Source organism: Streptomyces amritsarensis (assembly GCF_001953875.1).
Lineage (GTDB): Bacteria > Actinomycetota > Actinomycetes > Streptomycetales > Streptomycetaceae > Streptomyces > Streptomyces amritsarensis.
Genome location: NZ_MQUR01000002.1, coordinates 1 through 57,094, shown reverse-complemented (window position 1 = coordinate 57,094; position 57,094 = coordinate 1). Strand labels below are relative to the sequence as shown.

Annotated in this window: 52 protein-coding genes and 1 tRNA gene (1 of these 53 cut by a window edge); 39 read left to right on the top strand and 14 right to left on the bottom strand. The window is 73.5% G+C overall.

The window, feature by feature from the left end; translation table 11 throughout:
- The 3 genes from AVW11_RS01410 to AVW11_RS01400 form a co-directional block, all read left to right on the top strand.
- Nucleotides 1-862: the 3' portion of a PP2C family protein-serine/threonine phosphatase gene (locus AVW11_RS01410; protein ID WP_076042955.1), read on the top strand. The gene continues 293 nt to the left of window position 1, outside the view; only the last 862 of its 1,155 coding nucleotides appear in the window; the start codon falls outside the window, past its left edge; it ends in the stop codon at nt 860-862.
- Nucleotides 859-2,520: a phospholipase D family protein gene (locus AVW11_RS01405; protein WP_076042954.1), complete on the top strand. Its 1,662-nt coding sequence runs from the start codon at nt 859-861 to the stop codon at nt 2,518-2,520. Before AVW11_RS01410 ends, AVW11_RS01405 begins: the two co-directional genes overlap by 4 nt.
- A gap of 127 nt (nt 2,521-2,647) precedes the next feature.
- Nucleotides 2,648-4,102, top strand: coding sequence for a glyceraldehyde-3-phosphate dehydrogenase (locus tag AVW11_RS01400; RefSeq protein ID WP_030854526.1), 1,455 nt, complete (start codon nt 2,648-2,650; stop codon nt 4,100-4,102).
- A gap of 91 nt (nt 4,103-4,193) precedes the next feature.
- On the opposite strand, the gene AVW11_RS01395 is transcribed toward AVW11_RS01400, so the two are convergent.
- The 3 genes from AVW11_RS01395 to AVW11_RS01385 form a co-directional block, all read right to left on the bottom strand.
- Entirely contained in the window at nt 4,194-5,384 is a 1,191-nt protein-coding gene (locus AVW11_RS01395; protein WP_030854529.1) for an MFS transporter, read from the bottom strand.
- Between the two features lie 42 nt (nt 5,385-5,426).
- Nucleotides 5,427-6,461, bottom strand: coding sequence for an NUDIX domain-containing protein (locus tag AVW11_RS01390; protein ID WP_076042953.1), 1,035 nt, complete (start codon nt 6,459-6,461; stop codon nt 5,427-5,429).
- 95 nt (nt 6,462-6,556) lie between these two features.
- Nucleotides 6,557-7,180: a LysE/ArgO family amino acid transporter gene (locus AVW11_RS01385; protein ID WP_060179216.1), complete on the bottom strand. Its 624-nt coding sequence runs from the start codon at nt 7,178-7,180 to the stop codon at nt 6,557-6,559.
- Nucleotides 7,181-7,249: 69 nt separating this feature from the next.
- Here AVW11_RS01385 and AVW11_RS01380 point away from each other — a divergent pair, with 69 nt between their 5' ends.
- The 7 genes from AVW11_RS01380 (at nt 7,250) to AVW11_RS01350 (ending at nt 14,488) form a co-directional block, all read left to right on the top strand.
- A complete protein-coding gene (locus AVW11_RS01380) occupies nt 7,250-8,158 on the top strand; it encodes a LysR family transcriptional regulator ArgP (protein WP_030854535.1) in 909 nt (302 codons plus the stop codon).
- A gap of 31 nt (nt 8,159-8,189) precedes the next feature.
- Nucleotides 8,190-8,582 carry a TOBE domain-containing protein gene (locus tag AVW11_RS01375; protein ID WP_030854538.1) on the top strand — a complete coding sequence of 131 codons (393 nt, stop codon included), beginning with the start codon at nt 8,190-8,192 and terminating at the stop codon, nt 8,580-8,582.
- Nucleotides 8,583-8,714: 132 nt separating this feature from the next.
- The gene (gene corA, locus AVW11_RS01370; RefSeq protein ID WP_037834442.1) at nt 8,715-9,797 is read left to right on the top strand and encodes a magnesium/cobalt transporter CorA; all 1,083 of its coding nucleotides are present in this window, start codon (nt 8,715-8,717) and stop codon (nt 9,795-9,797) included.
- Between the two features lies 1 nt (nt 9,798).
- Nucleotides 9,799-10,419 (top strand): hypothetical protein, encoded by a 621-nt coding sequence (locus AVW11_RS01365; RefSeq protein ID WP_076042952.1) that lies wholly within the window; start codon nt 9,799-9,801, stop codon nt 10,417-10,419.
- A gap of 126 nt (nt 10,420-10,545) precedes the next feature.
- The gene (locus AVW11_RS01360; RefSeq protein ID WP_079250467.1) at nt 10,546-11,376 is read left to right on the top strand and encodes a chitosanase; all 831 of its coding nucleotides are present in this window, start codon (nt 10,546-10,548) and stop codon (nt 11,374-11,376) included.
- Nucleotides 11,377-11,691: 315 nt separating this feature from the next.
- Nucleotides 11,692-12,045, top strand: a complete 354-nt coding sequence (locus AVW11_RS01355; protein WP_060179219.1) for a DUF805 domain-containing protein — start codon at nt 11,692-11,694, stop codon at nt 12,043-12,045.
- A 223-nt stretch (nt 12,046-12,268) separates the two neighbouring features.
- Nucleotides 12,269-14,488, top strand: a complete 2,220-nt coding sequence (locus tag AVW11_RS01350; RefSeq protein WP_076042950.1) for an NADP-dependent isocitrate dehydrogenase — start codon at nt 12,269-12,271, stop codon at nt 14,486-14,488.
- Nucleotides 14,489-14,666: 178 nt separating this feature from the next.
- Here the strand turns inward: AVW11_RS01350 and AVW11_RS01345 are convergent, their stop codons facing one another.
- Entirely contained in the window at nt 14,667-15,083 is a 417-nt protein-coding gene (locus tag AVW11_RS01345; protein ID WP_060179221.1) for a hypothetical protein, read from the bottom strand.
- A 440-nt stretch (nt 15,084-15,523) separates the two neighbouring features.
- Here AVW11_RS01345 and AVW11_RS01340 point away from each other — a divergent pair, with 440 nt between their 5' ends.
- Together AVW11_RS01340 and AVW11_RS01335 are read left to right on the top strand one after the other, a co-directional pair.
- The gene (locus AVW11_RS01340; protein WP_076042949.1) at nt 15,524-17,191 is read left to right on the top strand and encodes a glycoside hydrolase family 71 protein; all 1,668 of its coding nucleotides are present in this window, start codon (nt 15,524-15,526) and stop codon (nt 17,189-17,191) included.
- A gap of 165 nt (nt 17,192-17,356) precedes the next feature.
- Nucleotides 17,357-18,559: an aminotransferase class V-fold PLP-dependent enzyme gene (locus AVW11_RS01335; protein WP_076042948.1), complete on the top strand. Its 1,203-nt coding sequence runs from the start codon at nt 17,357-17,359 to the stop codon at nt 18,557-18,559.
- Here AVW11_RS01335 and cobF read toward each other — a convergent pair.
- Nucleotides 18,546-19,298 carry a precorrin-6A synthase (deacetylating) gene (gene cobF / locus AVW11_RS01330; RefSeq protein WP_076042947.1) on the bottom strand — a complete coding sequence of 251 codons (753 nt, stop codon included), beginning with the start codon at nt 19,296-19,298 and terminating at the stop codon, nt 18,546-18,548. The two genes, AVW11_RS01335 and cobF, sit on opposite strands and share 14 nt — an antisense overlap.
- 18 nt (nt 19,299-19,316) lie before the next feature.
- Here cobF and AVW11_RS01325 point away from each other — a divergent pair, with 18 nt between their 5' ends.
- The 4 genes from AVW11_RS01325 to AVW11_RS01310 are packed head-to-tail and all read left to right on the top strand — an operon-like array spanning nt 19,317 to nt 22,633.
- Nucleotides 19,317-20,072 carry a (Fe-S)-binding protein gene (locus AVW11_RS01325; protein ID WP_076042946.1) on the top strand — a complete coding sequence of 252 codons (756 nt, stop codon included), beginning with the start codon at nt 19,317-19,319 and terminating at the stop codon, nt 20,070-20,072.
- The gene (locus AVW11_RS01320; RefSeq protein ID WP_030854569.1) at nt 20,069-21,553 is read left to right on the top strand and encodes a lactate utilization protein B; all 1,485 of its coding nucleotides are present in this window, start codon (nt 20,069-20,071) and stop codon (nt 21,551-21,553) included. Before AVW11_RS01325 ends, AVW11_RS01320 begins: the two co-directional genes overlap by 4 nt.
- Nucleotides 21,550-22,233: a LutC/YkgG family protein gene (locus AVW11_RS01315; protein WP_076042945.1), complete on the top strand. Its 684-nt coding sequence runs from the start codon at nt 21,550-21,552 to the stop codon at nt 22,231-22,233. The genes AVW11_RS01320 and AVW11_RS01315 overlap by 4 nt, the downstream gene beginning before the upstream one ends.
- Nucleotides 22,234-22,237: 4 nt before the next feature.
- Nucleotides 22,238-22,633, top strand: coding sequence for a VOC family protein (locus AVW11_RS01310; protein WP_030854574.1), 396 nt, complete (start codon nt 22,238-22,240; stop codon nt 22,631-22,633).
- 138 nt (nt 22,634-22,771) lie between these two features.
- Here AVW11_RS01310 and AVW11_RS01305 read toward each other — a convergent pair whose 3' ends face one another.
- On the bottom strand, nt 22,772-23,167 hold the full coding sequence (locus AVW11_RS01305) for a DUF309 domain-containing protein (RefSeq protein WP_076042944.1): 396 nt from the start codon (nt 23,165-23,167) through the stop codon (nt 22,772-22,774).
- Nucleotides 23,168-23,369: 202 nt separating this feature from the next.
- On the opposite strand from AVW11_RS01305, the gene AVW11_RS01300 reads away from it, so the two are divergent.
- The 10 genes from AVW11_RS01300 (at nt 23,370) to AVW11_RS01255 (ending at nt 34,491) form a co-directional block, all read left to right on the top strand.
- Nucleotides 23,370-23,443: transfer RNA gene (locus tag AVW11_RS01300), tRNA-Pro, on the top strand.
- 199 nt (nt 23,444-23,642) lie between these two features.
- Complete coding sequence (locus AVW11_RS01295) at nt 23,643-24,788, top strand: LamG domain-containing protein (RefSeq protein ID WP_107277648.1); 1,146 nt, start codon at nt 23,643-23,645, stop codon at nt 24,786-24,788.
- A gap of 255 nt (nt 24,789-25,043) precedes the next feature.
- Nucleotides 25,044-25,757 carry a glycosyltransferase family 2 protein gene (locus AVW11_RS01290; RefSeq protein WP_240528101.1) on the top strand — a complete coding sequence of 238 codons (714 nt, stop codon included), beginning with the start codon at nt 25,044-25,046 and terminating at the stop codon, nt 25,755-25,757.
- Complete coding sequence (locus AVW11_RS01285) at nt 25,754-26,179, top strand: hypothetical protein (protein ID WP_143568786.1); 426 nt, start codon at nt 25,754-25,756, stop codon at nt 26,177-26,179. The genes AVW11_RS01290 and AVW11_RS01285 overlap by 4 nt, the downstream gene beginning before the upstream one ends.
- Entirely contained in the window at nt 26,179-27,309 is a 1,131-nt protein-coding gene (locus tag AVW11_RS01280) for a glycosyltransferase family 4 protein (RefSeq protein WP_076042940.1), read from the top strand. The genes AVW11_RS01285 and AVW11_RS01280 overlap by 1 nt, the downstream gene beginning before the upstream one ends.
- Entirely contained in the window at nt 27,306-29,597 is a 2,292-nt protein-coding gene (locus AVW11_RS01275; protein ID WP_076042939.1) for a DUF2206 domain-containing protein, read from the top strand. Before AVW11_RS01280 ends, AVW11_RS01275 begins: the two co-directional genes overlap by 4 nt.
- Nucleotides 29,594-30,745, top strand: a complete 1,152-nt coding sequence (locus AVW11_RS01270) for a glycosyltransferase family 4 protein (RefSeq protein WP_060179232.1) — start codon at nt 29,594-29,596, stop codon at nt 30,743-30,745. The genes AVW11_RS01275 and AVW11_RS01270 overlap by 4 nt, the downstream gene beginning before the upstream one ends.
- Entirely contained in the window at nt 30,738-32,135 is a 1,398-nt protein-coding gene (locus AVW11_RS01265; protein ID WP_076042938.1) for a lipopolysaccharide biosynthesis protein, read from the top strand. Before AVW11_RS01270 ends, AVW11_RS01265 begins: the two co-directional genes overlap by 8 nt.
- Entirely contained in the window at nt 32,132-33,376 is a 1,245-nt protein-coding gene (locus tag AVW11_RS01260; protein WP_060179234.1) for a polysaccharide pyruvyl transferase family protein, read from the top strand. Before AVW11_RS01265 ends, AVW11_RS01260 begins: the two co-directional genes overlap by 4 nt.
- Nucleotides 33,373-34,491 carry a glycosyltransferase family 4 protein gene (locus tag AVW11_RS01255; RefSeq protein WP_076042937.1) on the top strand — a complete coding sequence of 373 codons (1,119 nt, stop codon included), beginning with the start codon at nt 33,373-33,375 and terminating at the stop codon, nt 34,489-34,491. Before AVW11_RS01260 ends, AVW11_RS01255 begins: the two co-directional genes overlap by 4 nt.
- A gap of 31 nt (nt 34,492-34,522) precedes the next feature.
- Here the strand turns inward: AVW11_RS01255 and AVW11_RS01250 are convergent, their stop codons facing one another.
- A complete protein-coding gene (locus AVW11_RS01250) occupies nt 34,523-35,728 on the bottom strand; it encodes a cellulase family glycosylhydrolase (protein ID WP_060179236.1) in 1,206 nt (401 codons plus the stop codon).
- A 184-nt stretch (nt 35,729-35,912) separates the two neighbouring features.
- Here AVW11_RS01250 and AVW11_RS01245 point away from each other — a divergent pair, with 184 nt between their 5' ends.
- From AVW11_RS01245 to AVW11_RS01235, 4 genes are all read left to right on the top strand, one after another.
- The gene (locus AVW11_RS01245; protein ID WP_076042936.1) at nt 35,913-37,421 is read left to right on the top strand and encodes a DUF4246 domain-containing protein; all 1,509 of its coding nucleotides are present in this window, start codon (nt 35,913-35,915) and stop codon (nt 37,419-37,421) included.
- A gap of 269 nt (nt 37,422-37,690) precedes the next feature.
- Nucleotides 37,691-38,023 carry a helix-turn-helix domain-containing protein gene (locus AVW11_RS38185; RefSeq protein WP_240528099.1) on the top strand — a complete coding sequence of 111 codons (333 nt, stop codon included), beginning with the start codon at nt 37,691-37,693 and terminating at the stop codon, nt 38,021-38,023.
- Nucleotides 38,017-38,925, top strand: a complete 909-nt coding sequence (locus AVW11_RS01240; protein WP_240528097.1) for an XRE family transcriptional regulator — start codon at nt 38,017-38,019, stop codon at nt 38,923-38,925. The genes AVW11_RS38185 and AVW11_RS01240 overlap by 7 nt, the downstream gene beginning before the upstream one ends.
- 404 nt (nt 38,926-39,329) lie before the next feature.
- Nucleotides 39,330-40,694 (top strand): phosphatase PAP2 family protein, encoded by a 1,365-nt coding sequence (locus AVW11_RS01235; RefSeq protein WP_030854609.1) that lies wholly within the window; start codon nt 39,330-39,332, stop codon nt 40,692-40,694.
- Between the two features lie 58 nt (nt 40,695-40,752).
- Here the strand turns inward: AVW11_RS01235 and AVW11_RS01230 are convergent, their stop codons facing one another.
- Together AVW11_RS01230 and AVW11_RS01225 are read right to left on the bottom strand one after the other, a co-directional pair.
- Nucleotides 40,753-42,285: an amino acid permease gene (locus AVW11_RS01230; RefSeq protein WP_030854611.1), complete on the bottom strand. Its 1,533-nt coding sequence runs from the start codon at nt 42,283-42,285 to the stop codon at nt 40,753-40,755.
- 84 nt (nt 42,286-42,369) lie between these two features.
- The gene (locus AVW11_RS01225) at nt 42,370-43,350 is read right to left on the bottom strand and encodes a hypothetical protein (RefSeq protein WP_030839789.1); all 981 of its coding nucleotides are present in this window, start codon (nt 43,348-43,350) and stop codon (nt 42,370-42,372) included.
- A 290-nt stretch (nt 43,351-43,640) separates the two neighbouring features.
- Here AVW11_RS01225 and AVW11_RS01220 point away from each other — a divergent pair, with 290 nt between their 5' ends.
- The 4 genes from AVW11_RS01220 to AVW11_RS01205 all read left to right on the top strand — a co-directional run bounded on the left by AVW11_RS01220 (nt 43,641) and on the right by AVW11_RS01205 (nt 48,360).
- Nucleotides 43,641-45,077, top strand: coding sequence for an FGGY family carbohydrate kinase (locus AVW11_RS01220; protein ID WP_076042935.1), 1,437 nt, complete (start codon nt 43,641-43,643; stop codon nt 45,075-45,077).
- The gene (locus tag AVW11_RS01215; RefSeq protein ID WP_076042934.1) at nt 45,074-46,474 is read left to right on the top strand and encodes an FAD-dependent oxidoreductase; all 1,401 of its coding nucleotides are present in this window, start codon (nt 45,074-45,076) and stop codon (nt 46,472-46,474) included. The genes AVW11_RS01220 and AVW11_RS01215 overlap by 4 nt, the downstream gene beginning before the upstream one ends.
- Nucleotides 46,475-46,530: 56 nt before the next feature.
- A complete protein-coding gene (locus AVW11_RS01210; protein WP_076043019.1) occupies nt 46,531-47,718 on the top strand; it encodes an NAD(P)/FAD-dependent oxidoreductase in 1,188 nt (395 codons plus the stop codon).
- Between the two features lie 156 nt (nt 47,719-47,874).
- Nucleotides 47,875-48,360 (top strand): hypothetical protein, encoded by a 486-nt coding sequence (locus AVW11_RS01205; RefSeq protein WP_143568785.1) that lies wholly within the window; start codon nt 47,875-47,877, stop codon nt 48,358-48,360.
- On the opposite strand, the gene AVW11_RS01200 is transcribed toward AVW11_RS01205, so the two are convergent.
- Nucleotides 48,350-48,523, bottom strand: a complete 174-nt coding sequence (locus AVW11_RS01200; protein WP_076042932.1) for a CsbD family protein — start codon at nt 48,521-48,523, stop codon at nt 48,350-48,352. The genes AVW11_RS01205 and AVW11_RS01200 overlap by 11 nt on opposite strands.
- 200 nt (nt 48,524-48,723) lie before the next feature.
- On the opposite strand from AVW11_RS01200, the gene AVW11_RS01195 reads away from it, so the two are divergent.
- From AVW11_RS01195 to AVW11_RS38895, 3 genes are all read left to right on the top strand, one after another.
- The gene (locus AVW11_RS01195) at nt 48,724-49,212 is read left to right on the top strand and encodes a flavin reductase family protein (RefSeq protein ID WP_076042931.1); all 489 of its coding nucleotides are present in this window, start codon (nt 48,724-48,726) and stop codon (nt 49,210-49,212) included.
- A gap of 97 nt (nt 49,213-49,309) precedes the next feature.
- Nucleotides 49,310-49,645 carry a hypothetical protein gene (locus AVW11_RS01190; RefSeq protein ID WP_076042930.1) on the top strand — a complete coding sequence of 112 codons (336 nt, stop codon included), beginning with the start codon at nt 49,310-49,312 and terminating at the stop codon, nt 49,643-49,645.
- Nucleotides 49,646-49,795: 150 nt separating this feature from the next.
- Nucleotides 49,796-51,979: a tetratricopeptide repeat protein gene (locus tag AVW11_RS38895; protein WP_076042929.1), complete on the top strand. Its 2,184-nt coding sequence runs from the start codon at nt 49,796-49,798 to the stop codon at nt 51,977-51,979.
- A 33-nt stretch (nt 51,980-52,012) separates the two neighbouring features.
- Here the strand turns inward: AVW11_RS38895 and AVW11_RS01180 are convergent, their stop codons facing one another.
- From AVW11_RS01180 to AVW11_RS36290, 4 genes are all read right to left on the bottom strand, one after another.
- A complete protein-coding gene (locus AVW11_RS01180; protein WP_076042928.1) occupies nt 52,013-53,317 on the bottom strand; it encodes an MFS transporter in 1,305 nt (434 codons plus the stop codon).
- Nucleotides 53,314-54,438 (bottom strand): PLP-dependent cysteine synthase family protein, encoded by a 1,125-nt coding sequence (locus tag AVW11_RS01175; RefSeq protein WP_076042927.1) that lies wholly within the window; start codon nt 54,436-54,438, stop codon nt 53,314-53,316. Before AVW11_RS01175 ends, AVW11_RS01180 begins: the two co-directional genes overlap by 4 nt.
- Before the next feature lie 128 nt (nt 54,439-54,566).
- Nucleotides 54,567-55,007, bottom strand: a complete 441-nt coding sequence (locus AVW11_RS01170; protein ID WP_143568784.1) for a hypothetical protein — start codon at nt 55,005-55,007, stop codon at nt 54,567-54,569.
- 311 nt (nt 55,008-55,318) lie between these two features.
- Complete coding sequence (locus tag AVW11_RS36290; protein ID WP_143568783.1) at nt 55,319-55,714, bottom strand: hypothetical protein; 396 nt, start codon at nt 55,712-55,714, stop codon at nt 55,319-55,321.
- Nucleotides 55,715-55,819: 105 nt separating this feature from the next.
- Here AVW11_RS36290 and AVW11_RS01160 point away from each other — a divergent pair, with 105 nt between their 5' ends.
- Both AVW11_RS01160 and AVW11_RS01155 read left to right on the top strand, forming a co-directional pair.
- Nucleotides 55,820-56,257, top strand: a complete 438-nt coding sequence (locus AVW11_RS01160) for a DUF6153 family protein (RefSeq protein WP_076042924.1) — start codon at nt 55,820-55,822, stop codon at nt 56,255-56,257.
- 123 nt (nt 56,258-56,380) lie between these two features.
- Nucleotides 56,381-57,037 (top strand): DUF305 domain-containing protein, encoded by a 657-nt coding sequence (locus AVW11_RS01155; protein ID WP_076042923.1) that lies wholly within the window; start codon nt 56,381-56,383, stop codon nt 57,035-57,037.
- Nucleotides 57,038-57,094: the final 57 nt, after the last annotated feature.

The following is a 57,094-nucleotide window of genomic DNA, read 5'->3' as shown; positions in this document are numbered from 1 at the left end:
CCTCGCCCTCTTCCTGGTGTCGCTGGCCAGCGTGACGACCAGCCGGATGGCCCGCGCCCGCAGCGCGAGCGAACTGAGCCAGGTCCGGCGGATCGCCTCGGCCGCGCAGAAGGTCCTGCTGCGGCCCGTCCCCGAGCGGCTGGGCCCGCTGCGCGCGGCCAGCCTGTACGTGGCTGCCGAGAAGGGCGCACAGATCGGCGGGGACCTGTACGAGGCCATGGAGACCCGGTACGGGATCCGGATGATCGTGGGGGACGTCCGGGGCAAGGGCCTGCCCGCCGTGCGTACCGCGGCGGCCGTGCTGGGCGCCTTCCGGGAGGCCGTGTACTACGAGGACGACCTGGTGGACGTCGTCAGGCACTGCGAGGCGGCCATGCGGCGGGACGCGGCCGTGCCGGGCGCGGTCGACGAGGAGGCGCTGGTGGAGGGCTTCGTGACCGCGGTGGTGGCCCAGGTCCCCGACGGGCACGTGGTCGAGGTGGTCAACCGGGGCCACCCGCCGCCGCTGCTGCTGCGCGACGGCAAGGTCCAGCCCCTGATGCCCAGCAGTCCGCTGCCGCCGCTCGGCCTGGGCGAGTTCATCGCCGGCACGCCCGGCACCAGGGACAGCTTTCCCTTCCTGCCCGGGGACCGGCTGCTGCTCCACACCGACGGCGTCAACGAGGCCCGCGACCGCGGCAACGAGTTCTTCGCCCTGCCCGAGGCCATGGAGGCGATGCCCGACCGGGGGCCCCAGGAGTTCCTGGACCGCTTGTGCCAGGCCCTGGTCCGGCACACCGAGGACCGGCTCGGAGACGACGTGGCGATGATCCTCGTGGACCGGACCGAGGAGTCGGAGGGGCTGGGAGGGCCGGACCGATGACCCGCGTGCGGTGGCTCCTGGTGCGCGGCGAACGCGGCAACCCCGCGACGCGCCTGGACGACCGGCGCCCGGACGGCGCGGCCTGGTCCTGGGGCAACGAGGCGCGGCCGCTGGTCCACGGCGCCTCCTACTTCGCCGAGCTCCTGGCGGGCGTCGACGCGATGCGCGCCGGCGACCTGTTGCTGTTCACCGACTGGCGCGGAGACCCCGACGAGCGGCTCGACGGCCCCGGCAGCGAGATCGGCACGGTCCTGTGCCGGGCGGCCGAGCGCGGCGTCATGGTCAAGGGCCTGCTGTGGCGCTCCCACCTCGACAGCCTCCACTTCAGCCAGAAGGAGAACCTCCGATTCGGCGAGGAGCTCGCCCGGGCCGGCGGCGAGTGCCTGCTCGACATGCGGGTGCGGCCCGGCGGCTCCCACCACCAGAAGCTGGTGGTGCTGCGCCATCGGGACCGCCCCGAGCGGGACGTCGCCTACGTCGGCGGCATCGACCTGTGCCACAACCGCAACGACGACGCCCGGCACCGCGGGGACCGCCAGTCGCTGCCGGTGGCCGCCGCCTACGGGCCGCACCCGCCGTGGCACGACGTCCAGCTCGCCCTGCGCGGACCGGTCGTCGGCGATGTCGAGGCCGTCTTCCGCGAGCGCTGGGAGGACCCGGCGCCGCTCAGCCGCAGCCCCCTCACCCGCCTGCGCGAGCGGATGCACCGCGAGGACGTCAGCGCGGACCGCCTGCCGCCGCAGGCACCCGATCCCGCCCCGTGCGGCGCTCACACCGTCCAACTCCTGCGGACCTACCCGAACCGCCTGCTGTTCGGCTACCCCTTCGCCCCGGACGGCGAGCGCAGCATCGCCCGCGGCTACCTCAAGGCGCTGCGGCGGGCCCGGGCGCTCATCTACCTCGAAGACCAGTACCTGTGGTCACCTCGTGTGGTGGCCGGCTTCGCCGAGGCGCTGCGCCGGCAGCCGGAGCTGCGGATGATCGGCGTCGTCCCCACCTTCCCGGACGAGGACGGACGGCTCACCCTGCCGATGAACCTGATCGGGCGGATCAACGCGCTGGCCGAGCTGCGCCGGGCCGGCGGCGACAGGGTCGCGGTGTACGGCCTGGAGAACCATGCCGGAACACCCGTCTACGTCCACGCCAAGGTGTGCGTGATCGACGACGTGTGGGCCTGCGTCGGATCCGACAACATCAACCTCCGCTCCTGGACCCACGACTCCGAACTCGGCTGCGCCGTCCACGACCAGAGCCCGGACCCCCGCCGTCCGCGCGACCCGGGAGGCCTCGGGGACGGCGCCCGCGTCTTCGCCCGCGAGCTGCGCCTGGAGCTCATGCGCGAACACCTGGACCTCATGGATACGGACCTCACCGACGAGGACCCCCCGGGCCCTGCCCCGGCGGACCCCGACGGCGCGTCGGCGCAGGAGGCCCTCTGCGACCCCGTGGAGGCCTTCGAGGCCTTCCGGGCGGCCGCCGCGGCCCTCGACGCCTGGCACGACGGCGGCTGCCGGGGCCCGCGCCCGGCCGGCCGGCTGCGCCGCTATGCCCCTCCGGACCTGCCCGCCCGCCACCGGCTGCCCGCCCGGTTGCTGCACCGCGTCCTGGTCGACCCCGACGGCCGCCCCATGGGGCTGAGAATGCGCAGGAGGTTCTGAGCGGGGCCGCGTACCGGGGTGAACAGGACCGAACCGGGACAGTGCTCCCTTCGGCGGGTACCCCTTAAGCGGCCAATGAGTAGTGGGGTTAGCATATGAGCGCCGCCTAGCTCGAAAGATAAAGCCTGTGACTGTCAACGAGGACTCGTTCACCAACTGGAACCACCGCGAGGAGATCGCGGAGGCGATGATCCCGATCATCGGGAAGCTGCACCGGGAGCGGGACGTCAACATCCTGCTCCACAGCCGCTCCCTGGTGAACAAATCGGTGGTCAGCATCCTCAAGACCCACCGCTTCGCCCGGCAGATCGACGGTGAGGAGCTGTCGGTCACCGAGACCATGCCGTTCCTGCAGGCGCTCACCGCGCTCGACCTCGGCCCCTCCCAGATCGACCTGGGCATGCTCGCCGCCACCTACAAGGCCGACGACCACGGCCTGTCGGTCGAGGAGTTCACCGCCCAGGCCGTCGCCGGCGCCACGGGCGAGAACAAGCTGGAGCGCAGCGGGGGCCGCGACGTCGTCCTGTACGGCTTCGGCCGCATCGGCCGCCTGGTCGCCCGCCTGCTCATCGAGAAGGCCGGCTCCGGCAAGGGCCTGCGCCTGCGCGCCATCGTCGTCCGCGGCGGCGGCGAGCGGGCCGCCGAGGACATCGTCAAGCGCGCCTCGCTGCTGCGCCGCGACTCGATCCACGGCCAGTTCCAGGGCACGATCACCGTGGACGAGGCCAACAGCACCATCGTCGCCAACGGCAACGCGATCAAGGTGATCTACGCCAACGACCCCTCCGAGGTCGACTACACGGCGTACGGCATCAAGGACGCCATCCTCATCGACAACACGGGCAAGTGGCGCGACCGCGAGGGCCTGTCCAAGCACCTGCGCCCGGGCATCGACAAGGTCGTCCTGACCGCCCCCGGCAAGGGCGACGTCCCGAACATCGTGCACGGCGTCAACCACGACACCGTCAAGCCGGACGAGCGGATCCTGTCCTGCGCGTCCTGCACCACCAACGCGATCGTCCCGCCGCTGAAGGCCATGGACGACGAGTACGGTGTCCTGCGCGGCCACGTCGAGACCGTCCACTCGTTCACCAACGACCAGAACCTGCTGGACAACTACCACAAGGCCGACCGCCGCGGCCGCTCCGCGCCGCTGAACATGGTCATCACCGAGACCGGTGCCGCCTCCGCCGTCGCGAAGGCGCTGCCCGACCTCAAGGCGCCCATCACCGGCAGCTCGATCCGCGTCCCCGTCCCGGACGTCTCGATCGCCATCCTCAGCCTGCGCCTGGGCCGCGAGACCACCCGTGAGGAAGTCCTCGACCACCTGCGCGACGTCTCGCTGAACTCGCCGCTGAAGCGCCAGATCGACTTCACCACGGCCCCCGACGCCGTCTCCATGGACTTCGTCGGCTCGCGCCACGCGTCCATCGTCGACGCCGGCGCGACCAAGGTCGACGGCGACAACGCGATCCTCTACCTCTGGTACGACAACGAGTTCGGCTACTCGTGCCAGGTCATCCGCGTGGTCCAGCACGTCTCCGGCGTGGAGTACCCGACCTACCCGGTCCCGGCGGTCTGATCCCGCCCGACCCCCGTCGACACCGCCGCCCCGCCGCTCCGCGCCGCGGGGCGGCGGTGTTCCTGCCGCCGGACCTGGCACCTGCCGGTGCTCACGCGTTCGCGGGCACCGGCCGCCGCAGCAGGTAGAGGGCCGCGGCCCCGACCAGGGCGGCCATGCACGCGATGAACACCAGCCCGGCGCCCTCCAGGCCGATCGGTCCCACGAGCAGTCCCACGCCGATCACGGGGACGGAGATGCCCGCGTAGGCCACGACGAACAGCGTGGAGACCACCGCCGCGCGCCGGTCCGGAGGCGAGGCCCCGGCCACCGCCGACAGCGCCCCGCGAAACGCCAGCCCCTGCCCGAACCCGCCGACCAGCGCACTCGCCACCACCAGCGCCAGCAGGTCCCACACCAGGGCGCCCGCGAGCAGCGCCAGCCCGGCCAGCAGCCCCGCGCAGCCCAGCGGCAGGGACCGTCCCACCCCGACCCGGCCGACCGCCAGCTGCCCGGCGGTCGAGGCGAAGAAGGCGAGCGCGACGATCAGTCCGCTCACGGCCCGGTTGTGCACGTCGAGGGACTGCGCGAGGAAGGCCGGGCTCACCGAGGTGAACACCCCGAACAGCGCGAAGCCCACGAAGGCGGCGATCGCCGCGGGCGTGAACACCGCCCGCACCTGAGGGGGCACGCCGGGCCGCTGCGGCCGTACGGTGCTCAGCGGCCGCCGCTCCCGCACCGTCTCGTCCAGCCCCAGCAGGACGGCGGCCGAGACGGCCACCAGGAACAGGTGAACGGCGAACGGCAGGTACAGCGGCCAGGGGGCGTACTGCGCGAGCACACCGGCGAGCAGGGGACCGCAGCCGAGCCCGCCCATGTTGGCGGCCGTCGCCACGAACGTGGCCCGGGAGGCCCCGCCGCGCGGCGCCAGTTCCATCACGTAGACGGTCGCGGCTCCGGTGAACAGCCCGGCGGACACCCCCGACAGCAGCCGCCCCGCGTACAGCCAGCCCGTCGCGGTGGCGAACAGGAAGCACACGGCGCTGGCTGCGGAGAAGCCCAGGCCGGCCAGCAGCACCGGCCGCCGGCCGACGGCGTCCGAGGCGTTGCCCGCCAGCAGCAGCACGCCGATGACCCCGAAGGCGTACACGGCGTAGACGACCGTCACCACCAGCTCGGAGAATCCGAACTTCTCCTGGTACAGGCCGTAGAGCGGCGTCGGCAGGGTCGTGCCGGCCATGCACACGGCGAACACCGCCCCGCCCAGCAAGCACTGCCGCCACCCTCGGCGATCACCGTCCATGCCGCCGACGGTAACCCGGGCTCCGCCGCCCCGCAGGGCGGGTCACAGGCGGCCCGCATGGAGCTCCAGCGGGCCTGCCCCGCTGGCCCGCGCTTCGAGGCAGGCGGTGATCTGGCGCCGCAGGGCGCCCTTGACCAGCGCGGGAAGCTCCTCGGCCGCGACGGTGCGCCATTGGAGGAGCTCGGTCGGGTCCAGCCGGATCCGGGCCAGGTCAGGGGCGTCGAGGACGCCGCCGTCGTAGAGGAAGCGGATGCGGGCCGGGCGGCCGGGCTTGTGCGACCAGTTCACGGCGAGCAGGCGGCCCGGGGCCAGGTCCAGGCCGAGCTCCTCGCGGACCTCCCGCCGGGCGGCGTCGCGCGGGATCTCGCCGAGGTCGCTGTCGATGCCGCCGCCCGGCAGGTTCCAGCGGTCGGTGCGGCCGTACGCGGGCTGCACCAGCAGGATCCGGCCGTCGGCGGAGGTGAACAGCACGCTCGCCGCGGTCAGCGCCTTCGGCCGGCTGGCCCGGTGGCTGGCCGCGTCCATCACGCCCGCGTGCTCCAGGGCCGCGCGCCGGGCCGGGTCCAGGCCGGCCGGCGAGCCGGGTTGGGGGACACCGTCGACCAGATGGGCGAAGGAACCGGTGTGCAGGGCGGCCAGCCCGGCGCGCAGCCGGGGCGCGACACGGGCGGGCAGGACCGCGCAGGCCTCCTCGGGCCGCAGCCAGCGCGCCGCCGTGATCTCCCCGTCGGGGAAGGAGATCGCCGCGGCCTCCTGCGGCGAGAGCGGGCCGACGAGGTGGATGTGCACGATCAGGGAACGGCCGAGCGGGCCCGGCGGCCGCGAGTCCACCGCCAGCAGCCGGCCGACCGGCACGCCGAGGTCCAGTTCCTCCCGCAGCTCGCGGGCGAGCCCCTGCTCCGGCGTCTCGGTGTCCTCGACCGTGCCGCCCGGCAGCTCCCGATCGGTCTTGTACGAGGTGGTCAGTACGAGGACCCGCCCCCGGGTGTCCAGGACGATCCCGGTGGCGGCCACGAGCGGCGCCGGCTGCGCGGCGTAGTACGCGCGCACCGCGTCGGGGGAGGGGCGGTCGGGCACGGCGGGCTCCTGGGGCTCGGGTCGTCGGCAGGAGCACTATGCCGGGCCCGCGCCCGGCGGCGACCGCCGACATGCGGGCGCCGGACACCCCCGGGCTAGGCGCGGGCCAGGAGGACGCCGCCCATCGTGACCATGGTCGCCGCGACCAGGCCGTCCAGGACCCGCCAGGCCGAGGGGCGGGCCAGCAGCCCGCTCAGCAGCCGGGCGCCGTAGCCCAGGCTGGTGAACCAGGCCAGGCTGGCCAGGCCGGCGCCGATGCCGAAGGCCCAGCGCAGGTCGCCGCGGTCGGCGGCGAGCGAGCCGACGAGCAGCACGGTGTCCAGGTAGACGTGCGGGTTGAGCCAGGTCATGGCGAGGCAGGTGAGCACGGCCCGGCGGGCGGATCCGGAGGCGGTTCCCTCCGCGGTGAGGGCCGCGCCGGGGGTGGGCCGCAGCACACGGCGGGCGGCGAGGACCCCGTAGCAGACGAGGAAGGCGCCCCCGGCGATCCCCACGGCGGTCAGGGCGGCGGGCCAGGCGGTGACGAAGGCCCCGATGCCGGCGACGCCGAGGGCGATGAGGAGCGCGTCGGAGAGGGCGCAGACGGCGACCACGGCGAGTACCGCGTGGCGGCGCGCGCCCTGGCGGAGGACGAAGGCGTTCTGCGCGCCGATGGCGACGATGAGGGAGAGTCCGGTGCCGAAGCCGGCCAGGGCCGCGGTGATGGTGCCGTGTGTCATGGCTCCGACCGTAGGCAGCCAGCATCTTTCAGTACAGCTAAAGATTTTTACGTACCATTAGCGCTCGTGATGGACGAGCTTCCCCTGGACCAGGTGCGCACGCTGCTCGCCGTGGTCGACGAGGGCACCTTCGACGCGGCGGCCGCCGCCCTGCACGTGACGCCCTCGGCGGTGAGCCAGCGGGTCAAGGCCCTCGAACAGCGCACCGGACGAGTGCTGCTCATGCGGACCAAACCGGTGCGGGCCACCGAATCCGGGGAAGTGGTGGTCCGCTTCGCCCGGCAGCTGGCCCGGCTGGAGCGGGACGCGCGCGCCGAGCTGGGCATGGCCGACGGGAGGGGTCCGGTACGGCTGCCGATCGCGGTGAACGCGGACTCCCTCGCGACGTGGTTCCTGCCGGTGCTGACACGGGTCCCGCAGGATCCACCGGTCTGCATCGAGCTGCGCCGCGAGGACGAGGCGCACACGACGGCGCTGCTGCGCGAGGGGCAGGTGATGGCCGCGGTCACCTCCTCCCCGGACCCGGTGGCCGGGTGCAGCGTACGGATGCTGGGCCTGGCCCGGTACCTGCCGACGGCGAGCCCCGCCTTCGCCGCCCGGTACCTGACGGGGGCCCCGGAGCGGGACCTGCGGGAGGCGCCGACGATCGTCTTCGACCGCAAGGACGACCTCCAGGACGTCTTCGTCCGATCACTGACCGGGGGCGCGGCGGCCGGGGCGGGAACCGTGCGGCACCACGTGCCGACATCGGAGGGCTTCCGTGACGCGGTCGTCGCCGGACTGGGGTGGGGGCTGGTGCCCGAGCAGCAGGCGGGGCCGCTCGTGCGCGCGGGGGAGCTGGTGCTGGTGGTGCCCCGGCGACCGTTGGACGTACCGCTGTACTGGCAGCAGTGGAAGCTGGACTCGCCGGCCCTGTCGACCGTGGCGGGCGTGGTCGCGGACGCTGCCGCGCAGGCACTGCGCAGCCCTTCGGAGTGAACACCGGGCCACCCGCATAGGCTTGCCGACCATGGAGTCCTACACGATCGGCCAGGCGGCCCGGCTGCTCGGCGTCAGCGTCGACACGGCCCGCCGCTGGGCGGACGCCGAACGTTTCCCCACGCGCCGCGAGGGCACGCGCAGGATGGTGGACGGGCCCGACCTGGCCGCGTTCTGCGTCGAGGCCGCACAGGAGGGCGGCGAGGGCGAGGAGGCCGCGTACACCTCGGCGCGCAACGCCTTCCCGGGCATCGTCACCGGGGTGAAGCTCGGCACGGTCGACGCGCAGGTGGAGATCCAGGCCGGCCCGCACCGCATCGTGTCGCTGCTGACGCGGGAGGCGGTCGAGGAGCTGGGCCTGGAGGTGGGTGCACGGGCCACGGCCCGCGTGAAGTCGACCAGCGTGTTCATCGACCGGGTCTGAAGCAGCGTCCGGGACGGCGGGCGCCTGCCGGGGCCGAGCCGGGCCGAGCCCCGGGCGGGCCGGGCCGGGGGCCGCGCGGCGACGATGGCAGACTGGCCGCTGATCCGCCGAAGGGGAGTTCCGCCGTTGTCCATGTTCAGCAATCTGCGCCGGGCCGTGCGCCGCGGCTACCGGCGGACCGTCGACCTCAGTCACCCCGCCCGCTCCCCGCTCGGCAGCGCGGTGGTCAACTGCCTGGTCTACCGCGAGGGCGTACGGCAGGAGGACTGCGCGGAGGTCGAGGAGGCGCTGCGCCGGGTCCGCAAGACGGGCGACGGCTTCGTCTGGATCGGCCTGCACGAGCCGGCGCAGTCCGAGCTCGCCGGGCTCGCGGAGCTGTTCGGCCTGCACCCGCTCGCCGTCGAGGACGCCGTGAACGCACACCAGCGGCCCAAGGTGGAGCGTTACGGCGACACGCTGTTCTCCGTCTTCAAGACCGTGCGCTACGTGGAGCACGAGGAGCTCACCGCGACGAGCGAGGTGGTGGAGACCGGCGAGCTGATGGCCTTCACCGGCCAGGACTTCGTCATCACCATCCGGCACGGCGGCCGCGGCACCCTGGGGCCGGTGCGCGAGGAGCTGGAAGCCGCCCCGGACCAACTGCTCAGGGGGCCCGCGGCGGTCCTGCACGCGATGGCCGACCACGTGGTCGACGACTACATGGCCGTCACGGACGCCGTGCAGAACGACATCGACGCGGTGGAGACGGCGGTGTTCAGCGAGAACGGCGGCCGCGGCGACGCCGGCCGGATCTACCAGCTCAAGCGCGAACTGCTGGAGCTGCGGCGGGCGGTGGCCCCGCTGGGCCGCCCGCTCCAGCAGCTCGCCACGCAGCCGATACCGGTCATCCCGCCGGACATCCGCGCGTACTTCCGGGACGTGGCGGACCACGTGACCCGGGCCACCGACCAGATCGGCGCCTACGACAACCTCCTGGACTCCATCCTCCAGGCCCACCTCGCGCAGGTGACGGTCGCCCAGAACGAGGACATGCGCAAGATCACGGCGTGGGCGGCCATCGTGGCCGTCCCCACCATGGTGTGCGGCGTGTACGGCATGAACTTCGACCACATGCCGGAGCTCCACTGGACCTACGGCTACCCCCTCGTCCTCGGCGTCATGGCGCTCGCCTGCTTCGTCATCCACCGCGGGTTCCGCCGCAACGGCTGGCTCTGACATGGCCCACGGCTTACGAACCGCGGTCCTCGGCTCCGCCGTCGTGATCCTGTCGCTCGTCGGATGCGCGGGATGCGACAGCGGCGGGGCCGCCCCGGAGGGCGAACCCCCGGCCCGCGGCGAACGGTTCACCCCGCTCGACCGGCTGGAAGCGGTCCAGGTGGCCGGCGACCTCCCGGCCGGCATCGAGGGGCCGTCCTCCGTCCTGGCCGAACTGCACTACGGGCACGGTCGCCTGATCGCCTACGTCCGGGGTGACGCGTGCGAAATCGTCGCCACTCCGGGCCCGGACGCCGGAGCGGTTCCGATCCACCTGGTGGCGAAGCGGCCCGGCGGGGGAGAGGGGAGCAGCAGCCTTCCGGCCGGTCCCTACACCACCGCCACCGTCGCGGCAGGCCCGCGGACGTGGGCGTCCCTCCTGTGCGGCGAGAACGCCATGGTGATCGAGTACGCCTCCGGCGGGGAGGACGCCCCGCGTCAGGTCCGGGGCCCCGTCACCGTCACGCGGCCCGGCGCTCGCCCCGCGACCTCGCGGATCATCATCGGTGACCCCGGGGCGCGCAGGCTGATCGAGGACGGGCCGGCGGCGCGGGCCGCCGTCACGCAGATCCCACGAGGCTGATCGGCGGCCGAATTCCCGTTGTCCATCAGGGTATTGAGACACCCTCAGCTCTGGTAGTAAAGTTTCCTAACGAAGCCGGGATGCCTCAACTCCCCCCATGGAGGCCTTGTGTTCACCCCCCACCGCATGATGCCGGCGGCCGGAGCGCTGCTCGGCAGCGCGCTCCTCGCCTTACCCGTCACCGCCCACGCGACCGCCGCCCCCGACCCCGCGGTTCGGCCCGCGGCGGCGGCGACGGCGGCTGCCGCCACCGGACTCGACGATCCGGCGAAGAAGGAGATCGCCATGAAGATCGTCTCCAGCGCGGAGAACTCCTCGCTGGACTGGAAGGCGCAGTACAAGTACATCGAGGACATAGGCGACGGCCGCGGCTACACCGCCGGCATCATCGGCTTCTGCTCCGGCACCGGCGACATGCTCGACCTCGTCGAGCACTACACGCAGGTCAAGCCCGGCAACGTCCTCGCCAAGTACCTGCCCGCCCTGCGCGACGTCGACGGCAGCGACTCGCACGCCGGACTCGACCCGAACTTCACCAGGGACTGGGCGAAGGCCGCCCGGGACGCGGAGTTCAGGAAGGCCCAGGACCACGAGCGCGACCGGGTCTACTTCAACCCGTCCGTCAGGCAGGGCAAGGCGGACGGGGTCGGCGTACTGGGCCAGTTCATCTACTACGACGCCATCGTCATGCACGGCGACGGCACCGACCCCGCCAGCTTCCGCAACATCCGCAAGCGGGCGCTGTCCAAGGCCGAGCCCCCGTCCCGGGGTGGCAACGAGACCGCCTGGCTGAACGCCTTCCTCGACGCCCGGGTCTGGGCCATGAAGCAGGAGGAGGCCCACAGCGACACCAGCCGGGTCGACACCGCGCAGCGCGTCTTCCTCAGGAAGGGCAACCTGAACCTGAACACGCCGCTCGACTGGAAGGTCTACGGCGACTCCTTCCACATCGGCTGACGGCCGCTGCGGCCGGGCGGCGGCCCGACCCACTCCCGCCGCCCGGGCCGCGGTGTCGCAGTGCGGTAACGATGTAGGTAACGATCGAGGCGGGTGTCGGGGTGTCAAGTAGGCCCGGCGGTGGGACGTTTCGGACTTCCCCGGACACGGCGCCACTCCAGTGTCGCCCCGTCGCATCTTCGATGCCGGAAATCCTGCGGTCCGGCCGATTTGCCATCACGACAACTGGCTTGACCGCGACGTAAGGGGGGCATAAGTTCTGCCCCGGCTTGCTCCAGCAGGACGGGCCGAACCAACCGTCCTCTGGGGGGACCCGTGAACTACTACCTCGACGTTCTGAAGAAGTACGCCGACTTCTCCGGCCGCGCCCGCCGCCAGGAGTACTGGATGTACACCCTCTTCCAGGTCGGCGCGATCATCATCGTCTCGATCCTGGACGCGGTCATCGGTACGTCCCCGTGGCTGTACGCGCTCTACGCGCTCGGCACCTTCCTCCCGAGCCTGGCCGTGGGCGTGCGCCGTCTGCACGACCTGGGCAAGTCCGGCTGGTGGCTGCTGATCTCCCTCGTGCCGCTCGTCGGCGGCATCTGGCTGCTGGTCCTGCTGGCCTCGGCCGGCCAGCAGCAGCCGAACCAGTACGGCCCGGACCCGAAGGTCCTCGCCGCCTGATCAGGCGTGCAGGCCTGATCAAGGCCTGATGGTGAGAGCGCCGCCCCGGCCGGGAACAGCCGCGGGCGGCGCTCTCGCCTTTTCCGGGAGCCATCGGGGGGCGGCGTGACGTGCGTCTCGCGGACTGGCGGCCAGGGGCTGTGCTGACCGGCCCGATCACGAGATATCTTGATGTCGAGCAATGTTGCAGACGAGAGACGCAGACTGTGGAGCGGAGCATCCGGTGACTGACTCGACCATCATCTACACGCACACTGACGAGGCCCCGGCCCTCGCGACGTATTCCTTCCTGCCTGTGATCCAGGCGTACGCGTCGACGGCCGGTGTGAATGTCGAGACCCGTGACATCTCCCTGGCCGGTCGGATCATCGCCGTGTTCCCCGAGTACCTCGAGGAGAGCCAGCGGATCGCCGACGCCCTCGCCGAGCTCGGCGAGCTGGCGAAGACCCCGGAAGCCAACATCATCAAGCTTCCGAACATCTCGGCCTCGATCCCGCAGCTGAAGGCCGCGATCGCCGAGCTCCAGGGCCAGGGCTACGCCCTCCCGGACTACCCGGACGACCCCAAGACCGACGAGGAGCGCGACGTCCGCGCCCGCTACGACAAGGTCAAGGGCAGCGCCGTCAACCCGGTCCTGCGCGAGGGCAACTCCGACCGCCGCGCCCCCGGCTCGGTCAAGAACTACGCCAAGACGCACCCGCACCGCATGGGCGCCTGGGTCCCCGAGTCGAAGACGAACGTCGCCACCATGGGCGAGAACGACTTCCGCTCCACCGAGAAGTCCGCCGTCATCGCCGAGGCCGGCACCCTGCGCATCGAGCACGTCGCCGCCGACGGCGCCACCACCGTGCTGCGCGAGTCCGTACCGGTCCTCGCCGGCGAGGTCGTCGACGCGTCCGTCATGCACGTCGACGCGCTGCGCACCTTCCTCAACGACCAGATCGAGCGTGCCAAGGCCGAGGGCGTCCTGTTCTCCGTGCACCTCAAGGCCACGATGATGAAGGTCTCCGACCCGATCATCTTCGGCCACGTGGTCCGCGCCTTCCTGCCGAAGACCTTCGCCCGCTACGGCGAGACCCTCGCCGCCGTCGGCCTGTCGCCCAACGACGGCCTCGGCGCCATCCTGAACGGCCTGGGCGCCCTGCCCGACGGCGACGCGATCAAGGCCTCCATCGACGCCGAGATCGCCGAGGGCCCGGCCCTCGCCATGGTCGACTCCGACAAGGGCATCACCAACCTGCACGTGCCGTCCGACGTCATCGTCGACGCCTCCATGCCGGCCATGATCCGCACCTCGGGCCACATGTGGGGCCCCGACGGCAACGAGGCCGACACCCTGGCCGTCCTCCCGGACAGCAGCTACGCCGGCGTCTACCAGGTCGTCGTCGACGACTGCCGCGCCCACGGCGCCTTCGACCCCGCCACCATGGGCTCGGTGCCGAACGTCGGCCTCATGGCCCAGAAGGCCGAGGAGTACGGCAGCCACGACAAGACCTTCGAGATCGCCGCCGCGGGCACCGTCCGCGTCGTCGACGCCACGGGCAACGCGATCATCGAGCAGGAGGTCGCCGCCGGCGACATCTTCCGCGCCTGCCAGACCAAGGACCTGCCGATCCAGGACTGGGTCAAGCTCGCCGTCACCCGCGCCCGCGCCACCGGCGTCCCGGCCGTCTTCTGGCTCGACGAGACCCGCGCCCACGACGCGCAGCTCATCGCCAAGGTCAAGACGTACCTCGCGGACCACGACACCGAGGGCCTGACCATCGAGATCCTCTCCCCGGTCGAGGCCACGAAGTACTCCCTGGAGCGCATCCGCCGGGGCGAGGACACCATCTCGGTGACCGGCAACGTGCTGCGCGACTACCTGACCGACCTCTTCCCGATCCTGGAACTGGGCACCAGCGCCAAGATGCTGTCGGTCGTGCCGCTCATGAACGGCGGCGGCCTCTTCGAGACGGGCGCCGGCGGCTCCGCCCCCAAGCACGTCCAGCAGCTGGTCAAGGAGAACTACCTGCGCTGGGACAGCCTGGGCGAGTTCTTCGCGCTGGCGGCCAGCTTCGAGCACCTCGCCACCACCACGGGCAACGCCCGCGCCCAGGTGCTGGCCGACACGCTGGACCGCGCGACCGGCACCTTCCTCAACGAGGACAAGTCGCCGAGCCGCAAGCTGGGCGGCATCGACAACCGCGGCAGCCACTTCTACCTCGCCCTGTACTGGGCGCAGGAGCTGTCCCGTCAGATCGACGACCCGAAGCTGGCCGCGGCGTTCGAGCCGCTCGCCAAGACCCTCGCCGAGCGCGAGGAGGCCATCGTCGGCGAGCTCATCGCGGTGCAGGGCTCCCCGGCCGACATCGGCGGCTACTACCGGCCCGACGCCGCGAAGGCCGCGGCGATCATGCGCCCGTCCGCGACCCTCAACGAGGCGCTCGGCCTCCTCGGCTGACACCCGCTGACGCGCTCCGCCCCGGCCGGCCCCGTGCCCGGCCGGGGCGGACCCGTGTGCGGACCCGCCATCCCGGGGCGGACCCGTGTGCGGACCGGCCTCCCCGGGGCGCACCCGTGCGGCTCGCCGAGAAGTGGGCCGGCGTGCTCCGGCTGCGCCGCGCAGCCCCGGGCACCGGTCAGAGCCGGTGGATGCGCTCCTGGTCGAACGCCAGCGGGGACCGTCCGGCGGCCAGGATCCGCAGCCCCGGGGCCACGGCCAGCAGCTTGCGCAGCCAGGCCAGGGCGTCCTGGCCGAGCTGCTCGGTGCCGTCCAGGACCAGCAGCATGTCCCGCTCGGCCAGCCAGGACGCGGCGTACGTCGTCGTCCCGCAGGGCGGTGCGGGTACGCCGGGCACGGAGCCCAGTTCGGCGGTGAGTTCGCGGACGCCGTAGCCGCCCTCGAGCGGGCCGAGCTCGACGACCGCCACTCCGTCGTAGAAGTTGGACGCCAGCCGCCGTGCGATCTCCCGCACCAGCAGGCTCCGCGGCTCGCGGAAGCCGCCCGCCACGGTCAGCACCCGCCCCCGCCGGACGGCGGTGAGCAGCCTGGACATCTCGGCGGACGTCGCCGGGAGCCTGGCGGTCGACCCTGATTCCCTCATCGGCACGATGCCCCCCATCGCATGCGTGACCAAGCGCGGCCGTGCCCACAGGGATCTTTCGGCCGTGTGACGTCGATTATGCGCCACTTGCGCCATATCGCTAGGGGAATGTCGCATTCCGATCTGTGGGTCCGCTGCCGCCCAGGTCAGCGCCGCCCCGCCCCTCGACCCGGCGGGTCGTCCCCGAAGGAGAGGGGGCGACCGACCGCGCGCCGCGGCAACCCTCCGGGCCGCCGCCCCGGGAACGGTTGTCCGGACGCCGGTAATGGGCTCTACTGCTGTCCAGCCCCCACCGGGGCGCATTCGCGGGAGGGGCCACGATGACAGCGGACCGGCGCACGGACCGGCGAGCACGACGGGGAAAGCGCGGCGCGGACCGGGCGGCACGACCCGTGTCGCACCGGCGCCGGCCGGCCGTCCGGGGCGGCAGGCCGCTCCTGGCCCTGCTGCTCTCCGGCTTCCTCCTCGTCGGCGTCTGCGCGGCCACCGGCATCGCCTGGGACCCGCTCGGCGGGACACCCGCGCAGAACGCCACGGCCCGGGGCGCCTTGCCCGCGCAGCCCACCGGGCCCGGCTCCGCGCCCGGCGCCGGCGACCCGGGCGCCCCGCAGCCGGAGCAGAGCCCGCCGCCCACCAAGGGCGCGGCGGCCAAGGGCAACCCCCAGGGGGCGGCGGACTCCGGGGCAGGGCGCCCCGCGGGCGCCCTGCCCTTCGACATGCCCCAGCCGGCCGCCCTGCGCTCCGGCGAAGCGGGCGGGAAGCTGGTGTTCGCCCACTACTTCACCCCGTACCCGCTCTCCCTCGACAACGCGGACGCGGACCGTGACTACTACACCCGCAACTACCTGAACCCCGACGGGGAGAGCGGCAAACACGGCCGGTACGGCGGCCTGCTCCGCGACCGCCCGCTGCCCGTCGCACCCAAGAGCGGCGACTGGGAGTACGCCAACCTCCAGCAGGAGGTGCGCACGGCCCGGGCCGCCGGCATCGACGGATTCACCCTCGACCTGCTCTCCCTCTCCGGCAAGAACTGGGACCGCTCCAACCTGCTGATGGCGGCGGCCCGTTCGGTGGACCCCGCCTTCAAGATCATGTTGATGCCGGACATGACCTCCCTGAAGACCGACGACCCCCGCGTGCTCGCCGAGGCGCTCGCCACGCTCGCCGACGCCTCCGCCGCGCACCGGCTCCCCGACGGCCGGCTCGTCGTCTCCCCCTTCAAGGCGGAGGCGAAGAACGTGGCCTGGTGGACCGAAGTCATCCGGATCCTCCGGGCCGACCACGGCATCCGCACCGCCTTCGTCCCGCTCTTCCTCGACTTCGGCGCCCACAGCGGCGAGTTCGCGCCGATCAGCCACGGCTTCTCCGAGTGGGGCAGCCGCAGCTACGTCGGCCAGGAGAGCTCCACCCGCGACGTCCGGCGGGCCCACGGCATGGGCAAGATCTGGATGCAGCCCGTGTCGGTCCAGGACGCCCGCCCCAACCAGGGCATCTACGACGAGGCCGGCAACACGGCCACCCTGCGCGCCACATGGACCCGCGCCATCGAGGACGGCGCCGACTGGGTCCAGCTCACCACCTGGAACGACTACTCCGAGGGCAGCCAGTTCGCGCCGTCCCTGCACAACGGCCACGCCTACCTCGACCTCACCTCGTACTACCTGACCCGGTTCAAGACGGGCGACTGGCCGAAGATCGTCCGGGACACCCTGTACCTCACCGCGCGCACGCAGTTCGCGGACGCCGACCCGACCGGCGACCAGTCACTGCTGATGTCGCTGCGCAAGGGGAGCGCCCCGGCCCGCGACACGGTGGAGGTGCTCAGCTTCCTCACCTCTCCCGCGGCCGTGAGCACGACCGTCGGCACGACCCGGAGCAGCCACGACGCCCCCGCCGGGATCCACGCCGAGCTGCTGCCGCTGAAGGCGGGCACCAGCGGGGCACACGTCGTCCGGGGCGGAAAGGCGACCGCCGAGGTCGACCTGCCCTACCGCGTCGACCACGCGGTCGACGTCCAGGACCTCCAGTACTACGCGGCGACCAGCGGCCGCGAACCGTAGAGGCTGCCCGAGAAGTCCCGCCCGCCCCGCGGCGCCCGGCACCGCACCTCGTCCACCGCACTCCGTCCGGGGACCCCGCGGGTGGCCGGAGGCGGGCTTTCCCAGGGGTGCGGCGGCGGGGGATGATCCGGGCGACAGCCGCGCCGCCCGCACCCCGGAGGTCCCGTGACCGAGACGACACGCCCCGACCACCGCCCAGACCGCCGCCCCGCCGAGCCCCCCGCAGGGGAACGGCCGGGCGAATTCCCCGGCGGGCCCGCCCTCTTCCGCCTCGACCCGCGCGTCGCCCACCTCAACCACGGCTCCTTCGGCGCGGTCCCCGTGCCCGTCCAGGAGGCCCAGGCCGCGCTCCGCGCCGAGGTCCACGCCGATCCCGACGCCTTCTTCACCACCCTGCCGGACCGCCTCGAACAGGCCCGCACAAAGATCGCCGCGCACCTCGCCGCCGACCCCGACGGCCTCGCCTTCATCGCCAACGCCACCGAGGGCGCCAACCTCGCGCTCGACGCCGTCCCGCTCGCCGACGGCGAGGAGATCCTGGTGACCGACCACGGCTACGGCACCGTCACCGCGGCCGCCGCCCGCCGCGCCCCGGTCACCACCGTCGCCCTGGACCCCGCCCTGCCCGACGAGGACGCCGTACGGGAGACCGTGCTCGCCGCGGTGACACCCCGTACCCGGGTCGCCGTACTCGACCACGTCAGCTCGCCCACCGCCCGGATCATCGCCTCGCCCCGGCTGATCGCCGAGCTGCGCGAGCGCGGCGTCACCACCGTCGTCGACGGCGCCCACGCCCCGGGCATGCTCGCGGACCCCCTGGCCACAGGCGCCGACTTCTGGTTCGGCAACCTCCACAAATGGGGCTACGCCCCGTCCGGCACCGCCCTGCTCGCAGTCGCCCCGCAGCACCGCCACCGCATCCGGGCGCTCGTACCCTCCTGGGAGGACGGCCACGGCTTCCCGCGCTCCGTCGAGAACCGCGCCACCGCCGACTACACCGGCTGGCTCGCCGCCCCCGAAGGACTCGACCTCATCGAGGCCCTCGACGCGGCCAAGGTACGCGCCCACAACAGCACCCTCGCCGCCCACGGCGCCGCGCTGCTCGCCGAGATCCCCGGCCTCACACCGCTCCCGCACACCGACGGCCTCGCCATGCGCACCCTGCGCCTGCCGCCCGGCATCGCGCAGACCCCGGACGCCGCCCGCGCACTGCGCGAGGAGATCGCGGCGCGGCTGCGCATCCGGGTGCTGATCTGGCCCTGGCCGGGCGGCGGAGGCATCCGGATCTGCGGACAGATCTACAACCGGCCCGAGGAGTACGCACGCCTCGCCGCCGCCCTGCCCGACCAACTGCTCAGGAACGCCTGAGCAGATAGGTGTCCATGATCCAGCCCTTGCGGGCGCGGGCCTCGGTCCGCAGCTCCTCGATCCGCCCCGCGACCTCCGCCAGCCTGCCCTGCACCAGGATCTCGTCCGGGGTGCCCACGTAGGCCCCCCAGTAGATGTACAGGTCCTGGTCCAGGTGGGCGGTGAAGGCGTGCCGCGCGTCCAGCATCACCACCACGTCGTCCACGTCGGCCGGCCAGCCCTCGGCCAGCCGCCGCCCGGTGGTGATCTGGACCGGCCGCCCGACCCGGTTCAGATTCGTCCGGTGCCGGGCCAGCAGCGCGGAGATGCTGCTGATGCCGGGCACGACCTCGTGCTCGAAGGCCACCCGGCCGCGCTCCAGCACCTCGTCGAGGATCGCGAGCGTGGAATCGTAGAGCGACGGATCGCCCCACACCAGGAACGCACCGGTCTCCCCGTCCGCCAGGTCCTCGGCGATGAACCGCTCGAAGAGCTCGGCCCGCGCGCTGCGCCAGCCGTCCACCGTCGGGGCGTAGTCGGCGGGCGTCCGGTCCCGGTCCGGGTCGCGGCCCTCCACCAGCCGGTGGCCGGAGCGGGCGTGCGCGTCGAGCATCGCGCGCCGCAGCCCGGTCAGATCCGCCTTCTCCTCGCCCTTCTCCAGAATGAGGAATGCGTCCGCCGCGCCGATCGCCCTGACCGCCTGGAGGGTCAGATGGTCCGGGTCGCCCGCGCCTATGCCGATCACTGAGAACTTCTTCACCCGGCTATTGTGCCCACCATGCGTGTCGCCCTGTTCGTCACCTGCGTCAACGACGCGCTGTACCCGCAGACCGGCATCGCCGTCGTCCGCCTCCTGGAGCGGCTCGGCGTCGCCGTGGACTTCCCCGCCGCCCAGAGCTGCTGCGGGCAGCCGCTGTACAACACGGGCTACCGGCACGAGACCGAACCGCTGCTGCTGCGCACCGCCGCGGCCTTCGCCGGCCACGCCTACGTGGTCACCCCCTCCGGTTCCTGCGCCGCGATGATCCGCGAGCACTACCCGCGGATCGGACGGAAGGCCGAGCGGGAGGGGCGCGGCACGGACCTGGCGGACGCGGCCACATCGCTCGCGCCGCGCGTGTACGAGCTCACCGAGTTCCTCGTCGACGTGCTCGGGGTGACCGACGTCGGCGCGTACTTCCCGCACACCGTCACCTACCACCCCTCCTGCCACGGCCTGCGCGGCCTGGGACTGGGGGACCGGCCCCGCCGGCTGCTCGCCGCGGTGAAGGGCCTGGACCTGGTCGAGCTGTCGGGCGCGCAGGAGTGCTGCGGCTTCGGGGGCACCTTCGCCGTCAAGAACCCCGACGTCTCCGCCGCCATGGGCACCGACAAGATCGCCTCCGCCGCCGGCACCGGAGCCGAGGTGCTGTGCGCCGCCGACAACTCCTGCCTCGCCCACCTGGGCGGACTCCTGCGCCGCGCGGACAGCCCGCTGCGGACCCTGCACCTCGCCGAGATCCTGGCCTCGACCGAGGAGGAACCGCCGACATGACCCGCACCGACCTCGGCATGCCCGCCTTCCCCGAAGCGGCCCGCGAAGCCGTACGCGACGGTGTGCTGCGCGCCAACCTCCGGCACGCCACGCACACCATCCGCGACAAGCGGGCGCGGGCCGTCGCCGAGCTGGCGGACTGGGACCGGCTGCGCGCCGCCGGCAAGGCCGTCAAGGACCACACCCTGCGCCACCTCGACCGCCACCTTCTCCGGTTGGAGGCGGCGGTGACCGCCGCGGGCGGCACCGTCCACTGGGCCGTCGACGCGGACGAGGCCAACCGGATCGTCACGGAACTCGTCCGCGCGACCGGCGAGCGCGAGGTCGTCAAGGTCAAGTCGATGGCCACCCAGGAGATCGGCCTCAACGAGGCCCTGGAAGCAGCGGGGATCGCGGCCTACGAGACCGACCTCGCCGAACTCATCGTGCAGCTCGGCCGCGACCGGCCCTCCCACATCCTGGTGCCCGCCATCCACCGCAACCGGGCCGAGATCCGCGACATCTTCCGCGCCGAGATGGGCCGCTGGGGCCGCCCCGCGCCCGACGCGCTCGGCGACGACCCGCGGGAACTGGCCGAGGCGGCGCGCCTGCACCTGCGCGAGAAGTTCCTGCGCGCCAAGGTCGCCGTCTCCGGCGCCAACTTCATGGTCGCCGAGACGGGCACCATGGTCGTCCTCGAATCCGAGGGCAACGGCCGGATGTGCCTGACCCTCCCCGAGACCCTGATCTCGGTCGTGGGCATCGAGAAGGTCGTCCCCACCTTCCGCGACCTGGAGATCTTCCTCCAGACCCTGCCGCGCTCCTCGACGGCCGAGCGGATGAACCCGTACACGACCATGTGGACCGGCCTGGGCCCTTCGAGAGGTGCGGACGGCGACGGGCCCTCCGCCTTCCACCTCGTCCTCCTCGACAACGGCCGCACCGACACCCTCGCCGACGAGACCGGCCGCCAGGCCCTGCGCTGCATCCGGTGCTCCGCCTGCCTCAACGTCTGCCCCGTCTACGAGCGGGCCGGCGGCCACGCCTACGGATCCGTCTACCCCGGCCCCATCGGCGCCGTCCTCAGCCCCCAACTGCGAGGCACCGGCAGCGCGATCGACGCGTCGCTGCCCTACGCCTCCACCCTGTGCGGGGCCTGCTACGACGTCTGCCCGGTCGCCATCGACATCCCCGAGATCCTCGTCCACCTGCGCGAACGGGTGGCCCAGGGCGGGCCGGTGACCCGGCACGGCATCCGCGTACGGATCCGCCCCGCACACGGGCACACCGCCGAACGCGCCGCCGTGCGCGCCGCCCGGCTGCTCCTGGACCGCCCCGGGGCCCTGCGCGCGGGGGAGCGCCTGCTGGCCCGCGCCCGCAGGCTAACCCCGCGCCGGCTGCCCGGCCCCGGCCGGGCCTGGACCGACACCCGCGAGCTGCCCTCCGTACCCGCCGAGTCGTTCCGCGACTGGTGGACCCGAGAACGGGGAACCCCGCAGTGACCAGCAAGGACCGCATCCTGGCCCGCATCCGCCGGGCCGTGCAGCAACCGGCCGCGCAGACGGGGCCCGGTCCCGATGCCGACATCCCGCGGGACTACCTGCGCGTCCACGCCACGCGCACCCCGCAGGAGCGCGTGGACCTGCTCGCGGCACACCTCGCCGAGTACCGGGCGCGGGTCCACCGCACCGACGAGGACGGCCTGCGCGACCTGCTGGGCCGCCTCCTCGCGGACGCCGCCACGGTGCAGCTCCCGCCCGACCTCGGCTTCGGCCTGCCGTCCGACCCGTCGCTCACCTTCGTGACCGACCACGCGGCGCAGACGCCCCGGGACCTGGACCGGGTCGACGCCGTCGTGACCGGCTGCGCCCTCGCGATCGCCGAGACCGGCACGATCGTCCTCGACGGGGGCCCCAGCCAGGGCCGCCGCCGCATCACCCTCGTCCCCGACCACCACATCTGCCTCGTACGCGTCCCCGGGCAGGTCGTGGACTCCGTCCCCGAGGCGCTGCCGCTCCTGGACCCGGGGCGCCCGCTGACCTGGATCTCCGGCCCCTCGGCGACCAGCGACATCGAGCTGGAACGGGTGGAGGGCGTCCACGGCCCCCGCACACTGGACGTGGTCCTCGTGGCAGCCCCCGACCCGCGGCCGGACCCGGACCCGCGGCCGGGGACACAATAGGGCCATGTCATCCCACATCGCCCTGACCGCCCTCGTGGTCCACGACTACGACGAGGCCATCGACTTCTACACGCGCGCCCTCGGCTTCGACCTGGCCGAGGACACCGCCCGCCCGGACGGGTCCCGCTGGGTCGTCGTCCGTCCGCCCGGCGCGACCGAGTCCGCCCTGCTGCTGGCCCGCGCCAAGGACGACGCACAGCGCTCCCGCGTCGGCGACCAGACCGGCGGCCGCGTCGGCTTCTTCCTCCACACGGACGACTTCGCCCGAGACCACGCCCGGATGACCGCCGAGGGCGTCCGCTTCCTGGAGGCCCCGCGCCACGAGCCCTACGGCTCCGTCGCCGTCTTCGAGGACCTGTACGGCAACCGCTGGGACCTCCTCCAGCCGGCCCTGCGGTAGTGCCGTGACCGGCAAGGCTCACCGGGTCGCGACGCCCGGCACGGCACCTCGCCGCGTTGTCGNNCGCCTTGCGATGCACCGCACCGGACGCCGCGCCCCGGCAAACCTCTCCGGCCACAGCACTAGCCGCCGCTGCGGCTACCGCCCACCGCTGTCGCCGCTCAGCCGCGGAGCCTCCGCCGCCGCGTCGACGGCCGGGCCGGCCCGCTCCACCCGGCCGGCCAGCTCCCGGGCCCACCGGACCAGGCCCGGCACGTCGATCCCGTACGGGTCCGCGCGCAGCCCCTCGATCCCGGCGGCCCCGCGCCGCAGCAGCCGCGCCCCGCCCACCGCGTTGCCGCGGGCGGCGTGCGTCAGCCCGACGGCGAGCTGCGCCAGCCCCCGCCACAGCGGGGCCGAGGCCTCGGGCCCGGACTTCCAGGCGTCCTCGAAGACCTCGTGCGCGTGGAAGGGCATCCCCGCGTCCAGCAGCCGCTGCGCCTCCCGCACCGTTTCCGACGGCGAGCGCACGACCCCCTCGGGTTGGCGCTCCACCCCGGCCGCTCCGTAGGCCAGCGGCCGCCCCAGCCCATCCCTCGGGCGGGCGCTCCTCGCCCGCCCCTCACCGTCACGGTCCCGTGTGTTCACCACCCCATCCTCCCTCGCGCCGATCACCTGTGCATGCACACCCCTCTGCGTGGGGTAATGTTCTGCATGTGCCGCCGAGCACGGGGAAACCCGCAGGTCGAAGGTACATCGGGACGTGGCGCAGCTTGGTAGCGCACTTGACTGGGGGTCAAGGGGTCGCAGGTTCAAATCCTGTCGTCCCGACTTTTCGAAGTCGTAGGTCTAAGGATCGCTTCAGCATCATCCGAAGCGGTCCTTCGGCCGTTTCAGGGGTCTTGGCGCCGGGTGGTCCGGCGATCCCGTGACGCGGTCGGCGGCCTGGTGCTCCGCCGGCGGCAGCCCGTGGGAGCTCGTGCCGTACCGTCTGGTGGCGGTGCGCCTGTCATGTTTTACGATCCGTCCCATGACTGACGGTACGGATCGCCCGAGCACACCCCAGCCGGACCCCACTGCGGGGCAGGCGGGCTACGGCTACCCCCAAGGGACGCCCGGCGGTTACGGATTCCCGCAGGCCTGGCAGCCCAATCCGTACCAGCAGCCGGTGCCCCAGCCGGGCGCTGCCGGAGAGCCGCCGCACCACCCCCAGGCACCCCAGGCACCCCAGATGCAGCAGCCGCCCCTGGAGCCCCACCCGGAGCCGCAGTTGGCCGGTTTCACGCCGCCGCCTCAGCCCGACTGGCAGGCGATGGCCGACCGTACGGAGGCGCAGCAGCGCAGACGCAAGCGGATGCTGCTGGCCGGCATCACGGTGGTGGCGTGCGCCCTCGGCGTCGGCGCCGGGCTCTTCATCCTGGACAGGGACGACAAGGGGGGGAAGGCTCCGGGCCCCGGCGGCGCCTCGCAGTCGGCGACGGCCGCGCCCGGCCAGGACCCCAACGCGCCCACCGTCCCCGGCGAGCCGAACCTGCTGCGCGACCGCTCCGGCCAGGTCAACATCGCGCTCAGCCCCGACGCGGTTCTCGGCAAGGTGGACAACGGCAACGTGCTGCGCCTGCGCAGCAACGGCAACTCCTACGCGCAGGCCGCCGAGCCGGTCGTCGACGCGTCCAAGAGCTTCACCGTCTCCGCCTGGGTCTACAACGAGGCCGACGGGGGTTCGCGGTTCGCCATCAGCCAGGGCGACGGCACCTCGTACTCGTTCGAGTTGGGCCGCGAGGACAGCAACGGCAAGAAGTCCTGGGTGTTCCGGATGCAGACCGACGAGAAGGGTGCGGCCTCCACCGCCGTGGCCGCCACCTCGGACGGCCTCAACACGGTCCGCACCTGGGCCCTGCTGACGGGGGTGTACGACGCCCAGGGCAAGACGCTGACGCTGTACGTCGACGGCAAGGAGGCCGGCCGTGCCCCGGTGGCGGCCGCCTGGGCGGGCCAGGGGCCGCTGCAGCTGGGCCGCTCCCGCCACCACGGGATCTGGAGCGGTCCCTGGGCCGGCGTCATCGGACACGTGCTGGTGTGGGACAAGCCGCTGACTGCGGATCAGGTTCTCGCGCTGAAGGGCGGCAAGCTCGACAAGGAGATCAAGCCTGTCGGTTCGTGGCTGGTCGGTTAACCCTTTACGACCGAATTTGCTGCGATCTGAGCATGGCTGGCAGGTCACCCTGGTGGATCGGCGTCTCACGCGTCCGATAGGGTCGCCGCTGGCCCGGATGCCGGGTTGACGTCCGCAGCAGAAACACCCAACAGACCGCCCGGCTCGACGTGTGCGGCCGAGACTCCACGATGTGAAGGCCCTCAGTTGCCGCGGTGCTTGCACGGCCGCCGTTCTGGTCCGGTACCGGGGGATGAATTGAATACGCTTTCCGTCGTGATTCCGGCGCTCAACGAAGCGCCCAACCTGCCCACCGTGGTCAACTCGGTGCCCACGAGCGCGCTGCGTGCCCTGGGCTGGGAGACCGAGGTCATAGTCGTCGACAACGCTTCCACCGACGACACCGCCGCGGTGGCCGCCGCGCTCGGCGCCACCGTCGTCTCCCAGCCGGAGCGGGGGTACGGCAACGCCTACCATGCCGGGTTCCGCGCGGCGAAGGGCGACGTCATAGCGACCGGCGACGCCGACTGCACCTACCCCTTCGACTCCCTGCCCGAGCTGCTGGGCACCTTGACGGAGGCCGACGTCGAGTTCATGACGACCAACCGGCTGCGCCGCGAGAACCGCTCGGCGATGAAGCGGTCCCACACCATCGCCAACCATGCGCTGAGCGCTCTGAGCCGCGCCCTGTTCCGCAACGGACTGCGGGACTCGCAGTCCGGCATGTGGGTCTTCCGGCGCTACGTATGGGACGGCGTGGACGTGAAGTCGACCGGCATGGCCTTCTCCCAGGAGATCAAGAACGCCGCGACCCGGGCCGGCTACCGCTACCTCGAAGTGCCCATCGAGTACCGCAATCGCCAGGGCGAGGTGAAGCTCAACGCGCTGCCCGACGGGATGGCCAACCTGCGCCAGCTCTTCGAGCACCGCTTCCGCCGGTCCGGCGAGGAGCGTTCCGCCCGCTACGAACGGCGGCACACCCCGGCATGAGGAAGCGTCTGATCCGAGCGGCGCTGGTGTCCGCGGTGGTGGCCGTCCTGTGCGCGGGAGCGTGGTCGCTGCCGCCCGTGCGGACGGTCCTGCTGGACTCGTTCACCCGCCGGCAAGCCGCCTACATCGAGCTGTACTTCACCGAGAACCCGCGCTTCGACGGAGCGAGCGTCCTCGTTCCCTTCGCGGTGAACGACCACGGTTCCGGAGCCCGGTCGCTGGTCGCGACGCTCACCGTGGAGGCTACGAACGGCACGGTGCTGGCGACCGAGACCTACCCCGTCGAACCCCACCAGGGCGCCGCGGTCCCGGTCACGGCGCGGATCCGCGCCAAGGGGACCGACGTCGCCCTGGTCCGGGTCTCGCTCACCGGGCACCCCCAGACCCTCCACTTCCGCTTCGGCCGGCCCCCGGAACTGTGATGCGCACCGTTGTCCAGATCACCCCGTACTACCCCCCGCACCTCGGCGGCCTCGAGCGCGTCGTGCTGCACCTGTCGCGCTGCCTCGCCCAACGCCACGACGTCCGCGTCGTCACCACCACCCTGGACTCCGGCGGCGCACCGCGGCGGGCCCGGGAGGACGGCGTCACCGTGCGCAGGCACCGTGCCGCCGAGTTCGCCCACACCGCCATCGCGCCCGGACTCCTCGGCTCGCTCCTGGCCGCGCCGCGCGGCGCCGTGCTGCACGCGCACTGCGCGCACGCCCTGCTGCCGGAGACCGTGGCACTCGCCGCCCGGCTGCGCCGGCAGGAGTTCGTACTCCACTTCCACCTCGACGTGGACGCCAGCGGGCGCCTCGGCGGACTCCTGCCCGCCTACAAGAAGCACGTCTTCGGACGCGTCGCCCGCGCCGCCGCGGCGGTCATCGTGCTGACCGAACAGCAGGCCCGCTTCGTCGAGGAGGCCTACCGGGTGCCGCCCGCGCGCGTGCACGTGGTGCCCAACGGAGTCGGCCCGGAGTTCTTCCGTCCCGCGCCCGCCCCTGCCGCCGCTCCGGTCGTCGCGGCCACCGAGACCGCCACCCCCCGGCCCCTGCGGCTGCTCTACGTCGGCCGGCTCAGCGCCCAGAAGAACATCGCGCGCCTGCTCGACGCGATCAGCCTGGCCGCCTCCCCGCTCAGGCTCCGCATCGTCGGCGGCGGCGAGCTCGACGCCGACCTGCGGGCCCGCGCCGCCGCACTCGGCCTCGGCGAGCGCGTGGAGTTCACCGGGCCCCTGTACGACGAGGACCTCCTCGCCGCCTACGCGGACGCCGACGTCTTCGTCCTGCCCTCCGACCGCGAGGGCATGCCCCTCGCCGCGCTGGAGGCCATGGCCGCGGCCCTGCCCGTCCTGGCCACCGATGTCCCCGGCAACACGGAACTGCTGCACGGCGTCGGCCTCCTGGCCGCACCGGACCCGGCGTCGCTGGCCGCCGCCGTGGACCGCCTGGCGTCCGACCCCGCCCTGCGCGGCCGGCTGGCCGGCCGCAGCGCCGAGCGGGCCCGCCGCCACACCTGGGAGGAAGTCACCCGACAGGTGGAGCTCGTGTACCGGAAGGCAGGGATATGAAGGCGCCCACCTGGCTGCGCGGACGGCTCGGCGTCCTGCTGAGCCTCGGCCCCGCCTGCGCCGTCGAGACGCTGCCCGGCGTCCCCGCCCTCCTGCTCGCGCCCGTCGGACTGTGGCTGCTCTTCGCCGCGCCCGTCCTGCTGCTGCGCGGCCTCACCGACAAAGTCGTCTCCACCCGCAGCGGCTCCCTCCTGCTGGCGGCCGGCCTCGCCGTGCTCCTCGACATCCTCGTGGCGCTGGCCGTCAACACCGTGCTTCCGCCGCTCGGCGTGGAACGGCCCCTGACCCGGCTGGTGCTGGCCTCGGCGACCACCCTCGTGCTGCTCGTCCTCGGAGTCCTCGCCCCCCAGTCGCCACGGCCCCTCCTGCGCGGCACACCCCTGACCGGCGCCCGCCCGGTGGCCTGGGCGGCCGGAGCCGCGCTGCTGCTGTCCGTGGCCGGCCCGATCAGGCTCAACAACGGCCTGGGCGGCGCCGTCAGCACGGCCGCCCTTGTCGTCGTCACGGCGCTGATCGTGCTCCTGCTGCTTCGCCACGCACGCTGCTCCCCGACCGTCGTGGAGGCCGGCATCTACGCCGCCTCCGCCACCCTGCTGCTGCTCACCTCCCTGCGCGGCTGGTACATCACCGGGCACGACATCCAGCGCGAGTACCTCTACTTCCGGCTCACCCTCGGCGGCGGCTTCTGGGACATCTCCGCCTACACCGACCCGTACAACGCGTGCCTGAGCATCACCCTGCTCCCGGTGAGCATCTTCCGGCTCACGGGCATCGAGGACATCTACGTCTTCAAGGCCGTCCTGCCGCTGCTCTTCGCGCTGACCCCGGTGCTGGTCCACCGCGCGGTGCGCAATGTGGCGTCCCCGCTCGTGGCGCTGCTGTCCGCCGTGTTCTTCATGGCGTTCCCGACCTTCTTCACCGACATGCCGTTCCTGGGCCGGCAGGCCATCGCCTTCCTGCTCCTGGCCTGCGCGATGCTCGTCCTGACGGATTCCCGGCGCCCGCTGCCCCTGCGGCGCGCGGTGTTCACCGTGCTCCTCGCCGGAGTGGTCCTGTCCCACTACTCGACGATCTACGTGATCGTCGGCACCCTGGCGACCGCGTTCACCGTGGACAAGGTCTGGCGGCTGGCCTCCCGGCCGGGCCGCGCCCGTACGCACCGCGCCGTCGGCAAGGGCCGGACGCGGACGTTCCTGACCTGGTGGACCGTGGCCGTACCGGCCGTTCTCGCCCTGCTCTGGGCCGGCCCCCTCACCCACACCGGCGGCCAGCTCGAAAGCACCCTGCGCGTCGTCGCGAGCGACCTGTTCGGGTCCGGCGACGCCCGCGCAGGCTCCTCCGACACCCGCTACAGCCTCTTCGGCGGCGCCGGGGTCACCCCCGAGGAGCGGCTCGCCGAATACCGCGAGGACACCATCGGCTACACCGCGGCCGACCGGGCCGACGGCAAGTACCTGCCGCTGGAGGCCCTCGCGAAGTACCCCACGCCCGTGGCCGAGAAGGAGAACCTGCCGCTCACCCCCGCCGGCCGGGCGCTGGACACCGTCGGCCTGAGCGTGCCCGCCCTCAACGGGGTGCTCCGGCAGGCCGCCGCCCTGCTGCTCCAGGCCCTGGTCCTGGTCGGGTTCGTGATCGCCCTGCGCGGCCGCGGCAGCCCGTTCACGCCCGTCCGCGACCAGATCACCCTGACCGTGGGCGCCCTCGCGATGATGGGCCTGTTCACCCTGGTGCCGCAGCTGTCGGTCGACTACAGCGTGCTCCGTGCCTTCCAGCAGGGCCTGTTGTTCTTCGCCCCGTTCATCGCCGCCGGAGCCCTGTGGGCGGTGCGCCGGGCGGGCCGCCGCGCCGTCCCCGTGCTGTGCGTCCTCGTCGCCGGGCTGCTGCTCGACCTGACCGGGGCCGTCCCCAAGGTACTCGGCGGCTACCCCGCGCAGCTCGCCCTCAGCAACTCCGGCCCCGCCTACGACATCTACTACCCGCACGCCGAGGACCGCCGGGCCGCCATGTGGCTCAACCAGCGGGCTGCGGGCGACGACCTCGTCGTACAGACCGACCGGTACTCCTTCAGCCGTCTGCAGACCCTCCTCACCGTCCGCACACAGGACAGCGTCCACCCCGCGCTGCTGCGGTCCCAGTCCTACGTGCTGCTCGGGTCCACGCCGACCCGCAAGGACGAGGTCACCGTGTTCTTCCGGGGCGACCTCGTGACGTACCGGTATCCGCGCGACCTCCTCGACACCACACGCAACCTGATCTACAGCAACGAAGGGGCGGTGGTCTACCGATGAACCACGTCCGGCGCCGGCCCCGGGTCCTGCTCGTCAGCCACTACTACCCGCCGCACCTGGGCGGCATCGAGAACGTCGTCCGCAACGAAGCGCTCCACCTCGCCCGGCACGGCGCCGACGTCACCGTCCTCACCAGCGGCGACCACGCCGGCATCCACCACGAGGACGGCGTCCGCGTCGTCCGCGTCGCCGCGTCCAACGTGGTGGAGCGCCGGTCGGGCGTCCCCTTCCCGCTGTTCTCCCCGGCCCTGCTGCCCGCAGCCCTGCGCTGGGCCCGGCACGCCGACGTCGTCCACGTCCACGACTGCCTCTACGCCTCCTCCTGGGCGGCCGGACTCGCCGCGGCCGTCACCCGCACCCCCACCGTGGTGACCCAGCACGTCGGCATGGTGGCGCACCCCTCGGCCCTCGTACGCGCCGTCCAGCGGGCCGTCTACGCCGTCGCGGGCCGGCCCCAGCTCCGCCGCGCCCGCCGGGTGCTCACCGTCAACGCCGACGTCGCCGCGTTCGTCCGCAGGCTCGGCGCCCGCGCCGAAGCCCGCCACCACCTCGCCAACGGTGTGGACACCGGCCTGTTCCGGCCGGCCGCCGACGCCGCGGAGCGCGCCGCGGCCCGGGCGCGGCTCGGCCTGCCCGCCGGACGCACCCTCGTGCTGTTCGCGGGCCGGCTCGTCCCCAAGAAGGGGTACGACCTCCTCCTCGACGCCCACGCCGGCGACGCCGCATACGACCTCGTCTTCGCCGGTGACGGGGACGCCGCGGCCCTCGCCGGACGCTCCGGCGTCCACCACCTCGGCTCCCTGTCGGCCGAGGACCTCGCCGACGCCTACCGCGCGTGCGACGTGTTCGCCCTGCCCTCCACCGCCGAGGGCTTCCCGCTGACCGTCCAGGAGGCCATGGCCTCGGGCCTGCCGGTCGTCACGACCGACGACCCCGGATACGCCCCGTACGGCCTGGACCGCGAGGTCGCCCTGCTCGTGCCCCGGAGCGTCCCCGCGCTGCGCGCCGCGCTCCACGGGCTCGTCGCGGACCCCGCCGGCCGGGCGGCGACGGGAGCCGCCGCCCGCGCGTTCGCCGAGGCCTCCTTCGGCTGGGACCGGCACGTGACGGCGCTGCTCGGGCACTACGGGGACGCCGGCCGTGGGTAGGCACGCCCGGCCCGCGGACCAGATGTTCCGCAGCTCGTTCTTCCTGCTGGCGTCCACGCTCACGACCGCCGGGCTGAGCTTCCTCTTCTGGGTGGTCGTGGCCCGCTTCTACCCGCCCGAGCAGGTCGGGCTGGCCACCTCGCTGATCTCCGCGACCTCGCTGCTCTCCTACCTGAGCATGCTCGGCCTCAACAGCACCCTGATCCGCTTCCCCGCCGAGGGCAGGGCCCGCAACGGCCAGATCACCCAGTCCACCACCTTGGTGCTGCTGGTCTCCTGCGCCGCCGCCGGGCTCTACCTGCTGGGGCTGCCCTGGTACGGGCACAAGCTGCTGTTCGTCCGCGACCACGCACACCTCGCCGCCCTCTTCGTCCTGTCCTGCGCCTGTGCCTCGCTGAACCTCCTGGCCAAGTCCGTCTTCATCAGCGCCCGCATGGCGCAGTACAACGTGCTGTCCGACGGGCTCCTCCAAGGCCTCGCCAAACTCGCCGCGCCCGTCGCCCTGGTCGGGTTCGGCGCGGCCGGAATCCTCGGCTCGGCGGGCATCGGCTACGCGGTCGCCGGCGCCGCGGCCCTGATTCTGCTCCGGCGCCGCCTCGGCTTCCGCTTCGACTTCCGCACCCGCGGCACCCGGCTGCGCGAACAACTGCGCTTCTCCGTCGCCAGCTACGTCTCCAGCCTGATCAACCTGGCGCCCGTCCTGGTCACTCCGCTGATCGTGCTCCAGAAGCTGGGAGCCGCCGAAGCCGGCTACTACTTCGTCGCCTTCCAGATCGCCGCCCTCCTGAACTCCGTCTCCACCGCCGTCGGCGAGGCCGTCTTCGCCGAGGTCTCCTCCGACCCGTCCCGGTTCGGTGAACTCCTGCGCCGCTCCGCGAAGATCATCGCCGCGGTGCAGGTCCCCGCCGTCGCCGTCGTCGCGGCCGGCAGCGGGCTGCTCCTGCTGCTGTTCGGCGGCGGCTACACCGCCGCCGCGAGCGGGCTGCTCACGGTGCTCGCCGTCGCCGCCCTCGCCGTCGCCCTCAACACCTGGGCGTGTTTCGGGCTGAAGCTGGCCCAGCGGATGAAGCAGCTCATCGCCGCCAACACCGTCCTCGCGTGCACCACCATCGGCCTGGCCGTGTGGTGGGCGCCGCACGGGCTGGTCTGGGTCGGCTGCGCCTGGGGCATCGGCAACCTGGCCGCCGGCCTGTTCGCCACGGTCGCCCTGCTGCGCGGCCGGCCCTCCGCCCCCCGCCCGCCGGAGCCGGACCTCGACCCCGGACCGGGCTGGTCCCCCGTCGACACCCTCCAACTGCGCGCCGTGCGCCTGCCCGGGCCGACGGCCCCGGATCCGCCTTCCGCCGCCGCGCCGTCCGCCGCCACACCTGCCGAGAGGTACCGCCCGTGAAGATCGTGGTGATCAACGCCTACGTCCGGGAGAACGCGGGCGACGCCGCGCTGCTCTCCGTCTGCCTGCGACAGGTCCGCGAGGCGTACCCCGGCGCCGAGGTCCGCGTCGCCGGCATGGAGGACCCCGCCGTCCACCCCGCGTTCGAGGACGCCCCGAACCTCGGCTCGATCCGCCGCCACGTCGCCGACGGCACCGCTTCGCGCTCCCGCCGGATCCTGCGGAAGCTGTACGTCGCAGCGGCCTGCGCCGGCCTTCTGCTGCTGCCCCGGTCCGCCGCCGGCGTCCTGCGCAGGGTCCTGCCCGCCGAGGCCCGGCGCGAGGCGGACGCCCTGGCCGGCGCCGACCTGGTGGTGTCCACCGGAGGCGGGTACGTCCTGGCCCGCCCCGGGCTCGACGGCCACCAGAACGTCTTCTTCGTCCTGTTGCCGGTGCTGCTCGCCCAGCGCGCCGGCGTGCCCGTCGTCTTCGCCCCGCAGTCCTACGGCCCGTTCCCCTCGTCCCTCCAGCGGCGCCTGGTCGCCCGCGCCCTCGGCCGGTCCCCGCTCGTCCTGGCCCGCGAGGACGTCAGCGTGGCCCAGCTGCGCGGCTGCGGCCTGCCCGACACGGCCGTCACCCGGGGCGTCGACTCGGGCTTCGCGTTCGACCCGCCGCCGTCCTCCGACTGGCGGGCCCGGCTCGGCGTCGCACCACGGCAGCGGCTGGTCGGGGTCACGGCAAGGCGCTGGCTGGCCCCGGCCGCCCAGGACGCGTACGAACGGGCCCTGGCCGCCACGATCGACGCCGTCCAGGCCACCGGAGCGCGTGTCGTGCTGATCCCGCAGGTCAGCACCGACTACCTGAGCGACGACGACCGCATCGTGGAGCGCCGGATCGCCGCCCACTGCACCGCGGCGCCGCTGCTGATCGAGGACCGGGTGGACTACCGCGATCTCAAGGGCGTCTACGGCGAGTGCGCCCTGCTGATCGGCACCCGCTTCCATTCGGTGATCTTCTCCCTGACCAGCGGCGTGCCCTGCGTGGCCATCGAGTACGAGCACAAGACCCGCGGCATCATGGCCGACCTCGGCCTCGGGGCCCACGTGCTGGCCATCGAGGACGTCACCCATCCCCGGCTGTGGGAGCTGGTCGCACCGCTGCTCCAGGACGACTCCGACTACCGCGAGCAGCTGCGACGCCGCCTGCCCGGCTACATCACCGAGGCGGAAGGCTTCCCCGGCCTGCTGCGGGCCGCGCTGTGAACCCCCGCACGGTGGCCGTCGTCACCCCCTACTACCCGCCGCACCTCGGGGGCGTCGAGCAGTACGCGGCCCGGGTCGCCCGGGCCGTGCACGACGCACCCGGCCTCGACGCCGTCGTCCTGACCAGCGGGCCCGGGCTGCGCACCCGTACGAGCGTGGAGGACGGCGTGCGGGTCGTCCGGCTCGGCTCCTGGTTCCGGCTCTCCAACACCCCCTTGAGCCCGCTGTGGCCGTTCCAGCTGCGGTACTGGTTGCGCCGTACGGGCGCCGACGTGGTCCACGCCCACGGCCCCGTGCCGGGACTCGGCGACATCGCCGTGGCCGTCGCGGGCCGCCGGCCCGCCGTGTTCACCTACCACGCCGGCTCGATGCTCAAGGGCGGCCCCGGCACCGGCGCCGCGGACCGCCTCATCGGCCTCTACGAACGCCGGGTCCTGCCCCGGGTGTTCGGCCGGGCCCGGGCGCTCGTCGCCGTGTCGCCCGTCTCCCTGGCCGCCGGGCGGCCGGGGGCCCTGGAGATCAGCCCCGGCGTCGACACCGGCCGTTTCACGCCCGGCCCGCCGCCCTCCACCCGCCCGCCGACGCTCCTCTACGTCGGCCGCATCGACCGGTCCTCGGCGTGGAAGGGGGTCGACGTCCTCGTCCGCTCCCTGGCCGAGGTACCCGGTGCCCGGCTGCGCCTGGTCGGCGGCGGCGACGCGGTCGCCGACCAGCTCGCCCTGGCCGCGTCCCTCGGCGTCGCGGACCGGGTCACCGCCTCCGGTGAACTGACCGGGCCCGACCTGGTCCGGGCGGTCCGCGAGGCGGCGGTGCTGGTCCTGCCGTCCCTCACCGAGGCCGAATCGTTCGGCATGGTGCTCGTCGAGGCGATGGCCTGCGGCACCCCGGTGGTGGGTTCGCGGGTCGGCGGCATCCCGTACGTCGTCGAGGACGGGCGGACCGGTCTGCTGGTGCCGCCCGGCGACCCCGGCGCCCTGGCGGGCGCCTGCCGGCGGCTCCTTCAGGACGGTGCGCTGGCGGACCGGCTGGGCGAGGCGGGGCTGCGCGCCGCACGCGAACGGTTCGCCTGGGACGGCCTCCTGGCCCGGTACGTGGACCTGTTCCGCACGCTGTGAGCGCCGGCCGGCCGCCCGGCAGGGCACGCCGCTAGCGGGGCTGCTTCTTCGCGTACTCCTCGATGGCGGCCCGCAGCGCGGCGAAGGCGGGCTTCGCGGAACCGTCGTAGCGGCGCAGCCCGTAGTACTTGGAATGGCTCTTGTCGCTGCCGGTGGCCGTGTCCTGATGGGCGAACCAGAAGGCGGCGGCCACGTATTTGTCCTTGGCGGCGGTCGGCACGGTGTCGGTGGCGATCCGCGCCTGGAACTCCTCGCTGACGTGCGTGATGTTCTCCGCCCGGGACTTCTCGTCGGCGGCCGGGTTGCCGGGACCGTTGGTCGGCGCGCCCGTCTCCGTCAGCCACACCGGCATGCCGGGTGTCCCGTGCCGCTCGGCGACGCCGACCAGGTTCTCCCCGGCGCTGCTGATCTCCGTGAAGACCTTGCCGTCGTGCGGGAGCTGGGGCCAGGCGTAGGGGTGGTAGCTGAGCGCGTCCACCACCTTGTTGCCGCCAAGTCGGCAGACCTGGTCCAGGAAGTCCAGGTGGGAGACGTATTTGATGGATTCCCAGGTGCCGACGGCGGCCAGGCCGCCCATCAGCACGTAAGCCGTCGGGTCGGCTTCGCGCAGCGCGGCCGCGGTGGAGCCGAGCAGGGTGGTGTACGCCTTCGCGTCGGGCTTGGGGTACCAGAACTGGGGGAGGTTGGGCTCGTTCCAGACCTCCCACGTGTGCACGCCCTGGGGCGCGTAGCGCAGGGCGGCGAGCTTCGCGAACGCGGCGAACTTCCTGGGGTCGGCCGGCGGACACGTGGGACGGTGCCCCGTGCAGGATTCGGCCCGCGCCCACGCGGGGGTGTAGGCGACCGTGGCGAGGATGTCGAGGTTGCGTTCGCGGGCCGCCTTCACGATCCGGTCGAAGCGCTGCCACTGGTAGGTGCGCGGGCTGTCCGGCTGGATGTTGTTCCAGGACAGGTCCACCCGGATCCAGGTGGTGCCCAGCCCCACCGCGTCGTTGAGGGCGGCGGCCAGGCCGTCGTCGGACTTCCAGGTGAGGGTGTCGCCGTAGGAGACGCCGAGTCGCAGGGCGTGCTCCTTGGGCGGCTCGGGCGGCCGCGGGAACCCGCCGGCGGGCCGCGCGCCCGCGTCGGACGCAGGCCCTGTCGACGACGCCGCCGCCACGACCGTCGCGGCGGTCGCCAGGACGAAGGAGACGAAGGCGACGACGAGCCGCTGCCGTGTACTCGAATGCCCCACCATGAGGTCACCCTAAGGCAAGCGTGCGGCGGCTCCCTTACCGGCCGGGCCCTCACCGAGCGGTCCGCAGCGGCCTGCCGCTGCGCATCGAGGGCGTTCGCCGGCGGCTACCGGGACCACGGCGGCGCTGTCAGTGCGCCGGGCTATTCTTCCGGCCACCGCACACCGACCGTAGGGACCCGAAGAATTGACCGGCCTGTCTGCTTTCCCGCTGCCCTTCACCGCGTCCCGTTCCCTATCGTTCGCGAAACCCCGAACGCTGCGGGAACTCGAGATCATGCAGTGCAGCGCGCACCTCCGGGCGAAGCCGGGATGGTTCGAGAAGATGAAGGACGCCGACATCGCCGCCCGGTGGACGCAGGAGGCGCTCGCCCAGGGCCTCGGTGAGGCGCAGGTGCGCTACGTCCTCGCCGAACTCGAGCACTACGCCGCGCTGCGGGACGCACGAACCGGCATCGAGGTGTCCGCCGTCGACGGCGTGTGGCAGTCGGACACCCTCGTCGACGACCGGCTCAGGTCCCGGCTGCGCGAGGCGGTCCGGGTGCTGGAAGAGGTACCCGAGGCGGAACTCGACTGGCACCCCGGATCGGACGGCCAGGTGCTGGATCTGGTGCACCCCTCGCTGTTCTGCCTGGTGAGCGAGGTGAGCGGCGCCCCCGCGCGGGCCTGGCAGAATCCGACGACCCGCTACTCGAAGCACGAGTTCTCGGAGAGGTTCCAGTGGCTGCCCACGGACGTGGACGTCACCGACGACGGCCAGGCCGCCTTCCGCTCGTACGTCAACAACGTCCACCCCGAGGCCCATCGCGAACTGGCCTGCGTCCTGCCGGACCTGTTCGCGAGGATGCTCCCGCTGTGGGAGAACGTGCTCACCGATCTGCGCCATCCGCGGCCCCTGCGGATCGAGGCCGACCCCTACGGGTGGTACGACTCGGAACCGGAGTACCCGCACAAGTCCTCCTACAGCGACCCCGCGGCGCACGAGGAAGCCCTCCGCGCGTGGTCCGCGGCCCATGACGAGTGGTGGGAGAACCGCCGCCCGGTCATCCCGGAGGCACCGGACTTCACCCCGCCCGAGACGCCCGGCGCGTCCGACCGGGTCGACCTGCGCGGCCGCCGCCTCCAGGTGATCGTCAAGCTCGCCACCATCCACCTCACCCCGGACAAGCCCGCGTACGCCGGCGGTTCCTGGCACGTCGAGGGGATGCTGAACGAGCGGATCGTCTCGACCGGCATCTACTACTGGGACAGCGAGAACATCACCGAGAGCCGGCTGAGCTTCCGGGCGGCACTCGACGACCCGGACTACGAGCAGAACGACGGCGCAGGCCTGCGCGAGGTCTACGGCCTGGAGGACGAGGACGCGCTCAACCAGGTGCTGGGATCGGCCTCGACGCCGGCGGGCCGCTGCCTGGCCTTTCCCAACATCCTGCAACACCGCGTGGGCGACTTCCGCCTCGCGGACCCCACTCGTCCGGGGCACCGCAAGATCTTGGCGTTCTTCCTGGTCGACCCGTCGGAGACGATCGTCTCGACCTCCGATGTGCCACCGCAGCAACCGTGGGCCGACACCGCGACGATGACGCGCGAGCAGGCCGAGACCTACCGCGAACAGCTCATGCAGGAACGCAAGTTCTTCGTCGACGAGCACAACGAGCAGCTCTACGAGCGGGAGTTCTCCCTCTGCGAGCACTGACCGAGTCCACACCCTGCACCGAGGGGCCGTTTCCGGAGCGATCCGGCAACGGCCCCTCGGGCGTTTTCCGGCGCGCTTGCGCGGGGCGACCGCGCGGGTGTGTGGTGATCCGTCGTTGATCGGCCGTAGAGCAGGGGCGGCGACCATCGGCGCCAAGGGGAACGACGGCTCCGAGGTCACCACCGGTCGCAGCCGCCCCCGGCGGGCCGCACGGCCTCCGGGCCCCTCGGTCCCCGGTACTTGGCCAACCCACGGAAGGTGGACCAGGCATGCACGGTGTTACGTCGCTGCAGTCGACGACGACAGGCTTCGGAGAGCTGCTCCGGGTCCGGCGCGAGCGTGTCGGACTCACCCAGCAGGTGCTCGCCGATCACGCGACGCTGAGCGTCCGGGCCATCCGGGACATGGAGAGCGGGCGGGTCCAGCGCCCCCGGCAGGAGACGGTCCGGCTGCTGGCCGACGCGCTGCGGCTGGAGGGCCAGCACCGGACGAGCTTCGAGGCGGCCGCGCGCCGGCAGGCACGCGCCGAGGAGCCGCGCGACGAGCCGACCGCGCCGCCCGCGGGGCGATCGTCGGCCGGGAGCTGGAGGTCGAGGTGCTGACCGACGCCCTCGCCGTGCACGGCGACCGGCTGGTGACCGTGGCGGGCCTCGGCGGAGTCGGCAAGACCCGGCTGGTCCTGGAGGTCGCGAGACGGCTGCACCTCGCCCCACGGTGGTCGGTGCGCTGGATCGACTGCGGCCGCCGGTCGGTCGCCGTGCAGGCGCGCACGGTGGGGGAGCGGCCCACCCTGCTGGTGCTGGACGGAGCCGACGCGGGCGTGGACACGGCCCTGCTGGACGAACTGTTCCACCGCTGCCCCGACCTGCGGGTGCTGATCACCGCCCGGGTGCCGCAGCCGCTGCCCGGCGGGCAGGGTATCCCGCTCGCCCCGCTGCCCGCGCCCGGGCCGGAACTCGACCACGACCCGGTGGCGCTGGCCGAGGTGGGCGCCGTACGGCTGCTGCTCTCGCACCTGCGCCGACTGCGGCCCGGATTCAGCCTGGAGGCCGAGGAGGCGCCGGCCGTGGCCTCGATCTGCCGCCAGCTCGACGGACTGCCCGGAGCGCTGGAGCTGGTGGCCGGCTGGTCGACGGTGCTCTCCCCGCGCCAGCTGGCGGCGCGCCTCACGGACGGGCCGTTCCCGCTGGCGCCGCCCCCGGCCGGCTTCGGCGGCCGGGCCGAGGTGGGGGCGGCGCTCGGCGCCGCGCTGGACCGGCTCACGCTCGGCCAGCGGGACCTGCTGGAGCGGCTCGCCGCAGCGCCGGGGGACTGGTCGGGCGAGGACGCCGTGGAACTGAGCGGCCGGCCGGCGCAGGAGTGCCTGGCGGCGGTGCACGAGCTGCTGGCGAGCGGCCTGATCCGCAGCGTCCCGTCCCGCGACGGCGTCCGGTTCACCGTGCTGAACCTCTGCCGGCGCCTGTGCGGCACCGGTGTGTACGGGGAGCTCGCGGCGGCGGGCTGACGCGGGGCGGCGAACCCGTTCCACGCCCCCGGCTACGGGCCCGGTCCGCGCGCCCTGTGGCCCCGGTCCGCGCCCCCGCTGCGCGCCTCCCGCCTGGGCCGATACTGCCCGAATCCTGCCGGGCGAGCTGCCGGTCCGGCGCCCGGAACCTCCCTAGCGTTCTGTCCACGGCCGGGCGGGCCAGCCCCCCGGACATCCACCCAAGGTGTGCGAGTCCGAGGCCATGGTCGTCACGACGAGGGCCTCTGCTGATGTGGGGGAATTCAGCATTCCGCCCGGTGCGCCCGGCAGATCTCCGGTTTCACCGCTGTGGCCTTCACTACTTTTCCGAACCGGCCCACCAGCTCCGCTAACATGTTCGAGCGAACAATGATCAGGTTGACATATGAACATCGGCTGAAAAATTGATATCTGCGGAAAAGCGAGCGATTTCGCGAAAGGGCGGCGGAGCCGAGTCCGCTGCATGGCGTCGCCCGAGCGTCGTGCTGTGGGTCGCGGTGGGTGCGGTGGCCCTCGGATTCCTCATCGCACTGGAGATCGCCGCGCGCGGTTACGGCGTGCGGGGGCCGATCACCGACCAGGCGCGGGAGGTGGTGTTCGCCCCCAAGTCCGGGACGGTGCTCTACGCCAGTATGGCCCTGATGCTGGTCGTGCTCACCTGGCGGCAGCGGTTCATCGCGATCGGCGCGGCCGTCGGCATCGACCTCGTCTTCTGGCTCGTGCGCCGGGCGGTCGGCGCCGAGATGATGTACGGCAACGGCGCCCTGCTGGTCACCCTCGCCTGCGCCGTCATCGCGCTCACGCGCCGCACCGGCCGTGAACGGATGCTGCTGCTCCAGGGCGTCGGACTGGCCCTGCTCCTGGTCACGGGCCGCAAGACCGGATACACCTGGCTACTGATCACGTCCAAGACCCGCCCGAACGTGCTCGACCCGTACGTGGCGACCGCCGACCAGGCGCTGGGCAACCCGTCCTGGGTGGCGGGCCGGATCGTCGAGGCCACCGGGGTCGTCGGCTTCCGCGTCCTCGAATTCGTCTACATCCAGCTCGCGGTGATGGCGGTCGTCGTCTCGCTGTACCAGCTGCGCAAGGTGGCGGTCGAGCGCCGCTTCCCGCGCCATCACCTGGTGCGCACCTTCCTGGCCATCGGCCTGCTCGGACCGGGCATCTACATGGTCTTCCCGGTGGTCGGGCCGATCTTCGCGTACGGCGCCGACGGCGGCCAGTGGGCGCTGGCCGAGCTCTGGCCGAACACGCCGCCGCCGATCACGACCCCGCAGCCGATGCCGTTCGACGAGTTCACCCCGCGCAACTGCATGCCCAGCCTGCACACGGCGTGGGCCACCGCGATCTTCATCCACTCCCGCAAGGCCCCGCGGGCCCTGCGCTGGGCAGGAACGTTCTGGCTGATCGCGACGCTCGGGGCGACGCTGGGATTCGGCTACCACTACGGCGCCGACATCGTCGCCGGCGTCGTCTTCACCCTCACGATCGATGCCGGACTGCGCACCCTCGACCACGGCCGGGACCGCAAGGGGATCCAGCTGGTCGCCTACGGCACCGCCGTCTTCGTCGCCATGCTGCTGTCGTACCGCTACCTCTCGATGGAGATGGCGGCACACCCGTGGGTGTTCGGGCCGCTGCTCGTCCTGTCGATGGTCTCGGTGATTCATGGCTACGTCCGGCTCACCAAGCGGTGGGACCGCCTGGCCGCGGCGGCGGCGCACGTACCGCAGCAGCGGCGCGAACAGCAGCCCGAACTGGTCTGAGACGACACCGCGCGCGCCCCGGTGCGGCGGGGCGCGCGCGGACGGCCGGACGGCCGGGTCAGACGATGCCCTCGGCGATCTCGGCCTGCTCCCGGGCGTTGCCGTAGGCCGACGGGGTCCCGTACGAGCGCCGGGCGGCGTACCACCAGGCGCTGGCCAGGACCAGGACGACGGCCAAGGCGATCACCGCGTAGTTCATCGAGTCGATGGTCACCGGCGACTTCTGCGGCAGGCAGAACAGCACGGTGACGACGGCCACCCATACGACGGCGGTCCAGCCGATCGGCTTGCTCCAGCGGCCCAGGCTCCACGGGCCGGGCTGGAACCGGTTCCCGGCGCGCAGCCGCAGGTAGATCGGGATCGCGTAGGCCGGGGTGATGCCGATGACGTTGATGGCGGTCACCGCCCCGTAGGCGGTGGCGGAGTAGAGCGAGGGGAGCGCCAGCACGGCCGCGACGGCCACGGAGAGCCACACGGCCGGGACCGGCGTCTGCGTACGGCTGCTCACCTTGCGCCACAGGGCGGAGCCGGGGAGAGCGTTGTCGCGGCTGAAGGCGAAGACCATCCGGCTCGCTGCGGCGACCTCGGCGTTGCCGCAGAAGAGCTGTGCGACGATGACGACGAGGAGCAGGGCGGTGGCGCCGCCGGAGCCCAGGGCGTCGATGAAGATCTGGGCCGGCGGGACACCGGTGGCGGTGCCCTGGACGGCCGCGTAGTCCTGGATGGCGAAGGTCAGGCCCGCGAGCAGGGCGAAGCCGGCGATCCAGGACACCCAGATGGCCCGGACGATGCCCCTGGCCGCGGAGACCGACGCGTTGGAGGTCTCCTCCGAGAGGTGCGCGGAGGCGTCGTACCCGGAGAAGGTGTACTGCGCGAGCAGCAGGCCGACCGCCGCCACGTAGAAGGGGTTGGCCCAGCCGGTGTCGTTGACGAACTCGGTGAAGACGAACGAGGGCGACTGGTGCTGGTCGGGTATGAAGGCCAGGGCGCCCACGATCAGGGCGACGCCGCCCAGGTGCCACCAGACGCTGACCGAGTTCAGCACGCTGACGAGGCGGACGCCGAACAGGTTGAGCGCGGCGTGCAGCAGCAGGATGCACAGGAAGATCACGAACGTCAGGCCGGGGGTGGGCTCGACGCCGTACTGGAGGTTGAGGAAGGCACCCGTGAACAGGGCGGCGCCGTAGTCGATGCCGGCGATGGCGCCGAGCAGGCCGAGCAGGTTCAGCCAGCCCGTGTACCAGCCCCACCGGCGCCCGCCGAGCCGGTCGGCCATGTAGTAGAGCGCTCCCGAGGTGGGGTAGGCGCTGGTCACCTCGGCCAGGGCGAGACCCACGCAGAGCACGAACAGGCCGACGCCCACCCAGCCCCACAGCATCACGGCCGGACCGCCGGTGCCCAGGCCGAAGCCGTAGAGGGTCATGCAGCCGGACAGGACGGAGATCACCGAGAAGCTGATGGCGAAGTTGCCGAAGCCGCCCATCCGGCGGGCGAGGACGGGCTGGTAGCCGAGCTCCCTGAGCCGTTCCTCCTCGTCCCGCCGGGGCGGGGCCTTGCTGTCCTGGCGGACGGTCGGCGCGGTTCGGGACATGGGGGAGTACCTCCGGGGGTCGTGAGGAGCGGGGGTGGGGCAGAGGGGGGACCGGCGGGGGCGCGGGGCGGGGGCCCCGCGCGGTCAGCTCCGGGCCGTCAGGCTGCGGGCACGGGCCCGCAGGAAGACCTCCATGGCCAGTTCCTGGTCGGCGGGGTCGCGCGTGCGGTGGGCCCACGGCAGGGTGGTCCAGTACCGGTCGATCGCGTCGAAGACCTGCGCCGCCGCGCCGAACAGGTGGGCTCCCCACAGCGCGTGCGCGAGGTGGTTCAGGTCGAGCTGGGAGGCACGGCGCAGGTCGCTGTGGCGGAACCAGGTGGTCAGGGCGTGGCCGGCGTCGCGGACGGCGTCCTCGGCGACCCAGTGGAGGTCGAGCGCCTTCTCCTGGCCGCGCTCGCGGCGGTAGCGCTCGACGCTCAGGTAGAGCGGCAGGAGGTGGACGGCGGACTCGGGCGGCGCCGAACCGGACGCCCAGTGCACGAAGTTGGCGGCCTCGGTCAGCGGTCCGGGCGTGGCTGCGCACACGAACTGGAGCATCCGGTGGTACGCCTCGCGGTTGTGCGGGTCGCGCTTGTCGACCTGGGCGAGGATGCCCCAGGGGCCGCGGGGCAGCATCAGGGCGGGCGGCGGCTGCCGGTGCTCGTCCATCGAACGGTGCTCGTCGAGGAGGGCCAGCGCGAGGAGGCAGACCCAGGGCACCGGGTCGGCGGGGCTGAGCTCGGCGGAATCGCGGCAGGCGGCCCACGCCTCCTGCCACAGTTCGCGCGTACGGGGGTGGCGCGCCCGGTGGGCGCGGACGGCGCGCTCGACGACGACGCGGGTGTGCATGACGGACGCCGCGACGCTGCGCGGGTCCTCGGCCCGCCAGGCCTGGACCACGTCGGATCCGGCGGCGACCGCGGCCAGCACCTGGGTGCGCTGGGTCCACAGCCCCCAGCCGTCCGTCCGGTCCAGTAAGTGCGCCATCGCCAGCCAGCGTCCGGTGCGCAGGTCCTGCACGGCCACCCGCAGGTCGTTGTCGTGGCCGGCGGGGTGGTAGACGGGCCGGAAGTCGCCGCCCGCCATCACCTCGCCCCGGTCGACGGGTAGTCGGGACGGGCGCGTCTTGCGGTGGTCGTGGTCATCGGTCCTCGCATCGCATGGCCTTCGCGCCTGGTGATCGGCGATCACTATAGAGTGACTATGAGCGTTCGAGTCATGAAACTTTTTCGAATGCAAGTATCAAGCCACATACAAGATATGAATTCGCGTCAGGAGGCCGGCCGGCCGCGCGGACGGATCTTGACGGGGCGGCGTCCGCTGGTGAAGGCTTCCCGGAGACGATCGCGCATGCCGACCACAGGGACGGAGTGGTGATGACGGGCCCGGTGCTCGCTGTGGACCAGGGCACCTCGGGAACCAAGGCCCTCGTCGTGTGCCCCGTGCGAGGAGTCATCGGTTCCGCATCCGCGCCCGTACGGCCCCGCCACCTGCCGGGCGGCCGGGTGGAGGTGGACCCCCGCGAGCTGCTGGAATCGGTCGTCGACGCGGGGCGCGCCGCCCTGGCCGCGGCCGGCGAACCGGTCGCCGCGGTGGGCCTGGCCAACCAGGGCGAGACCGTCCTGGCCTGGGACCCGGCGAGCGGTGAGCCGCTGACCGAGGCGATCGTCTGGCAGGACCGCCGCGCCGAGCAGCTCTGCGCCGAACTGGCCCCGCACGCGGAGGCGTTGCTGCACCGCACGGGACTGCCCCTCGACCCGTATTTCGCCGCGCCCAAGATGGCCTGGATACGTCGCCACCTCACCCGGCAGGGCGTCGTGACGACCAGCGACGCCTGGCTGGTGCACCGGCTCACCGGTGCCTTCGTCACCGACGCGGCGACCGCCGGCCGCACCCAGCTGCTCGACCTCGACACCGTCGACTGGTCGCCGGCCGCACTCGACGCCTTCGGCCTCACCGGCGAAGCACTGCCCGAGATCGTCGACGCGGACACCCGCGTCGGCACCACCACCGCCTTCGGACCCCCGCTCCCGCTGACGGGGCTGCTCGTCGACCAGCAGGCCGCACTCCTCGCCCAGCGCGTCACCGAGCCCGGAACCGCCAAGTGCACCTACGGCACCGGGGCGTTCCTCCTCGCACAGAGCGGCCCGAGCCCCCGCCGCAGCACCACCGGACTCGCCGGCTGCGTCGCCTGGCGCCTGGGCGGCGAGACCAGCTACTGCCTGGACGGCCAGGTCTACACGGCCGCGTCCGCCGTCCGCTGGCTCACCGACCTCGGAGTGATCTCCGGCGCCCACGACCTCGACACCGTGGGCGGGACCGCCCCCGACGCCGGCGGCGTCACCTTCGTCCCCGCCCTCGCCGGGCTCGCCGCCCCGTGGTGGCGGGGGGACCTGCGCGGATCGGTCACCGGACTCGGCCTCGACACGACCGCGGGACACCTCGTCCACGCGCTGTGCGACGGCATAGCCGCACAGGTCGCCGAACTCGCCGACGCCGTCGCCGCCGATCTCGGCGCGCCGCTGACCGCCCTGCGCGTCGACGGCGGACTGACCCGGTCCGCCCTGCTCATGCAGACACAGGCCGACCTGCTCCAGATCCCCGTCGAGGTGTCCGCGCTCCCGGACGCCACCGCCCTCGGCGTCGGCGCCGCCGCCCGGCTCGGCCTCGATGCCTCCCTCGCCGTGCACGAGGCCGTACCGCCGTGGAAGCCGTCCGCCGTCTACGAACCGAAGGCAGGCCCCGGGCAGGCCGCCGAGCGCCGCGCACGGTTCCGGACGGCGGTGTCCGCCCTGCTCGGGGGCCCCGCATGACCCTGACCCGGCGCGGCCCGCTGCCCGACGGCGACCCGTACGACGTGACGGTCGTCGGTGCCGGCGTGGTGGGCTCCGCCATCGCCCGCGAACTGTCCCGCCTCCCCCTGCGGATCGCCCTGGTCGATGCCGCCGACGACGTCGGCGACGGCACCTCCAAGGCCAACACCGCCATCCTGCACACCGGTTTCGACGCCGTGCCCGGCTCCCTGGAGGCCCGGCTCGTCCGCGACGGGCGGCGGCTGCTCGCCGCGTACGCCGCCGACAGCGGCATCCCGGTGGAACCGGTCGGCGCCCTGCTCGTGGCCTGGAACGACGAGCAGCTCGCCGCCCTGCCGGGCCTCGCCGACAAGGCCGTGCGCAACGGCTACCACCAGGCCCGCATCCTCCCCGCGGGCGAGGTACGGGCCCGCGAACCCGAACTCGGCCCCGGCGTGCTGGGTGCCCTCCACGTACCGGGCGAGTCCCTCATCTGCCCCTGGACGACCACCCTCGCCTACGCCACCCAGGCCGTGCGCGCCGGCGTCGACCTCCACCTCAACTGCCCGGTGCGGGCGGTCACCCCGGGCGAACCGCACACCCTCGCCACCGGCCGGGGTCCGCTGCGCACCCGGCACCTGGTCAACGCGGCCGGCCTGTACGCCGACGAGATCGACCGGCTCCTCGGGCACGCGGACTTCACCGTCACCCCCCGCCGCGGCCAGCTGATCGTCTTCGACGAACTCGCCCGCGGCCTCGTCCGCCACATCCTGCTGCCGGTGCCCGACGCCCGCGGCAAGGGAGTGCTCGTCACCCCGACCGTGTACGGGAACGTGATGCTCGGACCTACCGCCGAGGACCTGGACGACAAGACGGCCACCGGCTCGACCGCCGAAGGACTCGCGCTGCTGCGGGAGAAGGGCCGGCGGATCCTGCCGGCGCTCCTCGACGAGGAGGTCACCGCCGTGTACGCCGGGCTGCGCGCGGCCACCGGCCAGGAGGACTACGCGATCCGAGCCCGTCCCGCGCAGCGGTACGTCACCGTGGGCGGGATCCGCTCCACGGGCCTGACCGCCTCGATGGCGATCGCCGCCCACGTGGTGGAACTGCTCGCCGAAGGCGGTCTGCCCGTCACCGGTGCCCGCGAGCCGGAACCGGTGCGGATGCCCAACCTCGGCGAGGCGTTCCCCCGCCCGTACCGCGACGCGGCGATGATCGCCGCGGACCCGGAGTACGGCCGGATCGTCTGCCACTGCGAACGCGTCACCCGCGGGGAGATCCGCGACGCGCTCGCCGCGACCGTACCGCCCGCCTCGCCGGACGGCCTGCGGCGGCGCACCCGCGCCCGCGGCGGCCGCTGCCAGGGCTTCCACTGCGGAGCCGCCGTCCGCGCCCTCTTCGAGGAGGCCCGCCGGTGACCGACACGGACCGCCCCGATCGCACGGACCGCCCCGGCCGTACGGACCGCACCGATGTGCAGGCCGATGTGGTGGTCGTCGGCGCCGGCCCCGCCGGACTGGCCCTGGCCGCCCGACTGGCCCGATCGGGAGCCGGCCGGGTCGAGGTCCTGGAACGCGACCAGGAGCCGGGCGGCCTGCCGCGCCACCTCCACCACGGCGGCTTCGGCCGACCGCCGCTCCCCTGGCTGCGGGGCCCCGAGTACGCGCGGCGCTCGGTCGGGGCGGCGCTCGCCGCCGGGGCCTCGGTCCGTACCGGCGTCACCGCCACCGGCTGGGCAGGCCCGCTGTGCCTGGAGACCACCGGCCCGGCCGGCCTGGCCCGGATCACGGCCCGGGCCGTCGTCCTGGCCACCGGCGCCCGGGAGCGCCCGCGCAGCGCCCGGCTGGTTCCCGGCACACGCCCGCAGGGGGTGATGACCAGCGGCGAACTGTTCCAGGCGGTCCACGCCCACGGACTGCCCGTCGGCCGGCGGGCCGTGGTGGTGGGCGCCGAGCCCGTGGCCCGCCGTGCGGCGGCCACGCTGCGGCAGGCGGGCGCGGAGGTGGTGGCGATGATCACCGAGCGCCCGCGCGGCGTCGCCGCCGTACCGGGGATCCCCCTGCTCACGGCGACGACGGTCGGCGAACTGCGCGGGCGCGGCCGGCCGACCGGCGTGCTGATCCACCACCGGGACGGCCGTACGGGCCTCCTCGCCTGCGACACGGTCGTCTTCACCGGCGACTTCATTCCCGACCACGAACTGGCCCGCCGCGGCGGCATCCCCCTGGACCCCGGCACCCGGGGCCCCGGCGTGGACGCCTCCTTCCGCACGGCGGTGCCCGGCGTCTTCGCGGTCGGCAACGCCCTCCACGGCATCGAACGCGCGGCCACCGCCGCCGCGGAGGGCGCCGCCGCGGCGGCCGGCGTACTCGCCCACCTCGCCGGCGCCCCCTGGCCGCAGCCCGGCCCGCCGCTACAGGTCCGCGCCCCGCTCGTGTGGGTGACGCCGAACCGGCTCACGGGCATCGCCCGGCGACCGCTGCTGCTGCGCTCCGCGGAAGCCGTGACCGCCCCCGTGGTGACGGTGACCCAGGACGGCCGACCGCTGTGGCGGCGGCGGCTCCCGCTCCCGGCCTCCCCGTCCCGCTCCCTGCGCCTCCCACCCCGGTGGACGGCCCGCGTGGACCCCGAAGGCGGCCCGGTCGTGATCGCCCTGACCTGACCTGACCTGACCGCCCGCCAGCCCCGTGGCCCGTGCAAAGCACCGGAAGGCAAGGTCTCGTACCCCCATATCGGGCGAATTCCACGGCAATTGGCTTGCTGTGGTGTTCGGTGGCCCCTAGGGTCTTCGCAGTAGCGATCCGTGTGAGGGGGACCTGTGGTATCACGCCTGCGTCTCGCCGGGGTGTCGGCCGTCGCGCTGACCGTCGTCATCGGCCTGTCCGGCCCGGCATCCGCATCCGACGAGTACCGCTGTACCGCCTATCAGCACATCGAACTCCCGACCAGCGGGTTCAACACCGACATCACCAGTCGCGTGTGCGTCTGGCGGAACTTCAGCGGCAAGGTTCGGGCTTCCGCGTCCTTCAGCTGGCAGGAGGGCGGCGGCGGCAAGTTCAACAAGCTGCTGCTGAGCACGCGGCTGGAGAAGAACGACGTCATGAAGGCCGGCGCCGTCTGCAACTACAAGAACGCCGTCAACGCCGACGACGGAGGCGGCGGCTACGTCTGCTGGACCCCGTGGACCTCCGTGCCGGCGGGCGGCATCACCGGCGACGCCGGGCTGCTGTACGACCTGGCCGACGACGGCAAGGGCGACCTCCTCCGGAACCTCGGCGGCATGCGCGGCCGGGTCACTCCTTGAAGGTGTCCTTGATCTTCTCCTTGGCCTGCCGGGCGTTGCCCTTGGTCTTCTCGGCATGCCCCTCGGCGGTCAGGCGTTCGTTGCCCACCGCGCGGCCGGCGGTCTCCTTGACCTTGCCCTTGACCTGTTCGGCCTTGGCCCGGCTCTTCTCCTTGTCGGACACGACTGATCACTCCCTGGAGATTCGGCGTACGGATGCGTCGTACAACTCGCGTCTGACCCCGATCCCCGGTGGCAAACGCGACCCGCCGATCCCTCCGGGGCCGAAGTGACCACCAGGACGCCCGGTGGCACGATGGGGTGCCTCAGGCGGCCGTGAGCGGCGGAGTGCTGACGAGAAGGTCCGAGAGGGGGAGTGTCACCGTGGCGGAGCTGGACGCGTTCACCGACGTGCTCGACCACCCGGTGTACGTGGTGACGGCGGCGGCCGGGGACCGGCGCGCCGGGTGTCTGGTGGGCTTCGCCTCCCAGTGCTCCATCGACCCGCCCCGGTTCATGGTGTGGCTCTCCAAGGCCAACCACACCTACACGGTCGCCCGGACGGCCTCGCACCTCGCCGTGCACGCCCTGCGGGACGACCAGAAGCCGACGGCCGAGCTGTTCGGCGGCCGGACCGGCGACGACACCGACAAGTTCGAGAACCTCGCCTGGCAGCGGTCGCCCCACGCCCCCACGCCGATCCTGCAGGACGCCGCCGCGTGGTTCCTCGGCCGGATCGAAGGGCACACGGACGGCGGAGACCACGTCGGATTCCTGCTCGCGCCCGTCGAGGCGAGCCGCCCGGGCCCCGAGCGGCCGCCGCTCCTGCTCCTGAGCCGCGTCGCCGACCTCACGCCCGGCCATCCGGCCTGACGGCCCCCTTCTGTTTGCGGCCCCCACCGACCGCGCCGAGACTGGATCCGCGTGTGATCAGCCATCAGCCACCAGCCGAAGGACGACGGGAGAAGACATGTCTGGATACGGAAACGGATTCGCCTGCGCAGCCGGCGCCGAGGACTTCACCGCCACGGCCCACAGGACGGGCAAGGGCGGGCGCAAGGTCACGGTGAAGGGCACCTGCCAGTGCCGGACCCCCGGCTTCGCTCTCAAGCTGGCACTGGCGTCTCCACCGATCGTCCCGGTCCCCGAGGAACTCCACCTGGAACTGACCGAGGTCCCGCCGACCGAGACGACCGCCGCGGTCATCACGCCCACGGACGTGGAAGGCGAGTTCGACATCGGCGACGAGGTCGAACGGGTCCTCATCCGCAACCGGAACATCACCGTGCTCGTCAAGGAGGGGTGATCCCGCAACCGCCGCCCCCCGACAGGGGTGTCGAGGCCCCGTCCGACCGCTGACATCCGGTCAGGCGGGGCCTTCACCCTGCCGCCCCGGGTTCCGAATTCACCCGCACGGGTGAAAATGGGGGCCGGCCACGGACGTGTGGGGGGCGGCATGCCGGTGTTGCTCGTACGGGAGAACGGCCGCGTGCGCGGCTGGCCGGCCTATGTCGGGGCGGTCGGCCTGGGCGCGGCGGCCCTGGCCCTGGCCTCGCTGTGGACCAGCGGGGCGTGGGCCACCGGAATCGGCGCCGCCGTCACCGCCTTCTCGGGCCTGGCGGCCGAGCGGCTGCAGCCCCCGCGGGGTACGGGGCCCGGCGGGGCCGCGGGAACAGCGACAGGAACCGGAGCGGACGCACTGCTGCGCACCGCGGCGGGCCGCATCCCCCTACTGCGGCAGGTGGACCGCCCCGAGCCCGCCGGCGCCCACCACGCGGACGGACATCCCGCCGACGGGAGCCGGACCCCGGCCGCGCCCCCCGCGTACATCCGCCGCGACGTGGAACCCCAGTTGCGCGACGCTCTCCGCCGGGCCGGATTCGTCCTGGTGGTGGGGGAGTCCACCGCCGGCAAATCCCGACTGGCACACGAGACGGCCCGCGCGCTCTTCCCCCGCCACGCCTTCGTCCGCCCTCTGGGCAGGGCCGCGCTCCCGCAGGCGCTGCGCGTGGCCGGCAAGCGGCGGCGGGCCGTGCTGTGGCTCGACGACCTGGAGGAGTTCCTCGGCGCGGGAGGGCTCACGACCGCGATGCTGACCGCCCTCTCGGCACCGGCGCCGGGGCGCCGGTTGGTGCTGGCGACCATGCGCACCCAGGAGTTCCGGCGCTTCGACGCCCGCGAGGAGAGCCGGCTGACGGGATCCGACCGCGACGCCTGGCGCACCCAGCGGGACGTGCTCCGGCAGGCGGAGGTGGTCCGGCTGGCCCGGCACTGGTCACCCGAGGAGCGCAGGCGGGCCGCCGCCCACGGGCAGGACCCCCGGATCAGGGCGGCGCTGCGCGCGGGCGACCGCTTCGGCATCGCGGAAGTCCTGGCCGCCGGGCCGGAGTTGCTGGCGGCCTGGCACAACGCCTGGACACCGGGCGGCAATCCGCGCGGTGCGGCCGTGGTCGCGGCAGCCGTGGACTGTCGGCGGGCCGGGCTGCGAACCCCGGTGAGCCGGGACCGCCTGCGCGAACTGCACCGGCCCTACCTGCTGGAACGCGGCGGCGGCGACCTCCAGCCGGAACCCTTCGACGACGCGATGAACTGGGCCTGCACGGCGGTCTACGCCACCAGCGGCCTGCTCATCGGCAACTACACCCAGGGGTACACGGCCTTCGACTACCTCCTGGGCGCGCCCGGCCTGCCCCCGGTGCCGGAACACCTGTGGCAGACCCTCGTCACCAGGGTCACGCCGACCGAGGCCTACGACATGGGCCTGCTGGCCCACCAGGAGGGGAGACCGAGGCGGGCCGCCGAAGCGCTGTCCCGGGCCCGGCTGGGCGGGGTCCCCGGCGCCGACTTCCTGCTCGCGATCACGGTCGGCGACGCGGGGCGGCCGCGCCGGGCCGCCGCAGACCTCGCCGGGATCACCCGGCGGCGCGAGGACCGGCTGGGCCCCGCCCACCCGGACACCCTGGCCGCCCGCCACCAGCTGGCCTTCTTCACCGGAGAGGCGGGCAACCCGCACGCCGCGGCCGGCCGGTTCGCCGCCCTGGCCGCCCACACCGCGGCCGTCCTCGGCGCCGACCACCCCGACACCCTGGCCGCCCGGCACGAACTGGCCTACTTCACCGGCGAGGCGGGCGCCCCGGCCGAGGCGGCCCGGCAGCTGGCCCGGCTGCTCGCCGACCGGCTGCGGGTCCAAGGCCCGGACGACCCCCAGGTGCTCGCCACCCGGCGCAGCCTGATCTGGTACCGGGCCGACGAACCGGCCCGTACGCAGCAGCAGTTGGCCGAGCTGCTGGCCGACGCCGAACGCTGCCTCGGCCCCGGAGACCCGCACACCCTCGCCGTCCGCAGCAGCCTCGCCGCCTTCGCGGCCCGGGCGGGCCGGACCGCCGAGGCCGCGGCCGCCTGGGAGTCGCTGGTGGCCGACCGCACCCGGGTCATGGGCCCCGACCACCCGCACACGATCTACGCCCGGCTGGAATGGGCCCGCGCGCTCGCCTCCTCGGACCGCCCCGAGCAGGCCCGCACCCTGCTGACCCGGACCCTCCGCGACGCCCGCCCCCTGCTGGAGCCGGGCCACCGCCATCTGCGCCTGGCCCGCGAGCTGCTGGCCGGCCTCCCGCCGGCGGGGCCGCACCGGACCTGACCCGTGTACGGCCCGCGCCGGGGGAGGGGCCGGTCAGGCGGCGGCCGGCTCCGCCCGCCCCGTCGGGACGGGATCCGGGAGGCGCCCGCTGCGGTGCAGCCACCGGACGGCGGCGGCGCACAGGGCTCCCAGGGCGGCCAGCGACAGCCACGGCAGCGCCGCCGCACCCGAGGCCCCGGCCGCGTCGAGGGCCGCACCGGTGAGCAGGTTGCCCGCCGTGATGCCGATCCCGCAGACCGTGTTGTACAGCCCGTAGTGCGTCGCGACGAGCCGGTCCCCGGAGAGCCGGACGATGGTGTCCATCTCGAACGGATACGCGATCATCGTGCCGACGGCGAGCAGCAGCGCCGCCAGCGTCGCCGGCCCGGCCGCCAGGAGCCACCGCCCCGGACCCCCGTCCGGCACCGGCACGGCCGCCGCCAGGAGCAGCGGCACGAACGCGCCGCCCATCACCAGCAGCCCCCCGGTCAGGGCCCCGCCCGGCGTCGTGCGCGCCTTGCACCACGCGGTCACCCGCGTCTGGAACAGGACGGTGCTCAGCCCCGACACGGCGAACAGCGCGGCCGTCGCCGCCCCCGCGAAGGGCCCCTCCCCGCCGAGGCGGCGGACCTCCAGCGGCAGCGCCAGGTACACCTGGAAGGTCAGGACGTACGACCCGGTCATCGCGGCGGCGAAGAGCAGGAACGGCCGGTTGGCGAGGATCCCCCGCCACTGGGCCGGCACCGTCTCCCGCGCCCCGCCCGGCGCCGTGGCCGCCCCCTGCGCCCGGCGGGCGGGCAGGCCGCGGATCTGTACGACGCTCAGTACGGCGAAGATCCCGGCCGCCGTGAGGCAGGTGACGCGGAAGCCGGCCCCGGTGAGGACCATCCCCACCAGCGGCCCGAGCAGGATGCCGGCCTGGTAGAAGACGTTGAACAGGGCGAACGCCTCCACCCGCCGGTCGCCCGCGTCCGCTGCCAGGTACGCCCGGGTCGCCGGGTTGAACAGAGCCCCCGCCAGCCCGGTGGCGGCGGACGCCGCCAGCAGGGCGGGCACGGACTCGACGAGTCCGAGGGCGGCGAAGCCGGCGACGCGCAGCACCAGCCCCGCGATGATCATGGGTTTGCAGCCGAGCCGGTCGGCGAGGGTGCCGCCGATCAGGAACATGCCCTGCTGGCTGAAGTTGCGTACGCCGAGGACCAGGCCGACGAGCCAGCCTGCGAGACCCAGCGAGCCGGACAGGTGCGCGGCGAGGTACGGCATCAGCATGTAGAAGCCGAGGTTGATGGTGAACTGGTTCACCATCAGCAGGCGGACGCCGCGGTCGTAGGAGCGGAACTGCGCGAGGGTGCCCTTCACCGGTCGGAGCCCTCCGCCCGTTCGGGGGAGCCGCCGGCCCGCTCCTCCAGGGACAGCGGATCGACGACGGCCGCACACCGGGTCCAGCGCGTGACCTCCTTCTCGTCGACGCGTCCGACGACCTCCGGTTCGGCGGAGGGCGGGCCGTCGAGGAGCCCGTGCGCCGCGCAGTAGTCGTCGTCGTAGACGGTGCCGAGGTACCGCTGGGGCCCGTCGGGGAAGACCGCGGCGATACGGGTGTCCGCCGGCCGGGTCCGGGCCAGCCAGCCCGCGACCAGCGCGACGGCGCCCACGCTCCAGCCGCCCGTGGCGTAGTGCGAGGCGGCGAGCTGCCGGCAGGCCCAGACCGCCTCGGCGGGCGCCACCCAGTGCACCTCGCCGAAGTCGCCGTAGGCGACGTTGCGGGGGTAGATGCTCGATCCGAGTCCCCGCATCAGGCGGGGCCGGGCGGGCTGGCCGAAGATCGTCGAGCCGATCGTGTCCACGCCGACCAGCTCCAGCTGCGGGTAGAGCTGCCGCAGCACGCGGGAGACACCCGCGGAGTGCCCGCCGGTGCCGACGCTGCACACCAGGACGTCGATGTGCCGCAGTTCGGTGGCCAGTTCGAGGGCGAGGGGCGTGTAGGCGCCGGTGTTGTCGGGGTTGTTGTACTGGTCGGGGCACCAGGATCCGGGATCGCGGGCCATGAGCTGCCGTACCCGCTCGCGGCGGGCCTCCTGCCATCCGCCGGAGGGGTGCGGCTCGGCCACCACGTTGACCTGGGCTCCGTAGGCGGTCAGCAGTTTCGTCATGGACGGCTCCAGGCCCGGGTCGGTGACCAGCGTGACCGGATGCCCGTGGACCAGGCCGGCCAGGGCGAGCCCCAGGCCCAGGGTGCCGCTCGTGGACTCGATGATCCGGGCGCCGGGCAGCAGGTCGCCGCGGGCGCGGGCCCGTTCGACCATGTGCAGGCCCGGCCGGTCCTTGATGCCACCGGGGTTGAAGCCCTCCAGCTTCGCCCAGAAGCCGTGGCCCTGGGGGGCGAACGGCTCGGACACGCGCAGGAGCGGGGTGTTGCCGACGAGCCCGGACAGGGCGGCGCCGCGGGCGGGCGGGGTGGTTCGTGTGGACGGAGAGGACATCTTCCTCTGCTCTCGTTCGTAGACGGATGTTTCCGTGCACGTCTCGTCCGCCTCCGTGGCGCAGGGGTGTCGGCCCGTACGCGACGGCGGGGGACGGCGGCCGTGGGGACAGGCCGCACGAACGGCTTCTAGATCCGCCAGCAGCAGATGCGGGTCCTGGTTCTGCGGCCCGCGAGCGCGGTGTCGGGAGACCGGGAGGCGCGGCGCCGTACGGGGCCGGGCGACGCGGTGGCGAGCACCGCGAGGAGCACCGCGAGGAGCACCGCGAGGAGCACCGGGAACGCGGCCGGGCGCTGCGCCGCGGATTCCTGGACGCCGCGGGGCGCGAGGTGCAGGACGCAGGGGTCGTCGGGGTGGGGGACCCCCGGGGAGTCGGGGGCGGCGCTCTCGTGGTGGTGGACCGGTGCGGAACGCGCGGAAGCCTGCCGTGGGGCCGGCTGGCCGTCGTGGACCAGACAGCCGATGAGGGCCGCGGTGAACGCGGACAGCGCGAGGAAAGCGGACAGCGCGAGCAGCGGCCGCACGAGGACGCCCGCGCGGCGCGCGGCGGTGGAAGGGTGCAACGACACGGCTCCTCCGGGGAGGTGCTTCGGACCGTGGGCGGGGGCGGGGGAGCCCGGTAGGGGCGGGCGGATGGTCCGCGGGTCATGCCGAGTCTTCCGCCGATGCCCGCCGGGCCCGGTCGGAGCGGGCCCCGAACACCCGGGAAGGGTGAACCGCATGCGCCGCGTGGCCCACCGGACCGCCGACAGCGGACACGGACACGGACACGGGCGGGAGCACGGACACGGGCGGGAGCACGGACATGCGTGGGGGCACGGACACGGGCGGGGGCGGACACGGACACGAGCCCGGGCATGGGCGCGGGTCGGCCGGAGGGCTAGATACGCAGGACTCCGTGCGCGGGCCGAGCCGGAGTGCCGCAGGTCTGCGGGGCCGCGCCGGGGGCGGGGCGTCCCTCCGTGCGCAGGGCGGGCGTGGCCGGACCGGCGACCGTCTGCGGATGGCCCGCGGGAGCGGTGCCGCGGTCGGAGCGGCCGGGCATGCACTGCTCGGACGGATGCGTGGAACGGTCCGCGTCGAACGCGCGCGCCTGCGCCGAGGCGGCGACGGCGGAAGCGGAGCGGCCGGAAGGGGCGTGGTGCATGTCGCCGCCCGCGCCGGTCCCGTGCGCGTTCAGCAGACCGACAAGGAGCAGGGTCAGCCAGAGGAGCACCAGCGGACTCCGGTTTCCCCGGATCCGCGGCACGCCGGAGGACGACCGAGCCGTGATCATGTCGTGATCCTAGCCACCCCTTCGCGGGCGACGGCAGGCCCGCTCGCACGAATGGCTCGAAAGCGGTGGGGGCTTGGCGGTGCGCGATGGCCGTACGATGATCCCGTGACCCGCACCTGCCGCCCGACGAACCGGCGCCCTTCGGCGCCCGGTGCGGCCTTGGCGGTGCTGGTGCTGGCGGTGCTGACCGGGATCCTCGGCATGCACGCCCTGGGCCCCGCCCCGGCATCCGCCGCCGTGTCCGCCGGCGCCCATCACACGGCGGCCGGGGACCACGCAGCTCCCGCCGCCGAGCAGACGCCTCCCGCCGCCGAGCAGGCCGGCGGGGACTGCTCGCACCCCGCCGGCGGCTCGGGCCATGCCGAGCACGCCGACGCCACCTGCGCCGCAGCCGGTGTCGCCTCGGCGTACTCGCCGCCGGCACTCGCCGAGGCGCTCCTCGGCTTCCCCGGGACGTCCTCGTGGGAGCCCGCCGAACCGGTGGCCGCGGCCGGTGCCCGGGCTCCGCCCGATCTGGCCGAACTGCAGCTGCTGCGGATCTAGAGCAGCCCGCGCGGCCCGTCCCGTCCGGCACCCGCCGGGCGCGAACGGCCGTGCTCCGGGCCCCTCTTCATCCGTTCTTCCCGCATGCCCGAACCGGGCTGCGGATCAAGGAGCAGCACCACCATGACCAGTAAGCGTTCCCTCTTCCGTCGCGCCGCCGCCGCCGTCACGGCCGGCGCGGCCGCCGCCGTCCTCGCCGCCTGCGGCGGCGCCGACAGCACGAGCGCGCACGACGGCGGCCACGGCGCCGCGTCCGCTGCGGCGTCCCCGTCGGCCACCGCCTCGGCCCAGGCCCAGGCCCCGGCCGCCCAGGGGCAGCACAACGCGGCCGACGCCGCCTTCGCCAAGGGCATGATCCCCCACCACCGCCAGGCCGTGGAGATGGCCGATCTGGCACCCTCCCGAGCCCGCTCCGCGGAAGTGAAGAAGCTCGCCGAGGACATCAGGAAGGCGCAGGACCCCGAGATCAAGACCCTGTCCGGGTGGCTGGCCTCCTGGGGTGAGCAGGTGCCCGCCGAGGGGGCCATGGACCACTCCGCGCACGGCATGTCCGGGATGATGACGGCGGAACAGATGGACAGGCTCAAGAGCGCCTCGGGCGCGGCGTTCGACACCGCCTTCATGGAGCTGATGGTCGAGCACCACGAGGGCGCGGTGGCGATGGCGAAGACGGAGCAGGCCCAGGGCGCCTTCCCCGCGGCCAAGGCGATGGCCGACGCGATCGTCACCTCCCAGTCCGCCGAGATCGCGCAGATGAACAAGCTCCTCGGCAAGGGCTGACCGCCCCCGGCGGGCCGGGGCGGGCGCGCACGAGCGCTCCCGCCCCGGCCCCCGGGG

Coding starts and splice junctions, on each gene's coding strand:
- AVW11_RS01405 (WP_076042954.1), top strand. CDS start 859: ATGACCCGCGTGCGGTGGCTCCTGGTGCGCGGCGAACGCGGCAACCCC.
- AVW11_RS01395 (WP_030854529.1), bottom strand. CDS start 5,384: ATGGACGGTGATCGCCGAGGGTGGCGGCAGTGCTTGCTGGGCGGGGCG.
- AVW11_RS01385 (WP_060179216.1), bottom strand. CDS start 7,180: ATGACACACGGCACCATCACCGCGGCCCTGGCCGGCTTCGGCACCGGA.
- AVW11_RS01380 (WP_030854535.1), top strand. CDS start 7,250: ATGGACGAGCTTCCCCTGGACCAGGTGCGCACGCTGCTCGCCGTGGTC.
- AVW11_RS01375 (WP_030854538.1), top strand. CDS start 8,190: ATGGAGTCCTACACGATCGGCCAGGCGGCCCGGCTGCTCGGCGTCAGC.
- corA (WP_037834442.1), top strand. CDS start 8,715: ATGTTCAGCAATCTGCGCCGGGCCGTGCGCCGCGGCTACCGGCGGACC.
- AVW11_RS01365 (WP_076042952.1), top strand. CDS start 9,799: ATGGCCCACGGCTTACGAACCGCGGTCCTCGGCTCCGCCGTCGTGATC.
- AVW11_RS01360 (WP_079250467.1), top strand. CDS start 10,546: ATGATGCCGGCGGCCGGAGCGCTGCTCGGCAGCGCGCTCCTCGCCTTA.
- AVW11_RS01345 (WP_060179221.1), bottom strand. CDS start 15,083: ATGTCCAGGCTGCTCACCGCCGTCCGGCGGGGGCGGGTGCTGACCGTG.
- AVW11_RS01325 (WP_076042946.1), top strand. CDS start 19,317: ATGCGTGTCGCCCTGTTCGTCACCTGCGTCAACGACGCGCTGTACCCG.
- AVW11_RS01320 (WP_030854569.1), top strand. CDS start 20,069: ATGACCCGCACCGACCTCGGCATGCCCGCCTTCCCCGAAGCGGCCCGC.
- AVW11_RS01310 (WP_030854574.1), top strand. CDS start 22,238: ATGTCATCCCACATCGCCCTGACCGCCCTCGTGGTCCACGACTACGAC.
- AVW11_RS01295 (WP_107277648.1), top strand. CDS start 23,643: ATGACTGACGGTACGGATCGCCCGAGCACACCCCAGCCGGACCCCACT.
- AVW11_RS01285 (WP_143568786.1), top strand. CDS start 25,754: ATGAGGAAGCGTCTGATCCGAGCGGCGCTGGTGTCCGCGGTGGTGGCC.
- AVW11_RS01280 (WP_076042940.1), top strand. CDS start 26,179: ATGCGCACCGTTGTCCAGATCACCCCGTACTACCCCCCGCACCTCGGC.
- AVW11_RS01275 (WP_076042939.1), top strand. CDS start 27,306: ATGAAGGCGCCCACCTGGCTGCGCGGACGGCTCGGCGTCCTGCTGAGC.
- AVW11_RS01270 (WP_060179232.1), top strand. CDS start 29,594: ATGAACCACGTCCGGCGCCGGCCCCGGGTCCTGCTCGTCAGCCACTAC.
- AVW11_RS01250 (WP_060179236.1), bottom strand. CDS start 35,728: ATGGTGGGGCATTCGAGTACACGGCAGCGGCTCGTCGTCGCCTTCGTC.
- AVW11_RS38185 (WP_240528099.1), top strand. CDS start 37,691: ATGCACGGTGTTACGTCGCTGCAGTCGACGACGACAGGCTTCGGAGAG.
- AVW11_RS01230 (WP_030854611.1), bottom strand. CDS start 42,285: ATGTCCCGAACCGCGCCGACCGTCCGCCAGGACAGCAAGGCCCCGCCC.
- AVW11_RS01225 (WP_030839789.1), bottom strand. CDS start 43,350: ATGGCGGGCGGCGACTTCCGGCCCGTCTACCACCCCGCCGGCCACGAC.
- AVW11_RS01220 (WP_076042935.1), top strand. CDS start 43,641: ATGACGGGCCCGGTGCTCGCTGTGGACCAGGGCACCTCGGGAACCAAG.
- AVW11_RS01215 (WP_076042934.1), top strand. CDS start 45,074: ATGACCCTGACCCGGCGCGGCCCGCTGCCCGACGGCGACCCGTACGAC.
- AVW11_RS01190 (WP_076042930.1), top strand. CDS start 49,310: ATGTCTGGATACGGAAACGGATTCGCCTGCGCAGCCGGCGCCGAGGAC.
- AVW11_RS38895 (WP_076042929.1), top strand. CDS start 49,796: ATGCCGGTGTTGCTCGTACGGGAGAACGGCCGCGTGCGCGGCTGGCCG.
- AVW11_RS01175 (WP_076042927.1), bottom strand. CDS start 54,438: ATGTCCTCTCCGTCCACACGAACCACCCCGCCCGCCCGCGGCGCCGCC.
- AVW11_RS36290 (WP_143568783.1), bottom strand. CDS start 55,714: ATGATCACGGCTCGGTCGTCCTCCGGCGTGCCGCGGATCCGGGGAAAC.
- AVW11_RS01155 (WP_076042923.1), top strand. CDS start 56,381: ATGACCAGTAAGCGTTCCCTCTTCCGTCGCGCCGCCGCCGCCGTCACG.